The sequence below is a fragment of the Streptomyces sp. NPDC002588 genome, from assembly GCF_040295925.1.
In the GTDB taxonomy this organism is placed as follows: domain Bacteria; phylum Actinomycetota; class Actinomycetes; order Streptomycetales; family Streptomycetaceae; genus Streptomyces.
Genome location: NZ_JBEOWF010000039.1, coordinates 55990 through 106608 on the forward strand (window position 1 = coordinate 55990; position 50619 = coordinate 106608).

Annotated in this window: 51 protein-coding genes (1 of these 51 only partly in view); 31 read left to right on the top strand and 20 right to left on the bottom strand. The window is 70.7% G+C overall.

Going from position 1 to position 50619, the window contains the following annotated elements; all coding sequences use genetic code 11:
- The 6 genes from ABT057_RS35565 to ABT057_RS35590 all read left to right on the top strand — a co-directional run.
- Positions 1–706 carry the 3' portion of a response regulator transcription factor gene (locus ABT057_RS35565; RefSeq protein ID WP_352348003.1) on the top strand. Its footprint begins 74 nt before the window's first position, so the window shows 706 of its 780 coding nt (coding positions 75–780); its start codon lies beyond the left edge, outside the window; it ends in the stop codon at positions 704–706.
- 117 nt (positions 707–823) lie between these two features.
- Positions 824–1846: a LacI family DNA-binding transcriptional regulator gene (locus ABT057_RS35570; RefSeq protein ID WP_352348004.1), complete on the top strand. Its 1023-nt coding sequence runs from the start codon at positions 824–826 to the stop codon at positions 1844–1846.
- 121 nt (positions 1847–1967) lie between these two features.
- Positions 1968–3116 carry a S1C family serine protease gene (locus tag ABT057_RS35575; RefSeq protein WP_352348005.1) on the top strand — a complete coding sequence of 383 codons (1149 nt, stop codon included), beginning with the start codon at positions 1968–1970 and terminating at the stop codon, positions 3114–3116.
- A 29-nt stretch (positions 3117–3145) separates the two neighbouring features.
- Positions 3146–3355, top strand: a complete 210-nt coding sequence (locus tag ABT057_RS35580; protein WP_352348006.1) for a hypothetical protein — start codon at positions 3146–3148, stop codon at positions 3353–3355.
- A gap of 110 nt (positions 3356–3465) precedes the next feature.
- On the top strand, positions 3466–4203 hold the full coding sequence (locus ABT057_RS35585; RefSeq protein ID WP_352348007.1) for a response regulator transcription factor: 738 nt from the start codon (positions 3466–3468) through the stop codon (positions 4201–4203).
- Positions 4200–5669 (top strand): HAMP domain-containing sensor histidine kinase, encoded by a 1470-nt coding sequence (locus tag ABT057_RS35590; RefSeq protein WP_352348008.1) that lies wholly within the window; start codon positions 4200–4202, stop codon positions 5667–5669. Before ABT057_RS35585 ends, ABT057_RS35590 begins: the two co-directional genes overlap by 4 nt.
- A gap of 12 nt (positions 5670–5681) precedes the next feature.
- On the opposite strand, the gene ABT057_RS35595 is transcribed toward ABT057_RS35590, so the two are convergent.
- The gene (locus ABT057_RS35595) at positions 5682–6080 is read right to left on the bottom strand and encodes a PIN domain-containing protein (RefSeq protein ID WP_352348009.1); all 399 of its coding nucleotides are present in this window, start codon (positions 6078–6080) and stop codon (positions 5682–5684) included.
- Positions 6077–6364 carry a hypothetical protein gene (locus ABT057_RS35600; protein WP_352348010.1) on the bottom strand — a complete coding sequence of 96 codons (288 nt, stop codon included), beginning with the start codon at positions 6362–6364 and terminating at the stop codon, positions 6077–6079. The genes ABT057_RS35595 and ABT057_RS35600 overlap by 4 nt, the downstream gene beginning before the upstream one ends.
- A 175-nt stretch (positions 6365–6539) precedes the next feature.
- Between ABT057_RS35600 and ABT057_RS35605 the strand changes: the two genes are divergently transcribed.
- Positions 6540–8570, top strand: a complete 2031-nt coding sequence (locus ABT057_RS35605; protein WP_352348055.1) for a pectinesterase family protein — start codon at positions 6540–6542, stop codon at positions 8568–8570.
- A gap of 75 nt (positions 8571–8645) precedes the next feature.
- The gene (locus ABT057_RS35610; protein ID WP_352348011.1) at positions 8646–9392 is read left to right on the top strand and encodes a response regulator transcription factor; all 747 of its coding nucleotides are present in this window, start codon (positions 8646–8648) and stop codon (positions 9390–9392) included.
- 9 nt (positions 9393–9401) lie between these two features.
- Here the strand turns inward: ABT057_RS35610 and ABT057_RS35615 are convergent, their stop codons facing one another.
- The 4 genes from ABT057_RS35615 to ABT057_RS35630 form a co-directional block, all read right to left on the bottom strand.
- The gene (locus ABT057_RS35615; protein WP_352348012.1) at positions 9402–11171 is read right to left on the bottom strand and encodes an ABC transporter ATP-binding protein; all 1770 of its coding nucleotides are present in this window, start codon (positions 11169–11171) and stop codon (positions 9402–9404) included.
- Between the two features lie 82 nt (positions 11172–11253).
- Positions 11254–11379, bottom strand: coding sequence for a hypothetical protein (locus ABT057_RS35620; RefSeq protein WP_352348013.1), 126 nt, complete (start codon positions 11377–11379; stop codon positions 11254–11256).
- 65 nt (positions 11380–11444) lie between these two features.
- Positions 11445–11567: a hypothetical protein gene (locus ABT057_RS35625; protein ID WP_352348014.1), complete on the bottom strand. Its 123-nt coding sequence runs from the start codon at positions 11565–11567 to the stop codon at positions 11445–11447.
- A 240-nt stretch (positions 11568–11807) separates the two neighbouring features.
- Positions 11808–13619 (bottom strand): bifunctional metallophosphatase/5'-nucleotidase, encoded by a 1812-nt coding sequence (locus ABT057_RS35630; protein WP_352348015.1) that lies wholly within the window; start codon positions 13617–13619, stop codon positions 11808–11810.
- Between the two features lie 179 nt (positions 13620–13798).
- Between ABT057_RS35630 and mshD the strand changes: the two genes are divergently transcribed.
- Complete coding sequence (mshD, locus tag ABT057_RS35635) at positions 13799–14725, top strand: mycothiol synthase (protein ID WP_352348016.1); 927 nt, start codon at positions 13799–13801, stop codon at positions 14723–14725.
- Between the two features lie 89 nt (positions 14726–14814).
- Here the strand turns inward: mshD and ABT057_RS35640 are convergent, their stop codons facing one another.
- The 6 genes from ABT057_RS35640 to ABT057_RS35665 all read right to left on the bottom strand — a co-directional run bounded on the left by ABT057_RS35640 (position 14815) and on the right by ABT057_RS35665 (position 19743).
- Positions 14815–15483, bottom strand: a complete 669-nt coding sequence (locus ABT057_RS35640; RefSeq protein ID WP_352348017.1) for an ABC transporter — start codon at positions 15481–15483, stop codon at positions 14815–14817.
- A 47-nt stretch (positions 15484–15530) separates the two neighbouring features.
- A complete protein-coding gene (locus ABT057_RS35645) occupies positions 15531–17171 on the bottom strand; it encodes an ABC transporter permease (RefSeq protein WP_352348018.1) in 1641 nt (546 codons plus the stop codon).
- Positions 17168–18049 carry an ABC transporter ATP-binding protein gene (locus tag ABT057_RS35650; protein WP_352348019.1) on the bottom strand — a complete coding sequence of 294 codons (882 nt, stop codon included), beginning with the start codon at positions 18047–18049 and terminating at the stop codon, positions 17168–17170. The genes ABT057_RS35645 and ABT057_RS35650 overlap by 4 nt, the downstream gene beginning before the upstream one ends.
- A 94-nt stretch (positions 18050–18143) precedes the next feature.
- Complete coding sequence (locus tag ABT057_RS35655) at positions 18144–18986, bottom strand: anti-sigma factor family protein (RefSeq protein WP_352348020.1); 843 nt, start codon at positions 18984–18986, stop codon at positions 18144–18146.
- Positions 18983–19162 (bottom strand): hypothetical protein, encoded by a 180-nt coding sequence (locus ABT057_RS35660; protein WP_352348021.1) that lies wholly within the window; start codon positions 19160–19162, stop codon positions 18983–18985. The genes ABT057_RS35655 and ABT057_RS35660 overlap by 4 nt, the downstream gene beginning before the upstream one ends.
- 38 nt (positions 19163–19200) lie before the next feature.
- Positions 19201–19743, bottom strand: coding sequence for an RNA polymerase sigma factor (locus ABT057_RS35665; RefSeq protein ID WP_352348022.1), 543 nt, complete (start codon positions 19741–19743; stop codon positions 19201–19203).
- Positions 19744–19865: 122 nt separating this feature from the next.
- Between ABT057_RS35665 and ABT057_RS35670 the strand changes: the two genes are divergently transcribed.
- The 11 genes from ABT057_RS35670 (at position 19866) to pstB (ending at position 31914) form a co-directional block, all read left to right on the top strand.
- Positions 19866–20330 (top strand): GntR family transcriptional regulator, encoded by a 465-nt coding sequence (locus tag ABT057_RS35670; protein WP_352348023.1) that lies wholly within the window; start codon positions 19866–19868, stop codon positions 20328–20330.
- Positions 20327–21247, top strand: a complete 921-nt coding sequence (locus ABT057_RS35675; protein ID WP_352348024.1) for an ABC transporter ATP-binding protein — start codon at positions 20327–20329, stop codon at positions 21245–21247. The genes ABT057_RS35670 and ABT057_RS35675 overlap by 4 nt, the downstream gene beginning before the upstream one ends.
- The gene (locus ABT057_RS35680) at positions 21244–22284 is read left to right on the top strand and encodes an ABC-2 membrane transporter-related protein (RefSeq protein ID WP_352348025.1); all 1041 of its coding nucleotides are present in this window, start codon (positions 21244–21246) and stop codon (positions 22282–22284) included. Before ABT057_RS35675 ends, ABT057_RS35680 begins: the two co-directional genes overlap by 4 nt.
- On the top strand, positions 22281–23255 hold the full coding sequence (locus ABT057_RS35685) for an ABC-2 membrane transporter-related protein (protein ID WP_352348026.1): 975 nt from the start codon (positions 22281–22283) through the stop codon (positions 23253–23255). The genes ABT057_RS35680 and ABT057_RS35685 overlap by 4 nt, the downstream gene beginning before the upstream one ends.
- 153 nt (positions 23256–23408) lie before the next feature.
- The gene (locus ABT057_RS35690; protein WP_502974020.1) at positions 23409–25769 is read left to right on the top strand and encodes an RNA degradosome polyphosphate kinase; all 2361 of its coding nucleotides are present in this window, start codon (positions 23409–23411) and stop codon (positions 25767–25769) included.
- Positions 25750–26943 carry a CHAD domain-containing protein gene (locus ABT057_RS35695; protein ID WP_352348028.1) on the top strand — a complete coding sequence of 398 codons (1194 nt, stop codon included), beginning with the start codon at positions 25750–25752 and terminating at the stop codon, positions 26941–26943. The genes ABT057_RS35690 and ABT057_RS35695 overlap by 20 nt, the downstream gene beginning before the upstream one ends.
- A gap of 140 nt (positions 26944–27083) precedes the next feature.
- Positions 27084–27521: an NUDIX hydrolase gene (locus ABT057_RS35700; RefSeq protein ID WP_352348029.1), complete on the top strand. Its 438-nt coding sequence runs from the start codon at positions 27084–27086 to the stop codon at positions 27519–27521.
- A gap of 226 nt (positions 27522–27747) precedes the next feature.
- Positions 27748–28878 carry a phosphate ABC transporter substrate-binding protein PstS gene (gene pstS / locus ABT057_RS35705; protein ID WP_352348030.1) on the top strand — a complete coding sequence of 377 codons (1131 nt, stop codon included), beginning with the start codon at positions 27748–27750 and terminating at the stop codon, positions 28876–28878.
- Between the two features lie 138 nt (positions 28879–29016).
- Positions 29017–30027 carry a phosphate ABC transporter permease subunit PstC gene (gene pstC / locus ABT057_RS35710; protein WP_352348031.1) on the top strand — a complete coding sequence of 337 codons (1011 nt, stop codon included), beginning with the start codon at positions 29017–29019 and terminating at the stop codon, positions 30025–30027.
- The gene (gene pstA, locus ABT057_RS35715; RefSeq protein WP_352348032.1) at positions 30024–31088 is read left to right on the top strand and encodes a phosphate ABC transporter permease PstA; all 1065 of its coding nucleotides are present in this window, start codon (positions 30024–30026) and stop codon (positions 31086–31088) included. Before pstC ends, pstA begins: the two co-directional genes overlap by 4 nt.
- A 49-nt stretch (positions 31089–31137) precedes the next feature.
- Positions 31138–31914, top strand: a complete 777-nt coding sequence (gene pstB / locus ABT057_RS35720) for a phosphate ABC transporter ATP-binding protein PstB (protein WP_352348033.1) — start codon at positions 31138–31140, stop codon at positions 31912–31914.
- 166 nt (positions 31915–32080) lie between these two features.
- Here the strand turns inward: pstB and ABT057_RS35725 are convergent, their stop codons facing one another.
- The gene (locus ABT057_RS35725; RefSeq protein WP_352348034.1) at positions 32081–33079 is read right to left on the bottom strand and encodes an inorganic phosphate transporter; all 999 of its coding nucleotides are present in this window, start codon (positions 33077–33079) and stop codon (positions 32081–32083) included.
- 7 nt (positions 33080–33086) lie between these two features.
- The gene (locus tag ABT057_RS35730) at positions 33087–33707 is read right to left on the bottom strand and encodes a DUF47 domain-containing protein (RefSeq protein WP_055638981.1); all 621 of its coding nucleotides are present in this window, start codon (positions 33705–33707) and stop codon (positions 33087–33089) included.
- A 206-nt stretch (positions 33708–33913) separates the two neighbouring features.
- Between ABT057_RS35730 and ABT057_RS35735 the strand changes: the two genes are divergently transcribed.
- Entirely contained in the window at positions 33914–34267 is a 354-nt protein-coding gene (locus ABT057_RS35735; protein ID WP_352348035.1) for a metal-sensitive transcriptional regulator, read from the top strand.
- Here ABT057_RS35735 and ABT057_RS35740 read toward each other — a convergent pair.
- Together ABT057_RS35740 and ABT057_RS35745 are read right to left on the bottom strand one after the other, a co-directional pair.
- A complete protein-coding gene (locus tag ABT057_RS35740) occupies positions 34253–34468 on the bottom strand; it encodes a hypothetical protein (protein ID WP_352348036.1) in 216 nt (71 codons plus the stop codon). The two genes, ABT057_RS35735 and ABT057_RS35740, sit on opposite strands and share 15 nt — an antisense overlap.
- A 173-nt stretch (positions 34469–34641) precedes the next feature.
- Positions 34642–35475: an SCO4651 family lipoprotein gene (locus tag ABT057_RS35745; RefSeq protein ID WP_352348037.1), complete on the bottom strand. Its 834-nt coding sequence runs from the start codon at positions 35473–35475 to the stop codon at positions 34642–34644.
- Between the two features lie 230 nt (positions 35476–35705).
- Between ABT057_RS35745 and ABT057_RS35750 the strand changes: the two genes are divergently transcribed.
- Both ABT057_RS35750 and ABT057_RS35755 read left to right on the top strand, forming a co-directional pair.
- On the top strand, positions 35706–35876 hold the full coding sequence (locus tag ABT057_RS35750; RefSeq protein ID WP_352348038.1) for a hypothetical protein: 171 nt from the start codon (positions 35706–35708) through the stop codon (positions 35874–35876).
- Positions 35877–35993: 117 nt separating this feature from the next.
- Complete coding sequence (locus ABT057_RS35755; protein ID WP_352348039.1) at positions 35994–37562, top strand: FAD-binding oxidoreductase; 1569 nt, start codon at positions 35994–35996, stop codon at positions 37560–37562.
- A gap of 12 nt (positions 37563–37574) precedes the next feature.
- Here the strand turns inward: ABT057_RS35755 and ABT057_RS35760 are convergent, their stop codons facing one another.
- The 3 genes from ABT057_RS35760 to ABT057_RS35770 all read right to left on the bottom strand — a co-directional run bounded on the left by ABT057_RS35760 (position 37575) and on the right by ABT057_RS35770 (position 40310).
- The gene (locus ABT057_RS35760) at positions 37575–38285 is read right to left on the bottom strand and encodes a phosphatase PAP2 family protein (RefSeq protein ID WP_352348040.1); all 711 of its coding nucleotides are present in this window, start codon (positions 38283–38285) and stop codon (positions 37575–37577) included.
- Between the two features lie 168 nt (positions 38286–38453).
- Complete coding sequence (locus ABT057_RS35765; protein ID WP_352348041.1) at positions 38454–39461, bottom strand: C40 family peptidase; 1008 nt, start codon at positions 39459–39461, stop codon at positions 38454–38456.
- A gap of 108 nt (positions 39462–39569) precedes the next feature.
- Positions 39570–40310: a trypsin-like serine peptidase gene (locus tag ABT057_RS35770; RefSeq protein WP_352348042.1), complete on the bottom strand. Its 741-nt coding sequence runs from the start codon at positions 40308–40310 to the stop codon at positions 39570–39572.
- A 111-nt stretch (positions 40311–40421) separates the two neighbouring features.
- On the opposite strand from ABT057_RS35770, the gene ABT057_RS35775 reads away from it, so the two are divergent.
- The 8 genes from ABT057_RS35775 (at position 40422) to ABT057_RS35810 (ending at position 49915) form a co-directional block, all read left to right on the top strand.
- Complete coding sequence (locus tag ABT057_RS35775; RefSeq protein ID WP_352348043.1) at positions 40422–40664, top strand: DUF397 domain-containing protein; 243 nt, start codon at positions 40422–40424, stop codon at positions 40662–40664.
- 255 nt (positions 40665–40919) lie between these two features.
- The gene (locus tag ABT057_RS35780; RefSeq protein WP_352348044.1) at positions 40920–42251 is read left to right on the top strand and encodes a S53 family peptidase; all 1332 of its coding nucleotides are present in this window, start codon (positions 40920–40922) and stop codon (positions 42249–42251) included.
- A 413-nt stretch (positions 42252–42664) separates the two neighbouring features.
- Complete coding sequence (locus tag ABT057_RS35785; RefSeq protein WP_014673544.1) at positions 42665–42973, top strand: DUF8827 family protein; 309 nt, start codon at positions 42665–42667, stop codon at positions 42971–42973.
- Positions 42974–43180: 207 nt separating this feature from the next.
- A complete protein-coding gene (locus ABT057_RS35790; protein WP_352348045.1) occupies positions 43181–43996 on the top strand; it encodes a DUF8175 domain-containg protein in 816 nt (271 codons plus the stop codon).
- Positions 43986–45335 carry a hypothetical protein gene (locus ABT057_RS35795; protein ID WP_352348046.1) on the top strand — a complete coding sequence of 450 codons (1350 nt, stop codon included), beginning with the start codon at positions 43986–43988 and terminating at the stop codon, positions 45333–45335. Before ABT057_RS35790 ends, ABT057_RS35795 begins: the two co-directional genes overlap by 11 nt.
- A gap of 23 nt (positions 45336–45358) precedes the next feature.
- The gene (locus tag ABT057_RS35800; RefSeq protein WP_502974021.1) at positions 45359–46900 is read left to right on the top strand and encodes an SCO6880 family protein; all 1542 of its coding nucleotides are present in this window, start codon (positions 45359–45361) and stop codon (positions 46898–46900) included.
- A 9-nt stretch (positions 46901–46909) separates the two neighbouring features.
- On the top strand, positions 46910–48337 hold the full coding sequence (locus ABT057_RS35805) for an ATP-binding protein (RefSeq protein WP_352348048.1): 1428 nt from the start codon (positions 46910–46912) through the stop codon (positions 48335–48337).
- 30 nt (positions 48338–48367) lie between these two features.
- Positions 48368–49915: a type IV secretory system conjugative DNA transfer family protein gene (locus tag ABT057_RS35810; RefSeq protein ID WP_352348049.1), complete on the top strand. Its 1548-nt coding sequence runs from the start codon at positions 48368–48370 to the stop codon at positions 49913–49915.
- Here ABT057_RS35810 and ABT057_RS35815 read toward each other — a convergent pair.
- The gene (locus tag ABT057_RS35815; RefSeq protein ID WP_352348050.1) at positions 49904–50464 is read right to left on the bottom strand and encodes a GNAT family N-acetyltransferase; all 561 of its coding nucleotides are present in this window, start codon (positions 50462–50464) and stop codon (positions 49904–49906) included. The genes ABT057_RS35810 and ABT057_RS35815 overlap by 12 nt on opposite strands.
- Positions 50465–50619 lie beyond the last annotated feature (155 nt).

Consider the following 50619-nt stretch of genomic DNA (forward strand, 5'->3'; position numbering starts at 1 on the left):
GCACAACGTGCGCGTAGCCCCGGCGGAAGGCCCCGCCCTCGTCGACACCCCCGGTGCCGATGTCATCCTCATCGACGGACGCCGTGACCTCCCGCAGGTCCGCAGCCTCTGCCAGCTGCTGCGTTCCACGGGCCCCGGGTGTCCGCTCATCCTCGTCGTCACCGAGGGCGGCCTCGCCGCCGTCACCGCCGACTGGGGCATCGACGACGTCCTTCTCGACACCGCCGGTCCCGCCGAGGTGGAAGCGCGGCTGCGCCTCGCCATGGGCCGGCAGCAGATCGTCAACGACGACTCCCCGATGGAGATCCGCAACGGCGACCTGTCGGTCGACGAGGCGACCTACAGCGCGAAGCTGAAGGGCCGGGTCCTCGACCTCACCTTCAAGGAGTTCGAGCTGCTGAAGTACCTGGCCCAGCACCCCGGCCGGGTGTTCACCCGCGCCCAGCTCCTCCAGGAGGTCTGGGGTTACGACTACTTCGGCGGCACCCGCACGGTCGACGTGCACGTACGACGACTGCGCGCCAAGCTCGGCCCGGAGCACGAGTCGCTGATCGGCACCGTCCGGAACGTGGGTTATCGATTCGTTACGCCCGAGAAGGGCGAGCGCGCCACGGACGAGACGAAGACCAAGCCCGAGCAGGCAAAACCGGTGGAAGCAGACAACTCGGCCCTCCTGGACGCCGATGAGGTCGCGGCGGAGGCCTAGTACTCACCGGTAGCCGTCGGTCACCCCCGATCCCCGCTGTGCGGAGACGTCGTCTCCGCACAGGGAAGGTGACGTACGCCCTGCCCAGAGCTGGGTCCATCCGCGTAGACTCCGCGCGTGGCCAAGGTGACCAGGGACGATGTGGCGCGGCTGGCGGGGACCTCCACCGCCGTCGTCAGCTATGTCATCAACAACGGACCCCGGCCGGTTGCCCCGGCCACGCGCGAGCGTGTCCTCGCCGCGATCAAGGAGCTGGGGTACCGGCCCGACCGGGTCGCCCAGGCGATGGCCTCACGGCGCACGGACCTGATAGGCCTGATCATCCCGGACGCCCGCCAGCCCTTCTTCGGGGAGATGGCGCACGCGGTCGAGCAGGCCGCCTCCGAACGCGGAAAGATGGTCCTGGTCGGCAACACCGACTACGTCGCCGAGCGCGAGGTGCACTATCTGCGCGCCTTCCTCGGGATGCGCGTATCCGGCCTCATCCTCGTCAGCCATGCGCTGAACGACCTGGCCGCCGCCGAGATCGAGGCCTGGGACGCCCGGGTGGTGCTGCTCCACGAACGGCCCGAGGCCATCGACGACGTCGCCGTCGTCACCGACGACCTGGGCGGCGCCCGGCTCGCCGTCGGTCACCTCCTGGAGCACGGCTACGCGTACGTCGCCTGTATGGGCGGCACCGCCGAGACGCCCGCCGTCGGCGACCCCGTCTCCGACCACGTCGAAGGCTGGCGGCAGGCCATGGCCGAGGCCGGCGTCAGCACCGAGGGCCGGCTGTTCGAGGCGCCGTACAACCGCTACGACGCGTATCGCGTGGCTCTGGAGCTACTCTCCGGCCCCCGGCGTCCGCCGGCGGTCTTCTGCTCCACCGACGACCAGGCGATCGGTCTGCTGCGCGCGGCCCGCGAGCTGCGCATCGACGTGCCCGGCGAGCTGGCGGTCATCGGGTTCGACGACATCAAGGAGGCCGCGCTCGCCGATCCGCCCATGACGACCGTCGCGTCCGACCGCTCGGCGATGGCCCGGGCGGCCGTGGACCTGGTGCTGGACGACGGGGTGCGGGTCACGGGGTCGCGGCGCGAGCGCCTGAAGGTGTTCCCTTCGCAGCTGGTGCTGCGGCGGTCGTGCGGCTGCGCATGAAAGCTGTCTGAGAGGCCGCCCCGAACGCGCGGATCGTTCTTTATATCGGGCGAACGAGGTTCTGGCGGCCTTCTCAGGGAGCACTCAGCGAGCTCTCATGGTCGAGGGACAAGCTTCTTCCATGACCGAGAGCATCCGCCGCAGCGGCGAGTACGAGAGCTTCGAGAACCCCTACTTCCAGGGCGCGCAGCAGCAGGCCTCTTCTCCCGTCAACCCGGAGTGGCCGCCCCCGCCGGCGTACCAGCCGGTCGCGCAGACCGCCCAGACCGCGCAGCAGCCGGTGGTCGAGCCGACCGCGGTGTGGCAGACGGCGCCCGGCGCGGGCGACGGCCACGGCGGCGGATCCGGCCCCGAGGCACCGGTGGCCGCCGAACCCGCCCCCAGGAAGAAGCGCACCCGCGGCCCCCTCGCGCTGCTCGCCGCCGTGGCGATCGTCGCGGCGGCCATAGGCGGCGGCACGGCGTACGGCATCCAGGAGCTGACCGGCAAGGACCAGGTGGTCTCCTCCTCCACCACGACCAGTGTGGTGCCGTCCAGCAAGACCGGTGACGTCGCCTCGATCGCCGCGGCGGTCAGCCCGAGCGTCGTCGAGATCAGCGCCACCCTCAGCAACGGGTCCTCCACCGGCTCCGGTGTGATCATCACCAGCGACGGCGAGATCGTCACCAACAACCACGTCATCTCCGGCGCCACCTCGATCAAGGTGTCGACCAGCGACGGCAAGACGTACACCGCGAAGGTCGTCGGCACCGACAGCAAGAAGGACCTCGCGCTGATCAAGCTGGAGAACGCCTCCGGCCTGAATCCCGCGACCCTCGGCAACTCCGACGGCGTCCAGGTCGGCGACGAGGTCGTCGCGATCGGCTCCCCCGAAGGCCTGACCGGCACCGTGACCAGCGGCATCGTCTCCGCCCTCAACCGGGACGTGACCGTCTCGACCGACGAGAGCCAGCAGCAGCAACAGCAGCAGGGCGACGGCAGCGGCAACTGGCCGTTCCAGTTCGGCGGCCAGCAGTTCAACGGCGACACCGGCACGTCCACCACGACCTACAAGGCGATCCAGACGGACGCCTCGCTCAACCCCGGCAACTCCGGCGGCGCGCTGATCGACGCGAGCGGCAACATCGTCGGCATCAACTCCGCGATGTACTCCTCCGCCTCCGCGTCCTCCTCCTCGGACGCGGGCAGCATCGGCCTCGGCTTCGCCATCCCGATCAACACCGTCAAGTCCGACCTGGCCAGCCTGCGGGCCGGCGGTTCCGACAGCTGACCATCCACCGAACGCGTAGGGAGCACGTCATGATCAAGCAGGTTTCGCACACGGTGACCGGTGTCGGCGCGGCCGACCTCGCCCTGGCCCTCGACGTGGCGTACGAGCTGCACGCGCCGGTGGTCCCGACCCGGGCACCCGAGGTGGCGGCCCCGCAGCTGATGGGGCTGCGCACCACCGCGACCCGCCCGCACCAGCGCAAGGTCCCGCTGAACCGCCTCACGGCGATGCGCGGCTGATCTCACCCCGCCCTCCTCTCTACGCGTCAGCCGGGAGACATGCGAGGCTGAAAGCCTTCACAGCCCGCCCGACTCTCCCGCCCTTCCCACCGCACCCGAGGATCCAGCCCATGAGCCCCGCCGAAGGCGACCGTGACACCCAGCGCATCCTGATCGTCGACGACGAGCCGGCGGTCCGCGAAGCACTCCAGCGCAGCCTCGCCTTCGAGGGCTACGACACGGAGGTCGCCGTCGACGGCGCCGACGCCCTGGAGAAGGCCACGGCCTACCGCCCCGACCTGGTGGTCCTCGACATCCAGATGCCCCGCATGGACGGCCTGACGGCGGCGCGCCGCATCCGCGGGGCCGGCGACACGACCCCGATCCTCATGCTCACCGCCCGCGACACCGTCGGCGACCGGGTCACCGGGCTCGACGCGGGCGCCGACGACTACCTGGTCAAGCCGTTCGAGCTGGACGAGCTGTTCGCCCGCGTACGGGCCCTGCTGCGGCGCAGCTCCTACGCGGCGGCGGCCGGCGCGGCCGCGGTGGAGGAGGACGAGGCCCTCACCTTCGCCGACCTGCGCATGGACCTCGCCACGCGGGAGGTGACGCGCGGCGGACGCCCGGTGGAGCTGACCCGCACCGAGTTCACGTTGCTGGAGATGTTCATGGCGCATCCCCGCCAGGTCCTCACCCGAGAGCAGATCCTGAAGGCGGTCTGGGGCTTCGACTTCGAGCCGTCCTCCAACTCCCTGGACGTGTACGTGATGTACCTCCGCCGCAAGACCGAGGCGGCCGGCGAGCCGCGCCTCGTGCACACCGTGCGGGGCGTGGGGTATGTGCTGCGACAGGGCGGCGCGGAGTGAAGAAGCTGCTCCGGCGGTTCAGGACCCTCCCGATTCGGGCCCGCCTCTCGATGCTGGTCGCCGCCGCTGTGGCGTTCGCGGTGGCGGCGGTGTCGGTGACCTGTTGGTTCATCGTGCAGGGGAAGCTGTACGACCAACTGGACGAGGACCTCGAGAAGGCGGCGAGGCCTCAGCAGGCCCAGGCGGTCGCAGCCACCCTCAGCGACTGCCCTCAGACCCCCGTGGACACCTTCGGCGACTTCCGGATCCGGGACGAGGTCTACCTCCAGCTGGTGCAGGCGAATGGCAAGGCCTGCGTCTCCTCGAACTCCATGGGCCGCATCAAGACGACGGACTCCGACAAGAACGTGGTCAAGAACGTGAGCAGCAGAAAGGGGATCCTGCGCAACGGCACCGATGCGGACGGCAACGCCGTACGGGTGCTGACCACGCCCTTGTACGTCTCTCAGGGCATGGGCTCCGGGCCCCAGTTGTTCACGGAGGCAGCCCTCACCGTCGCGGTCCCCCTCAAAGGCACCCAGTCCACCCTCAACGAACTCGCCCTGATCCTGCTCCTCGTCTCGGGTGTCGGAGTGCTCGGAGCCGGAGCCGCAGGCCTCGCCGTGGCTCGAGCAGGCCTCCGCCCCGTCGACAAGCTCACCGAGGCCGTCGAGCACGTCGCCCGCACCGAAGACCTGAGCATCCGCATCCCCGTCGAGGACGACGCCGACGACGAAGTCGCCCGGCTCTCCCGCTCCTTCAACTCGATGACCGGGTCCCTCGCCAACTCCCGCGAGCTCCAGCAGCAGCTGATCGCGGACGCCGGACATGAGCTGCGTACGCCCCTGACCTCGCTGCGCACGAACATCGAGCTCCTCACCCGCAGCGAGGAGACCGGCCGCCCGATCCCCGCCGCCGACCGCAAGGCGCTGCTCGCGTCGGTGAAGGCGCAGATGACGGAGCTGGCGTCGCTCATCGGCGACCTCCAGGAGCTGTCCCGCTCGGAGGGCCAGCGCGGCGAACGCGTCCAGGTCGTCTCCCTGGAGGACACCGTCGAGTCGGCCCTGCGCAGGGCCCGGCTGCGCGGCCCGGAGCTGACGATCAACGCGTCCATCGAGCCCTGGTACACCCGCGCGGAACCGGCGGCGCTGGAGCGCGCGGTGGTCAACATCCTCGACAACGCGGTGAAGTTCAGCCCCGAGGGCGGCACGATCGACGTCCAGCTCACCAGCGGTGTGCTGACGGTCCGCGACCACGGCCCCGGCATCCCCGAGAGCGAACTCCCCCACGTCTTCGACCGCTTCTGGCGCTCCCCCAGCGCCCGCGCCCTCCCCGGCTCGGGCCTCGGCCTCTCCATCGTGGCCCGCACGGTCGAACAGTCCGGCGGTGATGTCACCCTGGCCCGCGCCCACGGCGGCGGCACGGTGGCGACGGTCCGGCTCCCGGGAGCGCCGACGCCTCCGCCGGAGACGCCGGAGGCGCCGTAGCGGGGCGGCGGATCAGTGGAAGCCGAGCATTCCGGGGGAGTCGATGTCGACGGTGGCCACACCCGGCGGGTAGGCGTCCTCTCGAGTCGTCAGCAGGATCGACATCCCGGTGAACTCGGCGCGTGGCAGCGCGCAGTACAGGGCGTGGCAGATGTCGGCCCCGCCGTAGCCGTCCCGGATCATGGTGCCGACGGTGACCGAGGAGATCGTGTCGAGGGGGTCGACGACGATCGAGGAGTACGAGAGCACTCGCTGCGCGGCACCCGCGTCCTCCGACTCCGTCCGCAGGAGACAGAGAGCGGGAATCCGCAGGAGGTCACCCGGGGTGCGGGCCATGTTGCCGGCGAGGAGGTTGAGCGTCCTGTGCCCCTCGGCGAGGGCACGGGTGGCGCCGGTGTCCAGAATGATCACCCGGCGGCGCCCCGCGCGAGACGTGCCTTCTCGGCGGCGATGCGTTTGATGTTGCCGAGCACATCGGGCGCCCGCTCGAACTCCTCGTCGGTGATGTCCACGCCGATCACCTCTCTCGCGACCTGCCGGTCGGCCATCAACCGCTCCGTGATCTGCCCCGCCGTGAGCTGCTGAGCAGCGAGTTCCTCGACGAGCTGCCCCAGGGTCATCCCGCGGTCCTTGGCCACCTGCGCGAGATGGTCCCGGGCCGCCCGGGACACCTGGATGGTCGTGTGATCTGCCATGGCGTCACCATAGCCATACCACAGCGCACCGCATCGGGCCTTTCCGGACCACTTCGCCCGATCGTGGCAACCTTCCCGCCCCCGGCAACGACTACCGATCGCCCTCAGCCCACAACTGACCGGATCGGAGTCCCCCTTGACCACGCGGACCCCCCGCCACCGCAGGCACCGCAAGATGGCCGCGATCGGCATCCCCCTCGCTCTCGGCGCCGCCGGCGTCCTCGCCTACGGCGGTCTGCCTGGTACCGACGGCCAGTCGCGGGCCTCCGCCGCGACCGCCGCCCCCGCCTGGGCCACCGCCACGGCCGACGGCTTCGCCTCCGTCGACGCGCTCGGGCAGAACGGGACGTACGGCGGCCGGGACGGCAGGACCGTCACCGTGAAGACCCTCGCCGATCTGGAGAAGTACGCGACCGCGAGCGAGCCGTACGTCATCGTCGTCGCGGCCGCCATCGACATGGACCCGGTCGGGAAGGAGATCAAGGTCCAGTCGAACAAGACCATCATCGGGTCCGGTACCAGCGGGCAGATCGTCGGCGGCGGCTTCTTCCTCGGCCAGGGCGTCCACAACGTGATCATCCGGAACCTCACCATCCGGGACGCGTACCAGGGCGTCTGGAACGACAAGGAGCACGACTACGACGGCATCCAGATGGACGGCGCCCACCATGTGTGGATCGACCACAACGACATCCGGCACATGGCCGACGGGCTGATAGACAGCCGCAAGGACACCACCTACCTGACCGTCTCCTGGAACAAGCTCAGCCAGGAGAACAAGGCCTTCGGCATCGGCTGGACCGACAACGTCACCGCCGACATCACCATCCACCACAACTGGATCCGCGAGACCGAGCAGCGCAACCCCTCCACGGACAACGTCGCCCACGCGCACCTCTACAACAACTTCCTGGAGGACGTGGCCGGGACGGACATCAAGTCGTCGTACGGGAACTACTCGCGCGGCAGGACCAACATGCTGCTGGAGAACTCCTACTTCCAGGGCCTCACCAACCCGGTCGTCAGGGACAGCACCGCGACCCTCGTCCAGCGCGGGAACGTCTTCTCCGGTACGACCGGCAAGAACGAGAGCGGGGGTACCGGCGCCGCCTGGGACCCGAAGACGTACTACTCCTACACGCTGGACAAGACGGCCGATGTCCCCGCTCTCCTCAGGTCGGGCGTGGGGCCCCGCAGTTCCCTGGGCACGACCGCGACGACCACGACGACCGCGACGACCAAGGCGGCCGCCACGACGCTCACCGTCGCCGCCGACGGCAGCGGCCAGTACAGGACCGTCCAGGCCGCCGTGGACGCCGTACCGGCGAACAACCCCTCCAGGGTCGTCATCTCCGTGAAGCCCGGGACGTATCGCGAGGTCGTGAAGGTGCCCGCGAACAAGCCGCACGTCACCATCCAGGGCTCTGGCGGCAGCCGCAAGGACACGACGATCGTGTACGGCAACGCGGCCGGGATGACCAAGCCCGACGGGTCGGGGACCTACGGCACCCCTGGCAGCGCCACCCTCTCCGTCCAGTCGGACGACTCCCAGGTCCGCAACCTCACCGTCACCAACGACTTCGACGAGTCGAAGCACCAGGACATCGCGAACCAGGCGGTCGCGCTGCTGACGCAGGCCGACCGGATCGTCCTCGACGGGGTGATCGTGAACGGCGACCAGGACACCCTGGAGCTGGAGACCGCCGCCAAGGACAAGCTCGGCCGGGTCTACATCGCCAACTCCTACGTCGCCGGCAACGTCGACTTCGTCTTCGGGCGGGCGACGGTCGTCGTCGACAAGTCCGTCATCACGCTGAAGAAGCGGTGGAACGGAACCTCGGCGGGCTATGTGACCGCCCCCAGCACCCCCGCCGGCCGCAGGGGCATCCTCATCAACCGCTCCTCGATCGGCGGTGACGTGTCCGCGGCCTCCTTCTTCCTCGGCCGCAACTGGCACCCGGGCGGGGACACGACCGTCGACCCGCAGACCACCGTCCGCAACTCCACCCTCGGCGCGGCGGTCAAGTCGACCCCCTGGTCGGACATGGGCGGCTTCTCCTGGAAGGACGACCGTTTCGCCGAGTACCAGAACACCGGGGCGGGCGCGGGCGCCGCGAGCGCGAACCGGCCCCAGCTGACCGCCGCCCAGGCCGCGGACCAGGAGGTCGCGGACTGGCTGGGCGACTGGACGCCCTCGGCGGGGTGATCCCGGCATCCTGATCCCAGCCCACCCACACCCCTGTGCCAGCCTGGCCACAGCCCCCCGCCCCACCGTGAGGGGATGGTGAATGAACTGGTGAGTGAACGGGTGACGGGGACCGGGGCGGGGGCGGCGGGGCGGATCCTGCTCGCCGACGACGACGTGGACATCCGGGAGAGCGTCGGCAGGCTGCTGCGGTTCGAGGGCTACGAGACCGTCCTCGCCGATGACGGCCGCCTCGCCCTGGCTCTCCTCGACAGCGCCCCCGACCTGGTCCTCATGGACGTCACCATGCCCGGCCTGGACGGTCTGGCCGCGACCCGCCGCATCCGGGCCTCCGGCAGCACGGTCCCGATCCTCATGATCACCGGCCGGGACGCCGTCGGCGACCGCATCGTCGCCCTCGACAACGGCGCCGACGACTACCTGATGAAACCGTTCGCCGTGGAGGAACTCCTCGCCCGGGTGCGGGCCCTGCTCCGTCGTGCCACCCGCCGCACTCCCCCGCCCGCCGGGCCGGCCGCCCCCGGCCTGCTCACCTTCCACGACGTCGCCATGGACCCGGTCGGCCGCACGGTCACCCGGGCCGGCCGCCTACTGGACCTCACCCGCACCGAGTACGCCCTCCTGGAGTACCTCCTGCGCCACCCGGCCAAGGCCCTCAGCCGCGGCCAGATCCTCCGCGACGTCTGGGGCTTCGACTTCGAACCGTCCTCCAACACCCTCGACGTCTATGTGATGTACCTGCGCCGGAAACTGGAGATCCAGGGCGGTCCGCGCCTCATCCAGACGGTCCGTGGGCTGGGATACATGCTGCGGAGGAACTGACCCGGCCGGTCACAGCCTCAACACCAGGGTGTCCTCCGCCGGGCGGCTCGGTGCCCAGGGCTCGGTCAGCCGGATGTAGGCGGGGCAGCGGCCCATCAGTTCGTCGTGGGTGCCGGCGTCCACCAGCCGGCCCCCGTCGACCACGAGGATCCGGTCCGCGTCGCGGGCGAGGCTGAGATCGTGAGTGATCATGATCGTCGTGCGGCCGGACATCAGGCGGCGCAGCGGCTGCACGATCTGCCGGGCGGCCACCGAGTCGAGGCCGGCGGTGGGTTCGTCGAGGACGAGCACCGGGGCCGCGCGGAGCATCGCGCGGGCGATGGCGATGCGCTGGAGCTGACCGCCGGAGAGGGCGGCCGTGCCGGGGGCGACGGGGGTGTCGTAGCCCTCGGGGAGGGCGGTGACGAAGTCATGGGCCGCGGCGGCGCGGGCCGCCTGCTCGATCTCCGTGTCCGACGCGCCGGGGCGGCCGCACGCGATGTTCTCCCGGATCGTGCCGTTCAGGACGAGCGTCTGCTGCGGGAGCAGCGCGACGTTCTCGCGGAGGAACTCCAGCGGTACGTCGGTGAGGGGGACGCCGTCCAGGCTGATCGTGCCCGCGCCGGGGTCGTAGAAGCGGGTGAGGAGTTTGGAGAGGGTGGACTTGCCGGCTCCGCTCGCGCCCGTGACCAGGACCAGTTCGCCGGGTCCCGCGGTGAAGGTGACGTTCTGGAGGGAGGGGCGGGGGGCCTCGGGGTAGGTGAAGGTGACGCCGTGGAAGCCGACCCAGCCCCGGACCGGCCAGCCCGGGACCGGGCGCGCGGGGTCCCGGACCGCCGGCTGCGCGTCCAGGATCTCGGCGATGCGGTCCGCGCCCGCCGTGGCCGCGGTGACCGTCAGGCCGAGCTGGCCGAGGCTGCGGACCGGGGGGTAGAGGTAACCGATGAAGGCGGCGAAGGCGAGCAGTGAGCCGAGGGTCATCCGGCCCGCCGAGATCTCCCAGACGCCCAGGCCGATCACCGCGAGGACGCAGAGGGTCTCCACCACCTCGACGAACTGCTCGTACATCTCGCTCAGCCGCGCCCCCCGCACACTCGCCCGCATCCAGGCCCGCGCCTCCCGGTCCAGGCGCCTTTCCTCGTCGCGGCGGCGGTTGTACGCCTGCGTCAGGACGACGTTGCCGAGGGCTTCCTCGACGACGGAGGTGATCGCGCCGTCGGCGACCCGTTCGTCCTGCGAGGCCTGCTTGATCCGGCCGGAGAAGCGGCGGGCGGCGAGGAGGAAGAGGGGCGCGAGGAGGAAGGTGGCGAGGGCCAGGTCCCAGCGGAGGTACAGGGCGGCGGCCGCGTAGAAGACCGCCGAGAAGGCTGCCGAGATGGTGCCCACCACGCCTGACACGACCAGCTGTTCGATCGCTTCCACGTCTCCGGTGAGGCGTTCCACCAGGTCGCCGCGGCGGTGCCGCTGGAAGAAGTGCGGTGGCAGGTCCTGGACATGGGCGAACGCTCTCGCGCGCAGCCGCAGGACGAAACGTTCCGCCGTCCAGGTCGCCAGCGAGTTGCCCAGATAGCCGACGAGCGCGCCCAGCGCGGCCACGGCCAGCCAGGCGCCGGCGGGGCCCCAGAAGGCGGCGAGCGAGCCGGCCTTCAGGGCGTTGTCGGTGAGCTGGGCGAACAGCAGGATCGAGGCGGTCTCGGCCAGCGCGGACACCACCACGCAGGCCACGATCGCCAGCATCCACCTCCGGTCGCCGCGGGTCAGCGGCCAGAAACGGCGGAAGGCCTCACGGGCTTCCCTCATCGTCGACGACTCCTTCCGGTACCGGTACATGGCCGAGGCGGGGCCGCCGGTGGATCCGGTGGCCCCGCCTCGTGGCGTTCCCTCAGCCCTTGTGCGCGACCGGGCGGCGCTTCGGGGCGGCCTTCGGTGCGGCCTTCTTCTTGGCGGCGGGCTTCGGGGCGGACTTGCAGTTCTTCTTGGCGACCGGCGCGATCTTACGGAAGCTCATGGGAATTGCCTTTCTGTTTATGGGTGCTGGTTAGGTGTTGGTTATGTGCTGCTGTGAATTACGCGTCAGTCCTTATGGGACACCGGGCGGCGCTTGGGAGCGGGCTTCGGGGCGGCCTTCTTCTTGGCGACCGGCTTCGGAGCGTGCTTGGGGGCCTTCTTGACGGGGGCGATCTTGTGGAAGCTCATGGTGTTCTCCGTTCGAGATGTTCGCGCTCTTCGCTTTCGCGTCGTTCGCTGCTGACATGGAAAACATTACGGGACACCGGAAGAAGAAAAAGCCGATTCCGCTTAGACCTCGATGAATTACGGCTGAGACAAGTTTTCAGACGGATAGGGGAACCAATCGGGGACTCACACAGGTTTTAAATACGACGAAGGCCGCCGCGTCGGTGACGCGGCGGCCTCGCTGTGACGCGGTGTCGTGGGCTACTGCACGATCGTGATCCGGTTCGCCACCGGCGGGGCGATCGGGTTCGCGGCCGAGGAGTTGGCCGTCAGGTACTGCTCCAGTGCGGCGAGGTCGTCGGTGCCGACCAGGTCGTTCGTGCCCTGGCCCAGGGTGGTGAAGCCGTCGCCGCCGCCCGCGAGGAAGCTGTTCGTCGCGATGCGGTAGGTGGCGGCCGGGTCGACGGCCGCGCCGTTCACCCTGACGGAGTCGGTGACGACCCGGTCGGCGCCGGTCTTCGTCAGGTCCAGGGTGTACGTCAGGTTCGCGGACGGCTGGAGGATCTTCGGCGCGCTCGCGTTGGACCCGCTCACCTGCTCCTTGAGCACCTGGATCAGCTGGGCGCCGGTGAAGTCCTGCAGGTTCACGGTGTTGGAGAACGGCTGCACGGTGAAGCCCTCGGCGTACGTGACCACACCGTCACCCTCGTCGCCCTTGGCCGCGTAGGTGAGGCCGGCCCGGACACCGCCCGGGTTCATCAGCGCGAGGTCGGTCCCGGCGTCGAGGCCCTTGCCGTACGCCAGTTGCGCGTCCGCGATCAGGTCACCCATCGGGGACTCGGTGCCCGTGTTGGGGATGTCGGCCGAGATGTGGCCGATGGCACGGTTGCCGACGGGGGCGGCCAGCGTGTTCCACTTGCCGATCAGCTCGGTCATGTCGGGCGCCTTGGCGACGGTCCGCGTGACCACGTGGTTCACCGACTGCGGCGACTTCACGGCCGTCCGCGCGATGTCACCGGTGAAGCGGTCGTACGTCAGCGTGGTGTCCGTGTAGAGCCGGCCGAAGGACGCGGCCGAGGTGACCATGCGCGGGTTGCCCGCCGGGTCCGGGATGGTGCACACGTACGCGGCGTGCGTGTGACCGGTGACGAGGGCGTCCACCGACGGGGAGATGTTCTTCGCGATGTCGACGATCGGACCGGAGATGCCGCCGCCCGCGCCCGGGGAGTCGCAGTTGTAGTTGTAGGCGCCCGAGGCCGGCAGACCACCCTCGTGGATCAGCGCCACGATCGACTTCACGCCCTGCTTCTGCAGCTCCTTGGCGTACTTGTTGATCGTCTCGACCTCGTCCTTGAACTTCAGGCCCTTGACGCCCTCGGCGGAGACGACACCCGGGGTGTCCTCCAGCGTCACCCCGATGAAGCCGATCTTGACGTCCTTCTTCTTCCAGACGTAGTACGGCTTGAGGATCGGCTTGCCGGTCTTCTCGTCCAGGACGTTCGCCGCCAGGTAGGGGAAGTCGGCGCCCTTGAACTTCTTGTCCGTGTAGCAGCCGGCCGTCGGGTGACAGCCGCCGTTCTGCAGCCGGGCCAGTTCCTTCGCGCCCTCGTCGAACTCGTGGTTGCCGACGGAGGTCACGTCCAGGTCCAGCTTGTTCAGCGCCTCGATGGTGGGCTCGTCGTGGAACAGGCCCGAGATCAGCGGAGAGGCACCGACCATGTCACCGCCGGCCGCGGTGATCGAGTACTTGTTGCCCTTGCGGGCCTCCCGCAGATGGGTCGCGAGGTACTCGACCCCACCCGCGTCGATCGTCTTCGTCGTACCGTCCGCCTGCAGCTCGGTGACCCGGCCGGACGAACCGGACGGCGGCTCGAGGTTGCCGTGCAGATCGTTGAAGGACAGCAGCTGCACGTCCTGGTAACGGCTCGGCAGCGGCTTTCCGTGCCGCCCGTCGTGCGCGTCCGCCGGGAGGGCGGCGGCCAGCGCGCCCGCGGTGGCGAGCGTGGCGGCGGCCGCGACCAGTCGGTACGTACGACGTCTGCGGCTCGGATACGGCTGGGATGTGGCTGGCATGCGCCCCCCTGGAATCGGCTGAGATGAGTGGCTGTCGGCTGACGTAGGTGGCTTCCGTCCGGCGTGCAGCCTAAGGTCAACGCGCGTAGCGCGACAGGGGGTTCACGGTTACATCCTGGTTTCCCTTTACCCTCCGCTTTGCCCCCACTTTGCGGCACCCGACCCTTACCCTCGTACGCATGACCAGCGACGACATCGCACGGCCCCACGGCTCCCGATCCCTCGAGACCCTCTCATCGCTCTCCCCCGAACAGACCGATGCCGTCCTCGACCTGCTCGCGGAGGCCGCCCGGACGGACGGTCAGCAGGCGGTGTCCGAACAAGGCCGGCTCCAACTGCGCGGCGGCGCCCGGGAGGGCGTCTCCCACCTGGTCCTCACCGTCGACGGGGAACTCGTCGGCTACGCCCAGCTGGAGGACACCGACCCCGTCGAGGCGCCCGCCGCCGAACTGGTCGTCCACCCCTCCCACCGAGGCCACGGACACGGCCGCGCCCTCGGCTCCGCCCTGCTCGCCGTGTCCGGCAAGCGGCTGCGGGTGTGGGCCCACGGCGGCCACTCCGCCGCCCGCCACCTCGCCCAGGTCCTGGGCCTCACCCTGTTCCGCGAACTGCGCCAGATGCGGCGGTCCTTGACCGACCTCGAGCTGCCCGAACCGGTGCTGCCCGAGGGCGTCACCGTCCGCGCCTTCGTCCCCGGCCAGGACGACGCCGCCTGGCTGGCCGTCAACGCCGCCGCCTTCGCCCACCACCCCGAGCAGGGTTCCCTGGCGCAGCGCGACCTCGACGACCGCAAGGCCGAGCCCTGGTTCGACCCCGCCGGCTTCTTCCTCGCCTTCCGCGGGGAGCAGCTCATCGGCTTCCACTGGACCAAGGTCCACGCCGAGGAACAGCTCGGCGAGGTCTACGTCCTCGGCGTGGCCCCCGGCGTCCAGGGGGGCGGCCTCGGCAAGTCCCTCACCACGATCGGCCTCCGGCATCTCGCGGGGCAGGGCCTGCCCACCGCGATGCTGTACGTGGACGCCGACAACAAGGCGGCGGTGTCGGTGTACGAGCGGCTCGGCTTCGTCACCCATGAGACGGACCTGATGTACCGCACGGAGACATGAGGTTCGTGTCGGGTGACCGGTCGTCGAGGCGGCCGTCCCTCGGGGCCGCCGCCCCCGGACCCCCGCTTCGGCCCTGAACGGGCCTCTCCTCAGACTCCCCCGGAGGCGGTGCCCCCGGACAGGCTGGAAGTGCGTGACCGGCGTCGCAGGGGTTCCGGGGTCCATGCCACGCAGACCGTCAGGGTCACTGCCAGGACCGCCGCCCATCTCAGCTGCGTCTCCTGCCACCACGGGTCGGTCGGTGTGGCCAGCAGGCCCCAGCGGTTCGGGGTCAGGATGGCCAGGGCTGCCGCGGTGCCCAGCCAGAGCGCCGAGCTCCTGCCCACCTCCGCGCTGTCCGTGAAGCGGACGGCGACCGTGGCCAGGGCGAGGGCGAGGGCGGCCATCGCCGCGAACTCCAGGGTGGGCCGGCCCGGTTGCGGACGGGTGGCGGGCGGGAGGAGAAGGACCGCCGTCAACCACCACACGGCGGCGAGCGGGGCGGTGAGGGCCAGCCGCAGGGCGGCGCGTGCCGAGCGGCCGACCGGCGTGACCGAGCTGGTGTTGCGGGCGGGGTCGTCCAGGAGGAAGGCCAGACCGAGCGCGCCGGCGAAAGCGACGAAACGCAGGACCAGCAGACCCAGCTCCTCGTCGGGCGCTCTGCCCGGGAGGCGGGTGCTGCCCGCGAGCAGCAGGCCCAGTCCGCCGGCGGTGGCCAGCGCCCGCCGGGGCAGCGTGCGCCACACCGGCCGCACCAGTGAGCCGAACAGGACTCTCATCGTTCGCCTTCCTCCCGTCTCCCCGGCTTCCGCTTCCGGGTCCGTCACTACTCGTCGCATGTCGCCGCCTCCTTCGGTGCCTTGACGCCGAGGAGCCGCGCAGCCTGGGCCGGCGTGGTGGCGGAGGACGTCAGCTCCGTCCAGTGCTCCTTGACCCGGGCGGTCACCTCGGCGCGCGGGCGGTTGAGGAGTTCCCGGACGACCGTCGTCTGAGCGGCGGACATTTCGAGCGGGTTCGTCGGGTCCAGGACCAGGTCGGCGCCTGCGGTGCTGTCGTTCAGCCGTACGTTCTGGAAGGTGTCCGTCGGGGTCGGGTCGGCGCCCAGCACCAGCCACATGATCGTCACCATGCGGGCGTCGCGGCACAGGTCGTCGAGCGCCACGTCCTCCTTGCCCGCCACGAGGACCGAGGCGACGCCGACCGCGAACTCCGGGACGCGGTTGCCGCCCCAGCGGGTGCCGACGGTGACCTGGCCGGGGGTGCTGACGGGTTCGACGTAGGTGTCCGTCTCCACGCCGTCGACGACGTCGATGCGCTGACGCACCGTCAACGGCATGGTCGCGGCCGTGCCGCCCGCCAGGGACTGGACCCGGTCGACGACCCCGGACCACTCCCGCCGCACGCCGCTCCACTCGGGGAACGAGCAGTACTTCGAGCCGCCGTACTCCGTGCAGGACTGCACCTTCTCGGGGGTCCTGGAAGCCGTCTTCCGGGCCGCCTCCAGGGCCGCCGTGTCGTGCGGCAGCTGTCCGATCGCACCGGCCGCGGTGGTGGCGAGGGCGAGGGCGGCCGCCGCCTTGACGGCGCGGGTGCGACCGCCGGAGAACAGCAGGGCCGCGCAGATCACGAGGGCGACCAGGCCCAGCAGGTACACCGCGTGCCAGGCGGCGGGGCGGCCGAGCAGATAGGAGGGGGCCGGGTCGCCGCCCCCGTCCTCGTCGAAGACGATCGGGGAGAGCCAGCCCCATCCCGTGCCCCCGGCACCGGCCGCGGCGGCGGCGGTCATGACCACGTAGAAGGCGATGACGAACAGTATGGGAGCGAAGGCGTAGGGCAGGAGCCGGGCCAGCAGCACTCCCGTGACACCGGCCAGCAGGACCGTCAGCGGGCCGACGGCCAGTTCGCCGATCGAGCCGTGGCCGATCGCGCCGGGCTTCAGCGCCGCCCACAGGTGTTCGACGGCCACCATCACCGCCGCGAGCGCCGCGTACGGGACGACGGAGAGGACGTGGGCGGCGGTGCGTCGCCAGGGCTCCATGGCCGTCACGTCGAACAGTTGGTCCGTGCCGTTCTTCCGCGAGCGCAGTGCCGCCGCGTTGGTGCAGACGAGGACGGCGATGGCGAACAGCACCGGTGCCGTCTGGGTACCCCGGTCGACCGTGTTGAGGACGGGGTAGTCGTCCATGCCGTCCGTGGAGAGCAGCTTCAGGACGACGAGCCCGGCCTCGAGGCAGAAGAAGAACAGGATCTGGATCGTGAACAGCAGTTCGCGGGCCTCGAAGCGGGCGAGGGCGAGGACGGCGCCGAAGCGGCGGACCGACGGGCCCTCCGCGGCGGCGGTGTCTTCCCTGACCGGGGTGTCCTGGGTGTCCTGGGTGTCCTGGGTTTCCGGGGTGTCCGGGGCTTCCGAGGCGTGTGGGGTGTCCGGGGTTTCCGGAGTGGCCGTGCCGGCCGGGGTGCGGGTCATGCCGTCACCTCCGCGCTCTCGCCGTCCAGGGCGAGCAGGTAGCCGTCCTCCAGGGTGGGTTCGAGGAGGTCGGCGCCCGCGGGCGGGTCGCCGATGTTGCGGAAGGTGCCGAGGCCGGTGCGCCAGCCGGCCAGGGCGTCCGCGTCGCGTTCCGCGCTGCTCCAGACCCGGCCGGCCGCGCGGGCGGTCAGCTCGGCGGGGGTGCCCTCGAAACGGATCCGGCCGCGGGCCAGGACGACGACACGGTGGCAGAGCATCGCCACGTCCTCCGTCTGGTGGGTGGACAGCAGGACCGTGCGCCCCTCGCCCGCCTGGGCGATCAGCTCGCGGAACCGCATGCGCTGTTCGGGGTCGAGTCCGACCGTCGGCTCGTCCAGGACCAGGAAACCCGGGTCGCCGACGAGGGCGGCGGCCAGGGCGACGCGCTGCCGCATCCCGCCGGAGAGCCGCTTGAGGCGCTTGCCGCGCACGTCCGACAGGTCGACGGCGTCCAGGACGCGCCGGACCTCGCGGTTACGGGCGGTGCGGTCGGTCATCTCCTTGAGGATCGCCACGTAGTCCACGAACTCGAAGGCGGTGAAGTCCGGGTGGAAGCCGGGGGTCTGCGGCAGGTAGCCGAGCGTGCGGCGCAGGGCGAGGCGGCCGGCGGTGGAGGAGGGGTCGTGGCCGAGGGCCGTGAACTCGCCGCCGTCGGCCGGGACGGCCGTGGCCAGCACCCGCAGCAGGGTGGTCTTGCCCGCCCCGTTGGGACCGAGCAGACCGGTGACACCCCGGGTCAGCCGCAGCGAGACGCCGTCGAGGGCGCGGGTCCCGCCGTAGCGAAGGGACAGGTCGGTGGCCCGTACGGTGGTGGGTTCGGCGATCGGGTCGATGGTCATGCGGGGCTCCTGTGGCTCCGGAGAGTGCGCCGACGGCCGCGGGGGGCGCGAGCGGGCGGTGAGGGCGGGGATGCGAGTGGGGACGGCTGTCGGGTCACGCCCCGTCCCCGCCATGGAAGCCGCCCAGCGGGCGGGTGTCGAAGCGGTCCCGGCTCTGGTAGAGCAGCAGGGCGGCGAGGAGGGCCACCCCCGCCGCGGCGGACTGGCCGACCGCGGTGAAGGGGGCCAGCGTGCTGTTGGCCGAGGAGTCGGACGCGGCCACCACGAGCACGGTCAGCCATGCGCCGCCGACCAGGGCGGGAGCGAGGACGGGGCCCAGCCGGGCGGCGAGCGCGAGCCCGGTCGTGGTGAGGGCGAGGGCGGGCAGCAGCCAGGCCAGGGCCATCAGGCCGTAGCCGGGCAGGGCGAGGGTGGCCAGGCCGTTGCACGCCAGGCCCGCGGTGAGCACCGCGACCGTACGGATCATCAGCAGCCGGAAGCCGTGCAGCGGGGCGACCACGGCCATCTCGTACGTCGGGTCGAGGGCCGGGCCGTAGGACAGGGCCACCCCGGCCAGCGGGAGCAGCGGGGCGAGTCCGAGGAACAGCGTGGGCTGGTCCGCCAGCCGAACCGCCAGCACCGTCATGACCAGCAGGAACAGCACCGACAGCAGCCAGGAGCGGCGCAGCACCGGGGTGGCCGTCAGCAGCCGCGCGGTGTGGTCGGTCACACCGATCCGCACCAACAGCCGCTCGGTGAGGCTCGGCCGCGGCACGTCCAGCTCGGCGTCCAGCCGCTCCCAGCCGGCGTCCAGGGCGACCGGGTCGGTGCTCCGCGCGAGGCGGGCCCGGCACTCCGCGCACGCCGTGAGGTGCGTGTCGGCGGACCACATCAGAGGCGGCGCCAACTCGCCGTGGGCGTAGGCGCGCAGGTCGTCCTCGGCCACATGCCACGTCATGCCCGTGCCTCCTTCTGCTGGTCGATGCCCGTGCCCGGGCGGGCGTTCCGCACCGCTTCGTACGGCGCGGGGCGTTCTGCCCTGTGCCACATCGCGCGCTCCCCTTCCGTGGCCGCCGCCTCGGCCTGCGCGTACCAGCGCAGGCCGGTGTCACCGGTGCGGCGAGTGCGTCTCACGCACTCCCGCGGGACGCGTCGTTCGTCCCCGGACCGCTTCATGCCAGCGCCTCCCGCAGTTGCTTGCGGGCTCGCTGCGCCCGCGTCTTGACCGTGCCGGGCGGGATGCCGAGCAGGACGGCCGCCTCCCGGGTGGTGAGCCCGTCGATGACGGTCGCCTGCAGGACGGCCCGCAGCTCCGGCGAGAGACGGGTCAGGGCACCCGCGAGGTCCCCGTGCTCCACCCCCGCGAGCACGCGCTCCTCGGCCGAGACCTCGTCGCGGTGGCGCAGACGCGCCAGGGTCTGGCGCAGCCGGCCGCGCGCGCCGTCGCCACGCAGGGCGTCCACCAGCCGCCGCGCGGCGATCCGCCACAACCAGCCGGCCACATCGCCCTCCTCGCGGTAACGGGCGCTGCCCCGCCACACCGCGAGGAACGTCTCCTGTACGACGTCGTCGACTATCCCGGCGTCGGTGCAGCGGCCGCGCATGCGCGCGGTCAGCCACGGGGCGTACCGCCGGTACAGCTCCTCGAAGGCGTGACGGTCCGCGTCTGCCGCGATGGCCCGCAGCAGCTCCCCGTCGCTTCTCGTTTCGCTCACATCCCCTCATCGGAACGACCCCGTCGATCGGTTCACGGTTCGCCGCACGAATTTTTCTTGACTTTGCGCGCCGCCTCCCACCACCCTTTCACTACTCAATTAGTGAAAGGGTGGTTGTCCCAGTGGTCGAATACCGCATCGACCGGCACAGCGGCGTGGCCACCTACGTCCAGATCGTGCAGCAGACCAAACAGGCCCTGCGCCTGGGTGTGTTGCGGCCCGGCGACAAGCTGCCCACCGCCCGCGAGGTCGTCGAGGCGACCGCCATCAACCCGAACACCGTGCTGAAGGCGTACCGCGAGCTGGAGCGGGACGGGCTGGTGGAGGCGCGGCGCGGGCTCGGCACGTTCGTGCGGCGCGGGCTGAGCACCGCCCCGGCCGACTCGCCCCTGCGCACCGAGCTGGACGCCTGGGCCGTGCGGGCCCGGCAGGCCGGCCTGGACCGGGACGACGTGGGCGCGCTCTTCACCGCCGTACTGGAGGAGCACTTCGCGCCCGGCACGAACCCCGGCCGGGCCTCCGGTCACCACTCCGCACACGACCCCGCTCACCCGGATCACGCGCACCTTCAGGGAGATCCCTCATGACCGACACCGCCATGGCGGCAACCGCGCTCGGCAAGCGTTTCGGCCGACGCGGGGGCTGGGCGTTGCGGGACTGTACGTTCCAGCTGCCCGCCGGCCGCGTCTGTGCCGTCGTAGGGCCCAACGGAGCGGGCAAGTCCACGCTCCTCTTCCTGGCCGCCGGGCTGCTGGCGCCCACCGAGGGCACGGTCACCGTCCTCGGTACCGACCCGGCGTCCGCCCGCTCGCGTGTCGGCTACGTCGCCCAGGACAAGCCGCTGTTCCCGCAGCTCAGCATCGCCGAGACACTGCGGGTGGGGGCCGATCTCAACCCGGGCCGCTGGGACGCCGCGACCGCAGAACGGATCGTCTCGGCGGGCGAACTGGACCCCAAGCGGAAGATCCGCGCGCTCTCCGGCGGCCAGCGCACCCGTGTCGCCCTCGCGCTCGCCCTCGGCAAACGGCCCGAACTGCTGCTCCTCGACGAGCCGATGGCCGATCTCGACCCGCTCGCCCGGCACGAGCTGATGGGCACCCTGATGTCCCAGGCTGCGCAGCACGGGACCACGATCGCCATGTCCTCGCACGTGGTCGCCGAGCTGGAGGACTCCTGCGACCACCTGTTGCTGGTCGGCGGCGGCCAGGTCCGCCTGGCCGGGGAGATCGAGGACCTGATCGCCGCCCACGCGCGCGTGAGCGTCACGACCGAGCCGTCCGAGCCGTCGGAGCCGGCCGGCACCCCGGCGGACCTCTCTCCCCACACCGTGGTCGAGTCCCGCGTCACCGGTCGCCAGCTCACCGCGCTGATCCGACCGGCCGGCCGCCTCCCCGACGGCTGGCGCACCGCGCCGCCCTCCCTGGAGGAACTCGTCCTCTCCTATCTGCGCAACCCGCAGGCCGCCTCCCTCACCCCGGCTCACCGCGAGGAGGCCGCCGCATGACCGCCCTGACCCTCGTCGCCCCGGCGCCCGCCCGCCCTCCGGGCCCCCGCTGGCTCCTGCGCCTGCACCGCCCCGCCCTCTACATATGGCTGGGCCTGGTGGCCGTCCTCGCCGTCGGCCTGGTGTGGCTGTGGGGCCCGCTGACCGACGCGTCGGCCGAGGCCTGGCGGCAGTACCGGGCCGACTGCGCGGACACCGACCCCTGCACCTACGACCAGAACGCGATCGTCCGCTACAAGAGCGTCTACAACTACCTGACGTCCGCCCTGACCGCACTCCCCTTCCTGGTCGCCGCCTGGGCGGGCGCCGCCCTGTTCGGCCGCGACCTGGAGAACGGCACCGCGCACCTCGCCTGGACCCAGGGCATCAGCCCGACCCGCTGGCTGGCCACCAAACTCGCCGTTCCCGCCGCCGCCGTCGCCGCGGGCACCGGCGTGCTGGTCACGCTGCACCACCTGATGTGGGCGGCGAGCAAGGGCCGTATCGACACCGCCAAGTCCTGGTACGACAACGTGACCCTGCACACCAACGGCCCCACGACGGTCGCCTTCGCCCTGGCCGGCCTGGCCGGCGGCGCCGTCGCGGGCCTGCTGCTGCGCCGGACCCTGCCCGCGCTGGGCGTCGCACTCGGCATCGCCGCCGCCGTGCGGGTGGCGGCGGACCAGGCCATGCCGCATCTGTGGCCGGGCGTCACCAAGGTCACCGGCCTCAGCACCGGCCCCGACGGGGCCGGACTCGAGATCAGCAGCGGCCTGGTCACCTCCGGCGGCGGCCATGTCGCCGACCCCGGCTGCCTCTCCCCGAGGCCTGAGGTCTGCACCGCGATGTACGCCAGGCTCGACGCCACCGGCTTCTACGACACCTACCACCCCGAGTCCCACTACTGGCCCCTCCAGCTGACCACTACCGCCCTCGTCCTGGCCGTCGCCGCCGCACTCACCGTGGCCGCGTTCACCCTGCTCAGGCGGTCGACGGCGACCCGGCCCGGCGACTCGCGGGGCGACCGTCCGCGGGGCGGCGGGGAGAACGCCGTATGACAAAGGTGGCAGGCGCGGGGTCCGACATCTTCGCGGCGCCGCGCACGGCGCGTACCGTCCTGCGCCTGCACCGGATCGCCCTCGTCGTCTGGGGGCTCTCCGTGGTCGTCCTCTGCGCCCGCCTGGTGTGGCTCGCCGAGGTCACCGCGAAGGAGGAGCGCAAAGCACTCGACGCCTGCGGGGCGAGTCAGGACTGGTGCGACCCGACGATGGCCGGCATGCCCGGCTACGAGGCGGGCATCGGCTGGACCGGCTGGCTGATCTCGCACGCCTTCCTCGCCGTGGCCGCCTTCGCGGGCGGCGCGCTGATCGGCCGCGAACTGGAGAACGGCACCGCGCACCTCGCCTGGACCCAGGGCGTCACCCCGGCCCGCTGGCTCACCGCCAAGCTCGCCGTACCCGCGCTCGCCGTCACCGCCGGAGCCACCGTCCTGGTGCTCGTGTACCGCTGGGCGGCGCGCGACGACCGCGACCCGATGTACGACCCCTGGTCCGGCGACGCGTTCGTCTCCCGCGGTCCCGCCGTCGCGGCGTACGCCCTGTGCGCGCTCGCCGTCGGCGCGCTGGCCGCGCTCCTGGTGCGCCGCGCGCTGCCGGCGCTCGCCGTCTCCGTCACCGCGACGGGGCTGCTCGGCTTCGCGCTGGCGCGGTACCGCGGCTCGCTCTGGCCGACCGTGACCGCCACCTCGCGGTCGGAGGACGTCGACCGTCCGTTCACCGCGTGGGAGACGGAGAGCGGCGCCGTCGTCCACGGCCGTCGCGTCCCGTACTTCGACGCCTTCGGCTGCGACGGCCCGAGGGCCAGGATGCGGGCCTGTCTGGACGACCTCGGCGTCTCGCGCTTCTACGTCACCTACCACCCCGAGTCCCACTACCGGCCGATCCATCTCGTGGAGACCGGCGTCGTCCTCGCCGTCGCCGCCCTCGCCGCCCTCGCGGCCTACTGGCTGCTGCGCCGCCGTACGGCCTGAGGGGAACGGCGGGTACGCGCGTGTACGTCCTTTCGGAGGGGGAGAGGACGTACACGCTCCGCCGGCGCACCGACCCCGGCGAGCCGCTCCCCGATTTCCCGCACGCCATGTCTCCGTAACCACCGGTTCAGACGACCTTGCGAGGCTCGGCGAATGCACCCCGCCGTGCCCGAGGCTTCGCCGCCCCCCGAGGGGAATGTCCCCGACGGGAAGGTCGCCATGCTCCCGCCCGCACGTTCCGACGCGCCCGTCACCCTGTTGGCGCGGAACAATGGGTTTATGAGCCAGCCACACGCCGCCCAGGCCGACGTCCAGCACGCCCAGCCCTCCGTGGGCTCCATAGCCGCGCACCGCCCGCACACCGTCTCGGCCGCGGTCTCCGACCTGGAACCCGACATCGACGCCGACCTCGACTCGTACGAGGAGGCGCCGTACGACGGCCCCCAGCTGCCCCAGGGCCGTTTCCTCGACCGGGAGCGCAGCTGGCTGGCGTTCAACGAGCGGGTGCTCGAACTCGCCGAGGACCCGAACACCCCCCTCCTCGAACGGGCCAATTTCCTCGCGATCTTCGCCAGCAACCTGGACGAGTTCTTCATGGTCCGGGTGGCCGGACTGAAGCGCCGCATCGCGACCGGCGTGGCGACCCGCTCCGCCTCCGGGCTGCAGCCCCGCGAGGTGCTGGAGATGATCTGGGCGCGCTCGCGGGAGCTCATGGCCCGGCACGCCGCGACCTACCACGAGGACATCGCCCCGGCGCTCGCCGAGGAGGGCATCCACCTCGTCCGCTGGAGCGAGCTGACGGAGAAGGAGCAGGCGCGCCTCTTCACGCTGTTCCGGCACCAGATCTTCCCGGTCCTCACCCCCCTGGCCGTCGACCCCGCGCACCCCTTCCCGTACATCTCGGGTCTCTCGCTGAACCTCGCGGTCGTCGTACGCAACCCGGTGAGCGGCCACGACCACTTCGCGCGCGTCAAGGTGCCGCCGCTGCTGTCCCGCTTCCTGGAGGCCTCCCCGGGCCGGTTCGTCCCCATCGAGGACGTCATCGGCGCCCACCTGGAGGAGCTGTTCCCGGGCATGGAGGTGCTGGAGCACCACGCCTTCCGGCTCACCCGCAACGAGGACCTGGAGGTCGAGGAGGACGACGCGGAGAACCTGCTCCAGGCCCTGGAGAAGGAGCTCATGCGGCGCCGGTTCGGCCCGCCGGTGCGCCTGGAGGTCGAGGAGTCCATCGACCGCAAGGTGCTCGACCTCCTGGTCCGCGAGCTGAAGATCAGCGAGGCCGAGGTCTACCCGCTGCCCGGCCCCCTCGACCTGACCGGGCTCTTCCGCATCCACGGACTCGACCGGCCCGAGCTGAAGTACAAGAAGTTCATCGCCGGCACGCACCGCGATCTCGCCGAGGTGGAGTCCGCCTCCGCCCCCGACATCTTCGGCGCGCTGCGCAGCCGGGACGTGCTCCTGCACCACCCGTACGACAGTTTCTCCACCTCCGTCCAGGCCTTCCTGGAGCAGGCGGCCGCCGACCCGGACGTGCTCGCGATCAAGCAGACCCTGTACCGGACCTCCGGCGACTCCCCGATAGTCGACGCGCTCATCGACGCCGCCGAGTCCGGCAAGCAGGTCCTCGTCCTGGTCGAGATCAAGGCCCGGTTCGACGAGCACGCCAACATCAAGTGGGCCCGCAAGCTGGAGGAGGCCGGCTGCCATGTCGTCTACGGCCTCGTCGGTCTGAAGACCCACTGCAAGCTGTCCCTGGTGGTCCGTCAGGAGGGCGACACGCTGCGGCGTTACAGCCACGTCGGCACCGGCAACTACCACCCGAAGACGGCCCGGCTGTACGAGGACCTCGGCCTGCTGACCGCCGACCCGCAGGTCGGCGCGGACCTCTCCGACCTCTTCAACCGGCTCTCCGGCTACTCGCGCCGCGAGACCTACCGCCGGCTCCTCGTGGCCCCCAAGTCGCTGCGCGACGGCCTGATCTCGCGGATCGAGAAGGAGATCCAGCACCACCGCGCGGGGCGGCCCGCCCACGTCCGCATCAAGGTCAACTCGATCGTCGACGAGGCCCTGATCGACTCCCTCTACCGGGCATCCCAGGCGGGCGTGCCGGTCGAGGTGTGGGTGCGCGGCATCTGCGCGGTGCGCCCGGGCGTGCCCGGCCTGTCGGAGAACATCACGGTCCGCTCGATCCTCGGCCGCTTCCTCGAGCACTCGCGGGTGTTCGGCTTCGGCAACGGCGGGGAGCCCGAGGTGTGGATCGGCAGCGCCGACATGATGCACCGCAACCTCGACCGTCGTATCGAGGCCCTGGTCAGGGTCACCGACCCGGCCCACCGGGCGGCCCTGAACCGGCTGCTCGAGACGGGCATGTCCGACTCCACATCCTCCTGGCACCTCGGCCCCGACGGCGAGTGGACCCGGCACGCGACCGACCCGGACGGCCAACCCCTGCGCAACGTCCAGGAGATGCTCATAGACGCCCGGAGGCGCCGGCGTGGCACAGCGACACCATGACCTGACGGAACCCGCGGCCGGTGCCGGCCCCGCTCTCGGCTCCGCTCGAGCGGGAGGGCCCCCCGGCGGGGACGCCCTCGCGGGCTACCTCCGGGACCAGGCCACGGACTTCCTCCGCGCACTGCGGCTGCACCGCGAGACGGGGGGCGGTACGTCGTCGTCCAACGGGCCGGCGGCGGTCGGCTCGTCCTCCCGCGGGACGGCGGAGGGCGCTCAGGACGAGGTCGACGCGGCGCGCGCCCTGCGCCGCACGGCCCGCCGTATCAGCGGCAGCCTGCACACCTTCCGCCCCCTTCTCGATCCCGACTGGTCGGAACAGATCCGCCCGGAACTGGCCTGGCTGTCGGGGACGCTGGCTCTGGAGCACGCGTACGCGGCGCGGCTGGAGCGCCTGCTCCTGGCGCTGCACCGGCTGTCGGGGTCGTCCGTGGTGCCGCCCCAGACCGAACCGGCCGCGGGCGGCCGGCCCGGCGCGGCGGCGCCCGCGGCGAGAAAACCGGTGTCCGGCACCGTCGGCCGCCCCACCCAGCCCGCGCCCGCTCCCGACCGCGGCAACCTCACCGTGGGCGCGGCCAAGGCGGGCGCCCTCCTGGACCGTCAGCTGACCCTCGCCCGCACCCGAGCCCACTCCACGGCTCTCCAGGCTCTCGGCTCCTCCCGTTTCCACGCGGTCGCGGACAAGGTCGCCGTCCTCGCGAGCGAGGTCCCCCTCACCGCCGCCGCCCCCGCCACCGACCTCCGCCCGCTGGCCGCCGCCGCCGAGGAACGCCTCGCGGACGCCGTCTCCGCCCTCCCTCTGATCACCGCGGGCAGTCCCTACAACGCGGAGGCGCTGGTCCACGGCCTCTCCCCGGACCCTGCCCCGCACCCGCAGGACGCCCCCTGGCACCAGGTCCGTCTGCTGCTGCGTCTGCACCGCTACGCCTGCGAGGTCCTGCGCGGCCGCGGCGCGCCCCTGGACATGCGGCTGATCACCGCGGGGCAGGCCCTCGACCGGCACCGGGACGCCTCCGAGGCGGCGGCCGCCGCGGCCCAGGCCGCCCGTACGCCCCGTATCGCACCGGCCACCGCGTACGCCCTCGGCGTGCTGCACGCCGACCAGCGGCATGAGGTGGAGGCAGCGCGGTACGCGTTCCAGCGGTGCTGGCAGAAGCAGACCGTCGGCACGCCGTAGGCGGCGCGCCGGACACGCGTGGCGGCGGGCACATCCTGGACAGCGTGCCTTAACGCCATGTACAGGTCGCCGTAAACAGGAGGACGGCCGGCAGGGAAGACAGAGAGTGAGAACGCCATCCCGTCAGGCGGTGAAACCGAGTGAGCTCCCCGAACGAGACCACCTCGAACGAGATACCCGTCCAGGCCGCCGGCTGTGTCCTGTGGCGCCGGTCACCGGTCGGCGGTGAACTGGAGTTGTGTCTGGTCCACCGGCCCAAGTACGACGACTGGTCACACCCCAAGGGCAAGCTCAAGCGGGGCGAGGACTGGCTCACCGCCGCTCTGCGCGAGGTCGCGGAGGAGACGGGCTACCGGGCTGTCCCGGGCCCGCCGCTCCCCACGATGGAGTACGAGGCGAACGGCCGCCCGAAGCAGGTCCGCTACTGGGCCGCCGAGGCCGTTTCCGGCTGTTTCGCCCCGAACGACGAGGTAGACCGCCTCCTCTGGCTCCAGCCGACGGCGGCTCGCGTCCGGCTCACCCAGCCCAGGGACCGTGAACTGGTGGACGCCCTCCTGAGCACCATGCGCCTCAGCTGACCCACGGCCCAACCGTGTCCTCGACGTAAGCGTTCCGTGACCTTACCGGGCCTTCCCCATGGGTTCACCCTCCGTTCATTCACGCCCGTAGGCGCCTTCACCTGTTCTGCCTAATTTCGGCCTTACCCGGTGCGGCGCGCGGACTGACGGAAGCGCCCCACGCCAGACATTGACTTTCGCACGCCGCCGAATTCAGGACGGCGGCTCCTGGAAGGATCTCCCTCAAGTGAAGCTTCAGCGCATGAACCGGCGGGCCCTCTCCCTCGGTGCTCTCGCCGTCTCCGGCGCCCTGGCCCTCACGGCGTGCGGCTCCGACGACACCGGCTCCGGCAGCAGCTCCAGCAGCTCCGCCTCGGCCGGCTCGTCCAGCTCCATCAAGTGCGACGACGCCAAGGGCCAGCTGCTCGCCGACGGCTCCTCCGCGCAGAAGAACGCGATCGACGCCTGGGTGAAGAACTTCACGCAGGCCTGCTCCGGCGTCCAGATCAACTACAAGGGCTCCGGCTCGGGCGCCGGTGTCACCGCGTTCACCCAGGGCCAGGTCGCGTTCGCCGGTTCGGACTCCGCGCTCAAGCCCGAAGAGGTCACCGCGTCCAAGTCGGTCTGCTCCGGCGGCCAGGGCATCGACCTGCCGATGGTCGCAGGCCCGATCGCCGTGGCGTACAACGTCTCCGGCGTGGACAACCTGGTTCTCGACGCCGCCACGATCGCCAAGATCTTCGACGGCAAGATCACCAAGTGGAACGACTCCGCGATCGCCAAGCTGAACCCCGACGCGAAGCTTCCCGACCTGAAGATCCAGCCGTACCACCGCTCGGACGAGTCGGGTACGACGGACAACTTCACCAAGTACCTGATCGCCGCCACCCCGGACAACTGGAAGTACTCCGGCGGCAAGGCCTGGCAGGCCAAGGGCGGCCAGTCCGCCGCCGGCTCCTCCGGTGTCGCCCAGGGTGTGAAGCAGACCAACGGCGCCATCGGTTACATGGAGCTGTCCTACGCCAAGGACGGTCTGGGCACGGTCGCCATCGACACCGGCGCCTCCGCCCCGGTCAAGGCCTCGTCCGACGGCGCCACCAAGGCCGTCGCCGCCGCCCAGGTCGTCGGCACGGGCAGCGACCTGTCGCTGAAGCTCGACTACACGACCAAGGCCGACGGCGCCTACCCGATCACCCTGGTCACCTACGAGATCGCCTGCGACAAGGGCAACAAGGCCGCCACGCTGCCCGCCACCAAGGCGTTCCTGCGCTACATCGCCGGCACCGATGGCCAGGGCATCCTGTCGGGCATCGACTACGCGCCGATCCCCGACGCCATCATCTCCAAGGTCCGCACCACCATCGAGGGCCTGAGCTGATCTGAGAGGTGCGGTCCGGCACCGGGGCGACCCGGTCCGGACCGCACCCGTCCGGTGCACCGCCGCCAGGGGCCGGCCCCACCGGCCCCGCCCGAGCCGCCCATCACCCGCAGGCGGCTCCGCAGACCGGAGACCCCCATGGACATATCGACGAAGAACACAGACACCGCAGACGCACCTCCCCCCGCCCCGCCGACCGCGGCCCAGAAGGCCGCAGCCCGCGGCGCCACCCGACCCGGCGACCGGATCTTCCTCGGTCTTTCCCGCGGGTCGGGCATCCTGCTGCTCGTGATCATGGCAGCGATCGCGGTCTTCCTGGCCTATCGCGCCTACCTCGCCATCAGCAAGGACGACGCCAACTTCCTCACCACCTTCGAGTGGAACACCGGCCTGATCCCGCCGAAGTTCGGCGTCGCGGTCCTGGCCTTCGGCACAGTGGTCTCGTCCATCATCGCGATGGTCATCGCGGTACCGATCGCGGTCGCCATCGCCCTCTTCATCACGCACTACGCCCCGCGCCGCCTGAGCGGCCCCATCGCGTACGTGATCGACCTGCTCGCCGCCGTCCCGTCCATCGTGTACGGCCTCTGGGGCGCCCTGATCCTCGTACCGCACATGGACGGCCTGTTCGGCTGGCTGAACGACTACCTGGGCTGGACCGGCGTCTTCTCCTGGGACGAGGGCGCCCCGCGCTCGATGCTCACGGTGGGCGTCCTCCTCGCCATCATGATCCTTCCGGTCATCACCAACGTGAGCCGCGAGGTCTTCCGCCAGGTTCCGCAGATGCAGGAGGAGGCGGCCCTGGCGCTGGGCGCCACCCGCTGGGAGGTCATCCGCATGGCGGTGATCCCCTTCGGCCGCTCCGGTGTCATCTCGGCCTCGATGCTCGGCCTCGGCCGCGCCCTCGGCGAGACGATGGCCGTCGCCACGGTCCTCTCCCCCGACTTCGAGATCCACGCCAGCCTGCTGAACCCCGGCGGCGGCACCTTCGCCCAGAACATCGCCAGCAAGTTCAACGAGGCGACGGAGTTCGGCCGTGACGCGCTCATCGCCTCCGGTCTGGTCCTCTTCGTCATCACCCTGCTGGTCAACGGCGCGGCTCGCATGATCATCGCCCGCCGCAAGGAGTACTCGGGGGCCAACGCATGAGCAACGCAACAGCAGTCGCCGACAAGCGCCCCAGCACCCTGCGCGGCGCCAGCCTCCCCTCCTGGTCCCCGTGGGCCGTCGCCGGCGGATCGATCGTCCTCGCCGTCCTCATCGGCCTCGTCGGAGGCCTGGACAGCAAGGTGCAGTGGGGTCTGATCGCGGGCGTCCTCTTCCTCCTCGGCACCTACGGCATCGCCGCCAAGGTGGAGGGCCGCCGGCAGGCCAAGGACCGGATCGCGACCTCCCTGGTCTGGGTCGCCTTCCTGCTCGCCGTGGTCCCGCTGGTCTCCCTGCTCTGGACGACCGTCGCGCGCGGCGTGAAGGTCCTGGACATCTACTTCCTCACCCACTCGATGGGTGTCGTCGCCGACTCCGAGCCGGGCGGCGGTATCTACCACGCCATCATCGGCACCCTGGAGCAGGTGGGCCTCGCCACCCTGATCGGCGCCCCGATCGGCATCCTGACGGCGATCTACCTGGTGGAGTACGGCCGGGGCAAGCTGGCGAAGGCGGTCACGTTCTTCGTGGACGTCATGACGGGCATCCCGTCCATCGTCGCGGGTCTGTTCATCCTCAGCCTCATGCTGATGTTCGAGATGCAGCCCTTCGGCTTCGCGGGCTCCCTCGCGCTGGCGATCCTGATGATGCCCGTGGTCGTGCGCTCGACCGAGGAGATGCTGAAGCTCGTCCCGAACGAGCTGCGTGAGGCGAGCCTGGCACTCGGCGTCCCGAAGTGGCGCACGATCCTGAAGGTGGTCGTCCCGACCTCTATCGGAGGCATCATCACCGGTGTGATGCTGGCGGTGGCCCGCATCGCGGGCGAGACAGCCCCCGTCCTCCTCCTGGTCTTCGGCAACCCCTTCATCAACAACAACCCCTTCGAGGGCGCTCAGGCCTCGCTGCCGCTGTACATCTACCAGCAGTACTCGCAGAGTGCTGGTTCGACGGCGGCGTACGACCGCGCCTGGGCGGCGTCGCTCACGCTGATCGCCTTCGTGATGATCCTCAACCTGGTGGCCCGCGGCATCGCCCGCTGGAAGGCCCCCAAGTCCGGTCGCTGACCGCGGCCCTCCTCAGCGACCCGACTCCGGAAGTGAAGAAGCAGACACTATGTCCAAGCGAATCGACGTAAGCGGACTGACCGCGTACTACGGCTCCCACAAGGCGATCGAGGACATCTCGATGACGGTCGAGCCGCGCTCGGTGACGGCCTTCATCGGCCCCTCCGGCTGCGGCAAGTCGACGTTCCTGCGCACGCTGAACCGTATGCACGAGGTGACCTCGGGCGGCCGGGTCGAGGGCAAGGTGCTCCTCGACGACGAGGACCTGTACGGCTCGGGGGTGGACCCGGTGTCCGTCCGCCGTGAGATCGGCATGGTCTTCCAGCGCCCGAACCCCTTCCCCACGATGTCGATCTTCGACAACGTGGCCGCGGGCCTGCGCCTGAACGGCACCCACAAGAAGAGCGAACTGACCGAGATCGTCGAGAAGTCACTCAAGGGCGCGAACCTCTGGAACGAGGTGAAGGACCGCCTCAACAAGCCCGGTTCGGGTCTGTCGGGCGGTCAGCAGCAGCGCCTCTGCATCGCCCGCGCGATCGCGGTCGAACCGAAGGTCCTCCTGATGGACGAGCCCTGCTCGGCCCTCGACCCGATCTCGACCCTCGCCATCGAGGATTTGATCGGCGAGCTGAAGGAACGCTTCACGATCGTCATCGTGACGCACAACATGCAGCAGGCCGCCCGTGTCTCCGACCGCACCGCCTTCTTCAACCTCTCGGCGGTCGGCCAGCCCGGCAAGCTGATCGAGATAGACGACACGGAGCGCATCTTCTCCAACCCCTCGGTCCAGGCGACGGAGGACTACATCTCGGGCCGCTTCGGCTGAGCCGAGGCCGGTGTCCGGACCCCTCGCGGTGCTGCATGGCGGTGCCACCGCGAGGCCGCAAAAAGCCCGCCCCCCGACTGCTTCGGGGGGCGGGCTCGCGCGTTTTCACCGGGGCGGGGCCGGCCGGCGGGACCGGAGGAACAGGACAGGAGCAGGACAGGCGGTCCTACAGGAACGCCAGGTCGACCACCCAGAACGCCCCCGCCGCGACCCCCGCGGCCGCCGGCATGGTGATGAACCACCCCAGCACGATGTTCTTCGCGACACCCCACCGCACCGCGTTGATCCGCTTCGTCGCCCCCACGCCCATGATCGCCGACGTGATCACATGCGTGGTGGAGATCGGTGCCTTGAACAGGAACGCCGTGGTGAACATGATCGACGCCCCCGTGGTCTCCGCGGCGAACCCCTGCGGCGGATCCAACTCGATGATCTTCCGTCCCAGCGTCCGCATGATGCGCCACCCGCCGGCGTACGTCCCCAGCGACAGCATCACCGCGCAGGCTATTTTCACCCACACCGGAATCGGATCGTCCGCCCCCTGCACATCCCCGATGACGAGCGCCATCACCACGATGCCCATCGTCTTCTGGGCGTCCTGCAGACCGTGCCCGAGCGCCATCCCCGCCGCGGAAACCGTCTGCGCTATCCGGAAGCCCCGCTTGACCTTGTGCGGATTGGCCCGCCGGAACATCCACAGAATCGCCGTCATCACCAGGTAACCGGTGATCAGCCCCACCACCGGGGAAACGAACATCGGAATGATGACCTTGTCGACCACCCCGGACCAGATGACCTCCGTACCCCCGGCCAGCGCCGCCCCCACCATGCCGCCGAACAGCGCGTGCGACGAGGATGAAGGAAGGCCGAAGTACCAGGTCACGAGGTTCCACACGATCGCGCCCACCAGAGCCGCGAAGAGGATCGCCATCCCCTTCGACCCCTGCGGCGTCTCGATCAGCCCGCTGCTGACGGTGTGCGCGACGCCACTGCCCAGAAAGGCCCCGGCGAGGTTCATCACCGCGGCCATGGCCAGTGCCGCCCGCGGTGTGAGCGCCCGCGTCGAGACCGACGTGGCGATCGCGTTCGCGGAGTCGTGGAAACCGTTCGTGTAGGTGAAACCGAGCGCGACACAGATGGTCACGACCAGAGCAAAGGTGTCCATGTAGAGCTCAGGACTCCTTGACGGCGATGGTCTCCACCGTGTTCGCCACGTGTTCGAACGCGTCGGCGGCTTCCTCCAGCACGTCCACGATCTGCTTGAGCTTCAGCACCTCGATCGCGTCGTACTTGCCGTTGAAGAGGTGGGCCAGCAGCTTCCGGTGGATCTGGTCCGCCTGGTTCTCCAGCCGGTTGACCTCGATCCAGTACTCGGTGAGGTTCTCCATGGTCCGCAGGTTCGGCATCGCCTCCGCCGTCAGCTCGGCGGCCCGCGCCAGCACCTCGATCTGCTGCTCGACACCCTTGGGCAGGTCCTCGACGTTGTAGAGGACGACCAGGTCGACGGCCTCCTCCATGAAGTCCATGATGTCGTCGAGGGAGGACGCGAGGGAGTAGATGTCCTCGCGGTCGAAGGGCGTGATGAACGAGGAGTTCAGCTGGTGGAAGATCGCGTGCGTGGCATCGTCACCGGCATGTTCCGCGGCCCGCATACGCTCTGCGATCTCGGCCCGGCCGGCGGTGTCCGCCCCGAGCAGTTCCATGAGGAGTTTCGAGCCCGTGACGATGTTGTCCGCGGATGCGGCGAACATGTCATAGAAGCTCGTCTCCCTCGGGGTCAGACGAAAGCGCACTTGGGGTCCTCAGGATGCATCGGTTTCGGTCAAGCCGTGGGCCAGGCTGATGCTAAGCGCACCATCCGGACATGGCTATCGGGCCGCCCCCCAGTGTCACCCATCGGACAAGGTGATCAGCACGGGGGCACTTCAAGGGCCTTGTACCCGGCAAAGTTCGTTACGATATACCCGGCAGGGGTATATGTCGCAAACGGGAGGACGCCATGACGACGACGGAGGCCACCGAGACCACGGAGCCCGGTCCCCCCACGCTCCCCGGACACGCTGAGCACACCACTCACGGCTACCACAAGCAGAAGGACGAGCACCTCAAGCGCCTGCGCAGGATCGAGGGTCAGATCCGCGGCCTGCAGCGCATGGTCGACGAGGACACCTACTGCATCGACATACTCACCCAGGTGTCCGCCTCCACCAAGGCCCTGCAGTCCTTCGCGCTGCAACTGCTGGAGGAACACCTGCGCCACTGCGTCGCCGACGCGGCCCTCAAGGGCGGCCACGAGATCGACGCGAAGGTGGAGGAAGCGACCAAGGCGATCGGCCGCCTACTGCGCACCTGATCCGGGGCCGTCCTCGGAGGCCCCGGGCTCCCCGGTCCCGCCCCGCTCCTCGGCCACCCGCAGCACCTCGTCGATGCTCTCCATGCTGAGCCGTTCCTCGCCGGCCGCCGAGGCCGCGATGATCAGCTCCCCGCACAACTCGATCTCGGCGAGTGCCACGTGGTCCTGAACTGCCGTACCGCCGACCGGAGCCACGCGCATCACCTCGTCCCTGCCGTCACCGGCTTCCTAGAGTAGGGAGAGGTATACACCGTGCGCATGGCACGGACGGGCTAGTCCTTGTGCCCATCCTGTGACCACGACCACGCCCGCCCCCACACCCTTGACCGCCTCCTCCCCCGCGCCGCACCCCCGTGGCTGATTTCCGCCCCCGCTCAGTCCTCGGCGATCCGCCCGGCGAAAATGTCCTCCGCCGCCGGCAGCCGTACGTCGACGCGGGCCCCGAAGTCGTAGAGCAGGGTCGTCGACGCCACCGCCACGGCGTCCTCCCGCCGCCCGTTCACAAAGCTGAACCGGTGCCGGACCTTGCGGATCCGCCCCTCGTCGTCGAGGTAGACGTCGAACGGCACCCGGGCCGTGGCGAACCCTTTCGCCGCCGCCGTCAGCGCCCCCCGGCTCCGGTCCGAGGCGTCCTCGGCGGCCACCACCAGATCGGCCGTCCCGCGAAAGTGCCGCACCGCGACCCCCGCGACCTCCGCCCTCCCCACGTACGTCGCCGTCCGCGCCCCCCGCAGCACCTCGGCCGCGGCGTACGGATCCGTCGCCCCGCCGGTCACCAGGTTCCCGTCGGACAGCGTCGCCGTCTCCACCCGCACCCATTTGTCCGCCGGCACCCCGGCACCCCGGTTCTTCATGAACAGCGCACCCGGCGTGAGCAGTTCGGTGATGGGCCGGTGCTCGCTCGCCCCCGCCGGATCCTGCGGCAGCATCACCTTCAGCCGGCCCAGCTGCCTGCGGTAGTCGTAGACACCCTCGCCGCGGATGGTCACCCGCGTCCCGCCCGTCGCCATCTCCATCGACGTACGCGCCTTCGAACTCCCCGCCACCCGCAACGCGTCGGCGGCGCCGTGCAACAACGCCACCGCGTCCCCGCCGCCGGCCCCGCCGTCCGTCCCGCCGCCGGCCCCCGCGCACCCCCCGGCCACGAGCCCCGCGACGACCGCCGCCGCACCACGCCATCCGCGCCGCCTGTGCCACCGCTCCGTCATCGCTGCCTACCCCCAGCCGGTACGTCCGTCACGGGTCACTCGTCGTCCGGCCTAACGACGGTCACGTGCCCCCGTCACGCGCCCCCGCCCCCGGCGCGACCGCCGAACGGGTCGTTGGCACCGCACGGACACGCTTCCCTCACCGCTCCCTCACCGCTCTCCCGCCGCTCCCCCTCACCGCTCTCCGCCGCCATACGAGCCCTTTACCCTTGCTCGGTAACGTTGTCGGTGTGACGCAGCAGGACGGCTCGGCCGCTCCCCGCTCCGACGGGGAACACACCACCACGACCGTCGAACAGGGCAGGTTCTGCCTGGCCCGTTGCACATGCGGCTGGCGCGGTCCGGCGCGCAGAGCCAGAAGCCTGGCCCGCTCGGACGCGGAGGGCCACGCCCACGCCTGACGCGTCACCGTTCCGTCACCGCTCGGGCCCGCTGGAACCCGTACGCTCGGGGGCCCGTCTCGCAAGCTGAGGCCGACAGGCCGAGGGAAGCCGACAGGCCGACGGAAGGCGCAGGACATGGAACGGCGTACGTTCATCGCAGGCGGTGCGGCCACGGTCGCGGCGGTCACCACCGCGGCATGCAGCACTGCGAACGGCGGCGGCGCGAGCGCCTCGGCCTCCGAGAGCGGCGAGACCGCCGGCGGAATCACCGCCCTCACCGCCGGCGCGTCCTCCGCCCCCGCCAACTGGACGGCCCTCGCCCGCGATCTGGACGGCACCCTCGTGCGCCCCGGTGACGCCTCCTGGGCGACGGCCCGCCAGCTCTACAACACCCGCTTCGACAACCTGAAGCCGGCGGCCGTGGCCTACGTCGCGCACGCCGACGACATCCGCACGGTCCTCGCCTACGCCCGCGCGCACCACACCAAGGTCTCCATACGCAACGGCGGCCACTCCTACGGCGGCTGGTCCTCGGGCGACGGCCGGCTGATCGTCGACGTGTCGAAGCTGAAGACGATCCGCGCGAGCGGCACCCAGGCCGTCGTGGGCGCCGGCGCCAAACTGATCGACGTCTACCGCGCCCTCGCCGCGAAGGGCGTGACCATCCCGGCGGGCTCCTGCCCGACGGTCGGTGTCTCGGGCCTGGTCCTCGGCGGCGGCCACGGAGTCGTCTCCCGCGCCTACGGCCTGACCTGCGACAGCCTCACCCAGGCCACGATCATCACGGCCGACGGCAAGCAGCTGGTGACCAACGCCACGCAGAACAAGGACCTGTTCTGGGCCCTGCGCGGCGCCGGAAACGGCAACTTCGGCATCGTCACGGAGCTGCAGTTCAGGACCCACCCCGCCCCGCAGGCGGTGACCGGCTATCTCACCTGGCCCTGGTCGAGGGCGGCGGCCGTGGTGAAGGCCTGGCAGGAGTGGGGCCCGTCCCAGCCGGACGAGATCTGGTCCTCCCTCCACCTGGGCGCGTCCGCCGGCGGCAACCCCACCGTCTCGGTGGCCGCGTTCTGCATAGGCACCTACGGCCAGCTCCAGAACGCGGTCGACCGCCTGGCCGACCAGGTCGGTGCCCCGGCCTCCTCGGTCTCCCTGCGCCGCCGCGGCTACGAGGCGGCGATGGAGGCCTACGCCGGCTGCTCCTCCTTCAGCGCCGACGCGCAGTGCCACCTCCCCGGCTCGACCCCGGGCCGTTCCCCGCAGGGCAAGCTGGGCCGGGAGACGTACGCGGCCCGCTCCGACTTCTTCGACCGCTCACTGACGACGGCGGGCATCCAGACCCTGCTGCAGCAGATGAGGACGGTCCAGGGCGGCGCGGGCAGCATCGCCCTCACCGCGCTCGGCGGCGCGGTCAACCGCGTCTCGCCCACGGCCACCGCGTTCGTCCACCGCCGCTCGCGCATGCTGGCCCAGTACATCGTGTCCTGGCGGGCGGGGACGACGGGTTCGGCGGCCCAGTCCTGGCTGAACACGGCCCACAAGTCGATGTCGCCGTACGCGTCGGGCGCCGCCTACCAGAACTACGCCGACCCGACCCTCACGAACTGGCGCAAGGCGTACTACGGCGACGCGCTCCCGCGGCTGACCCGGCTGAAGAAGCAGTACGACCCGACGGGTTTCTTCACCTACCCCCAAGCCCTTTAGTTCCAGGGAGTCTCAGGCGGCGAGATCCCGCTCCTCGGTGGCGGCGGCGGACCGGGTCCCCGGGACGAACGCGCCCTGGGCCTCGGCCCGGGCGGTCCGGCTCCGCACGACCCAGCCCATCCGGGGCGAGGCGTCCACGGCCTTCAGCAGCGGGGTGAGCAGCAGGGAGGCAAGCGGCGAGAGCAGCAGCGCGACGGCCGTCCCGAGCGCGAACCCACCGACGACGTCCGTCGGATAGTGCACCCCCATGTACACCCGGCAGAACCCCTCGGCGAGAGCGATCCCGATCCCGGCGAGCCCGAACCCCCGGTGGGCGACGAACAGGCCCACCGCCATGGCCATGGTGAGCGTGGCGTGGTCGCTCACGAAGGAGTAGTCGGTCTTGCCGGAGACGAGAACGTCGAGCCCCTGGTGTTCGAGGAACGGGCGGGGCCGCTCCACGAACCCGCGTATCGGCACGTTCACCAGCACCGCGACGGCGGCGGCGAGCGGCGCCCACACCAGCGCGGCGACGGAGGACGCGGCCTCCTCGGCGCCGGCCGGCCGACGCCGCATGCTCCACCAGCACCACACGACGAGCAGCACCATGGCGAGCAGCAGCCCCCACTCACCGACGAACTCCACCACCCGGTCGAGCCAGTGCGGAGCGTCCTTGGCGAGGCCGTTGATGTCGTAGAGCAGGTCGACGTCGGGGTTCGACCCGGAATCGGCGAGTCCAGCCATGATGCTGTGGCCCCTTCGTCATGTTCCGCACGGAGCGTCTCTTCCACGCCCGCTCCAACAGGAACGCACGGCCCCGGTTGATACGTTCCACTCTCCACTGAATGATCACGCAGACGTTATCGAAGAGAGATACATCGCCGCAGCTCAGAGGGCGGGTCCTGGGACCCGTCAGACGTTCGTGGGGAGCGCTTTCGCGCCATCTTCGGTGACGCGCGTGGCACCAAAGTAGTCAGCCGAGTCGATGGGATCAAACCGGATGACGGCCCCCGTGTAGGGCGCGTCGATCATGTACCCGCCCCCCACGTAGATACCCACGTGATGGATGGCCCGCGAGTTGCCGGGATCGGTCGAGAAGAACACCAGGTCCCCCGGCAGCAGTTCGCTCCGCTTCGGGTGCGGCCCCGCGTTGTACTGATCGTTGGCGACCCGCGGCAGGGTGATCCCCACACTCGCGTAGGCGGCCTTGGTCAACCCGGAGCAGTCGAACCGTCCGCCCTGGTCAGCGGTACCGTTCCCACCCCACAGATAGGGCGTCCCCAACTTCTTCTGCGCGTAGTAGATGGCCCCGGCGGCCTGCTTCGAGGGATCGACCCGGGAGACGGGAGCGGCGAAGCTCTTCGCCAGCGTCGTGATCGTCTTGACGTAGTTCTGCGTCTCCCGGTACGGCGGCACGCCCCCGTACCTGATGACCGCGTCGGCCCCCGCGTTGTAGGACGCGAGCATGTTCCGGGTCGGATCTCCGGGCACGTTCTTCACGTACGAGGCGAGCTGGCAGTCGTACGACGCGGCCGACGGAATCGCGTCATTCGGGTCCCAGACGTCACGGTCGCCGTCGCCGTCGCCGTCGATGCCGTGCGTGGCCCAGGTCCCCGGGATGAACTGAGCGATCCCCTGCGCGGCGGCGGCACTCTGCGCCCTGGGGTTGAATCCGCTCTCCTGGTACAGCTGGGCGGCGAGCAGCGCGGGATTGATCGCGGAGCACAGGTTGCCCCACTTCTGCACGAGAGCCTGGTACGCGGTCGGCACCGCGCCCTTGGCCAGGCCGACACTGCCGGCGCCCACGCCGTTGACGATGTTCCCGGCGACGACGTACACGCCGACGACGAGCAGCATCACGAAGCTGAGCCCCGCCGCCGCGGCGGCACCCGCCACGATCCATGCCTTACGCACCGTCAACCGCCCCTCGCCCACCGCGATTCCGCCCGCGTCAGTCTATGAGCTTCCCGCGCGGAACCCGCCGCAACCGGTGCTCTCGCGGTCGGCGGGCGGCACCCGTCGGCCACCTCACGGATCGGCCGCCGCCTCCCGGTACAGCCGGGCCGCCTGCGTGCCCAGGACCACGCTGAACGAGATGTCCGCGGTCGCCCCGCCCTGTTCGTGCCCGCCGAGGACGCCCACGACCCGGCCGTCCCCGTTCACCCATGGGCTGCCGCTGGTGCCGCCCGTGAAGTCGGGGCAGGCGATGCGCTGTTGGGTGGCGCTGTGCGCGGTCGGCCGGTTGGTGCAGCGGATCGGGACCTCGCGGGACGCGGGATACCCGGTGACGGTCACCGCGGTGGCGCCGGTCGCCGTACCCGGCGCGAGCCGGTTCCCGCCGACGGCGTCCTCGACCTCCTCACCGCCGCGCGGGGCGACGGCGGCGAACGCCACGTCGCTGTCCTCGTCCTGCCCCTTCGCCCATCCGTCGGGCAGGAAGACCCGCACGACCTTCCAGACGCCGTGGGGCGCCCTGCCGTCCCGGTATCCCGGCACGAAGACCAGAGCGCCGCCCCCGCTCAGGCAGTGGGCGGCCGTGACGAGGAGATCGCGGTGCGGGGCGTGCACGACGGAGGCCGTGCAGAAGTGGGACCCGGCGAGGTGAGCGGCGTCGGCCGCCTCGAACAGCGCCCCGACCCGCGCGGAGTCCGTCGTCGCCGCGGCCACGGCGGTCATCCCGAGCGGTCCGCTGCCGCCGTCGGCGGCCGCCTCGGAGGCGGAGGTGACGGCCAGCAGCACGACCGCACCGAGCAGGGCGTTTCGCTTCACCCGCCGCACTGTGTCCCACGAAGGTGAGAGAACCGTCAGACGCGCCGTCCCACCCGCCGTATAGGTTCGTGCCCGGACGCCGGGAAACCCCACCAGCCGAGGAAGCTCTCCATGCCTGACATCCCCCCCGACCTCACCTGGACCCGCGCCGCCCCGCCGGAGGCGACCGGTGCCGGGCCCTGGATCGAGATCGCCTTCGGCGCGGGGGACGACGGCGAGGCCCCGGTCTACCTGCGCGAGACCAGCGACCCGGAGAACGTCGTCACGACCAACCGCCGCAAGTGGGACGCCTTCGTCCTGGGCGTCCGGGCAGGGGAGTTCGACCACTTCGTGGAGGGCGTCGAACCGGACTGACCCGCTCCTGTGACTCCTCTGTGTCCCAGGTCAAGCCCCGCCCATCCGTCCGCCACGTCCCAGCCATCCACCAGCAATCCCCCAACCCCCTTCAGTAAGGCGGAAGTCAGAATTCCGCCACCTCCCTTGTTGTCGCGTACTCAACAAGCGCACAGTCGTCGGCGGGCCGCCGCCCGCCGCCGGGGACCACGTACCGGTGGCACGCATCACCCCCCACCCGCACCGCCCCTGTCACCCACCTTCAGGAGCTGTCCGTTGCGTACCACTCCCTCCCCCAACCCCTCTGCCATATCCGGCAGATGGCGCCGAATCGGCGCCTCGGTCCTCGGCACGACCGCCCTCGTCCTCGCCGGACTCGGCACCGCGGCCCACGCGAGCGCGGCCCCCACCGCCGCCGCCAACTCGAAGGTCACCTGGGCAGCCACCCCCTGCGCCACCCCCAAGCACAAGGGCGAACTCGCCTGCAACTCCTTCCGCGTCACCGGCGGCACCACCGCCTTCCAGAAGGAACGCGCCGCCGAGACCGGCAAGACCGCCAAGGTCACCCCCAAGGCCGCCGCGGCCACCCCCACCGGCTACGGCCCGTCCGACCTCCAGGACGCCTACGGCCTGACCGACGCCGCCGCCGACAACGGCTCCGGCGAGACCATCGCGATCGTCGACGCCTACGACGACCCGAACGCGGCCGCCGACCTCGCCAAGTACCGCTCGTACTACGGCCTCTCCGCCTGCACCGTGGCCAACGGCTGCTTCAAGAAGGTCAGCCAGACCGGCTCCACCACCTCGCTGCCCTCCGCCGACAGCGGCTGGGCCGAGGAGGAGTCCCTCGACCTCGACATGGCCAGCGCGGTCTGCCCGAACTGCAACATCCTGCTGGTCGAGGCGACCTCCGCCACCATGGCCAACCTCGGCAAGGCCGTGAACGAGGCCGTCGCCCTCGGCGCGAAGTACGTCTCCAACAGCTACGGCGGCTCCGAGTCCTCCTCGGACACGAGCTACGACTCCTCCTACTTCAAGCACGCAGGCGTCGCCATCACCGTCAGCGCCGGCGACGAGGGCTACGGCGCCGAGTACCCGGCCGCCTCGAAGTACGTGACATCGGTCGGCGGCACCGCCCTCTCCACGTCCTCCACCACCCGCGGCTGGACCGAGAAGGTCTGGAACACCAGCTCCACCGAGGGCACCGGCTCCGGCTGCTCCTCCTACGACGCCAAGCCGACCTGGCAGACCGACACCGGCTGCTCCAAGCGCACCATCTCCGACGTGTCGGCCGTGGCCGACCCGGCGACCGGCGTCTCCGTCTACGACTCCTACGGCGTCACCGCGGGCTGGTACACCTTCGGCGGCACCAGCGCCTCCGCGCCCATCATCGCCGCGGTCTACGCCCTCGCCGGCACCCCCGGCAGCAGCGACTACCCGGCGTCGTACCCCTACGCCTACCTCGGCACCTCCGCGCTGAACGACGTCACCAGCGGCAGCAACGGCACCTGCTCCTCCAGTGCCAGCTACCTGTGCACCGCCAAGTCGGGCTACGACGGCCCCACCGGCGTCGGCACCCCGGAGGGCATCGAGGCCTTCACCGGCTGACACTTCCTCACCACCCCCAAAAGGCAGCCACAGTGGACCGTGGGGGCCACACGTGGCAAGGGCGAACGGGCCGCGGCATCCAGCCGCGGCCCGTTCGCCCTGTCGCCATGCCCGCCATGAGAACATCGGAGAGCGGGAAGGAACATGAAGACGGACGCACCCGACCAGCCGTCAAAAACGGCAAGCCGCCGTGAAGTGGGTCAACGACGGAACCACACCCGGGTTCCGCTGCGGCCTCATTGCCCGGCGTAACCTGCCGTGATACACAGAGTGACCATACAAGCTATCGTACGAATCACGCCGTCAATGACGCCAAGTCGACATACGAAGGTCTCATCGTCGGCGACAATGAGGCCTGGCCTCTGCACACGGCAGAGATCACGCGGAACTATCCACCAGGGGCGGTGACTTACATGCTGTTTGCGGCCGACAAGGGCGACATCAACACCATCATCGGCGGGATCGCTCCGGACTGGGGCCCCTTCGGCAGCCTCGGCAACGAGGCGAAGGTGATGATCGAGGTCGTGATGGCGGTCGCCATCCTGCTCTGCCTCGGCATCGCCGTCTGGGGAGCGGCCAAACAGCGCATCGGCGCCACGGCCCTCAGGGACACCTTCAGTGCGGAACAGGGCAAGGGCCTCATCATCGCCGGCCTGACGGGCGTCTTCATCATCGGCTCCCTGGGCACACTGTTCACGATCGTGTACGGCATGGCCGTCTAGCCGTCCGTCCCCGTCCTGTCCCTCCCGTCCCAGTCCTGTCCGGGCACGCCCGGCGGAGCCCCTCCTCCCCCACCCACCCGTCGTGCCCACCGGCTGAGGTTGCGTTTCCCTGATGTCGAGTCACCACACCGCGCCCGCGCGGGAACCAGCACGGCTACCGTCGTACTACTACGCGGTCCGGTACGGCAGCGAGGGGGCGTTCGCGGCATGACTCCCGGCGACGAGCACGACTACGGCGAGGGCACGGGTACCCGCGTCCGCCTGCCCGACACCGACCTCTACGGCGGCGCCCGCCGCCCCGCCCGCTCCTCCCGCAGCCTCGTCACGGTGGTCGGCGTGGTCGTCCTCCTCATCGCGGCGATCGCCTTCGCGAATCGCGGAGGAGACGACTCCCCTTCCTCCACGGCAACAGGCGACACCAACAAGCCGGAGACGTCGACCACGGCGGCATCGGGCACACAGCCGGTCAAGTCGAAGACAGCGGGGATCCCGACGGGCTACGCGCACGACGCGCAAGGCGCCCAGAGCGCGGCGGCCAACTACGCCGTCGCACTCAGCTCGACCGGCATGTTCCAGAAGGACAGCAGACACACCCTCGTCGACACCGTCTACACCACCGGCGCGGCGGCCAAGCTCCAGACCGCCATGGACCAGGCCTACTCGGCGGACTTCCTCGCCAAGATGGGCCTCGACGCGAACGGCGACGCCCCCAAGGGCGACACCTTCGTCTCCCGCGCGGTCCCCGTCGGCACGACCGTCCAGTCGTACGCCGCCACCACCGCCAAGGTGGCCGTCTGGTACCTCGGCCTCATCGGCATGTCAGGCCCGGACTCGACCGACCCCGTCACCTCTTCCTGGAAGACCTGGACCTTCGACCTGCAATGGGCCGACGGCGACTGGAAGATCGCCACCGACACCCAGAAGGACGGCCCCGCCCCGGTCCCCGGCGACGACCAGGCCGCCACCTCCGACGAGATCAGCAAGGCCATCGAGGAGTTCGGAGGGTTCACGTATGCCCGGTAACCCGCGCCGCCTGCTCAGGCTCGCCGGAGTCGTGACGGCCGTCCAGACCAGTGCCGTCCTGCTGGCCACCCGTGCCTTCGCGGCCCCCACCCCGGACCCCTCGCCCTCGGGCTCGGCGAGCCCCAGTCCGAGCCCCACCAGCTCCCTCGACTGCAGCCTCATCACCGGCGAGGCCAAGAAGTACTGCGAGAAGGGCAACACCTCCTCCGGCACCACCACCAACCCCGGCGTCTCCGACACCCTCGACCCCCTCTCCTCCCTCGCCAAAGGCTGTGCCGAAGCCGCCTCCTGGACCGTCGACAAGCTCAGCGAGGCCGTGAAGGACACCGCGAACGTCGACTTCACCAACAGCAAGTTCCTCCAGCAGTACGCCGTCGTCTTCGCCGCCTCTACCGTCCTCACCCTGGTCCTGTGGCTGCTGGCCGTCGCCAAGCGAGCTGTCCGAGGCGTGCCGATCACCACCGCCATCGGCGAAGCCGTCGGCTTCCTCTGGCTCACCGTCCTCGCCTCCGCCTTCACCCCGCTGATCCTCTACACCGTCGTCTCCGCCACCGACGGCATCACCGAGGTCCTCGCGAAGACGACAGGCGACCAGACCGACACCTTCTTCGGCACCTTCTCCGGCGCCCTCGGAAAGGGCGAGAACATCGGCGGCGGCCCGATCATGCTGATCGTCGTCTCCCTCGTCTCCATCCTCGCCGCCGGCGTCCTCTGGCTGGAACTCGTCATCCGCGCCGCCCTTCTCTACGTCGGCGCCCTCCTCGGCACCGTCGTCTACGCCGGCATGGTCGACAAGAACCTGTGGGGCCACGTCCGCCGCTGGGCCGGCATCATGATCGCCGTCATTCTGGTCAAACCGGTCATCGTGATCGTCCTCGGTCTGGCCGGTGCCCTCTCCTCCGACGACGGCCCCGACTCCTTCTCCGCCGTCGTCTCCGGTCTCGCCATCATCCTGCTCGCCATCTTCGCCAGCGCGATGATCTACCGCTTCGTCCCCGGCTTCGGCGACGAGATCGCGAACTCCCGCAGCAACCGCATCATGCAGGGCGCCGAAGGCAAGGCCGCCGCCGTCATCAGCTCCCCCGCGACCCTCGTCGCCCAGGGCATCAAGACCCACAGCACCCGCGCCGACAACAACGGCGGCGGAGGCAGCCAAGGGGCCTCCGGCCCCCGCCCGAGCAACCCGGCCTCCGGCGGCGTCGCCGCGCACAGTTCGCGCACCTCGAACGGAGGCGGCGGATCTGTCCCCTCCGCCGCACCCGCACCCCGCTCAAGCCCGGTGAATACCCCGCACGCAGGCAACACCCGCAACAACAGCACGGGAGGTGAAGGGCGTTGACGACGGATTCCCACGTGGCCCATGTGTCCCACGCGGTCTCGCCCCGCCGCACATACCTGATCGGCCGCGCCCGGCCGAACGCGATCGTCGGCCGCAACCGCGAGACCGGCGAGATCGCGCTCATCGTCCTCGGCGCGTTCCTCGGCATGATGTGCGGACTCCTCGTCCCCGTCCTCTCCCTGCGGATCGTGCTGCTCACCGGCTTCCCGATGATCGCGCTGGCCGCGGTCTACGTGCCGTACAGGCACCGCACGTTCTACAAGTGGTTCGAGATCAACCGAAGCTACAAGCGCACCCTCCGCCAGGGCACCGCCTACCGTTCCGGTGCGATGGAGGCCGGCACCCGGCTCGACGGCAAGGAGACCGAGGTCGGCCCGCCCCCGGGCATCGGCCGCATCAGCTGGCTCGCCGCCCCCTTCGGCCCCGACGAGATCGCCGTACTCCTGCACGCGGACCGCCGTACCGTCACCGCCGCCATCGAGATCGAGGGCCCCGGCGTCGGCCTGCGCGACAGCGAGGACCAGGAAGCCCTCGTCGACCGCTTCGGCACCCTCCTCAAGCACGTGGCCAACGGCGACGGCTTCGTCACCCGCCTGCAGATGCTCGCCCGCACCCTCCCCGCCGACCCCGACGCCCACGCCAAGGACGTCGCCCAGCGCGGGGACGAGAAGGCACCCGGCTGGCTGTCACAGTCCTACGACCAGCTCCAGTCCATGGTGTCCACCAGCAGCGAGCAGCACCGCGCCTATCTCGTCGCCTGCATGCACTACACCCGCGAGCTCGCCGCCGAGGCCCACGCCATGGCCCGCGCCGCCCGCCCCCAGTCCGGCCGCAAACTGGACCGGGACGCCGGCCTCGCCGTCGTCATGGCCCGCGAGCTCACCGACATCTGTTCCCGCCTCCAGGAGGCGGACATCCGCGTCCGCCAGCCCCTCGGGCAGGGCCGCCTCGCGTCCCTCGTCCACTCCATGTACGACCCCGACCACCCCATCGACCACATCCAGGCGATGACCCGGCGCAACGCCTGGCCGGCCGAACTGGACGCCATGGAGCCGACGTTCCTGCAGGCCAAGACCCGCGAGTCGTCGACCCGCGCCCCCTGGTGCCACGCCACCGCCTGGGTGAAGGAATGGCCGATGACGCCCGTCGGCGTCAACTTCCTGGCCCCTCTCCTGGTCCACACCCCGGACGTCATCCGCACCGTCGCCGTCACCATGGACCTCGAACCCACCGAGGTCGCCATCGAACGCATGCTCACCGAGAAGACGAACGACGACGCGGAAGCCAGCCGCGCCGCCAAGATGAACCGCACCGTCGACCCCCGCGACGTCGCCGCCCACTCCCGTCTGGACCAGCGGGGCGAGGACCTGGCCTCCGGCGCCGCCGGCGTCAACCTCGTCGGCTACATCACCGTCTCCTCCCGAAATCCCGAGGCCCTCGCCCGCGACAAGCGGACGATAAGGGCGTCGGCGGGAAAGTCGTACCTGAAGCTGGAGTGGTGCGACCGCGAGCACCACCGCGCGTTCGTGAACACGCTCCCGTTCGCCACCGGCATCCGAAGGTAGGGGCATCACATGCGGGACCCGCTGACCGTCCTCACCGACTCCTTCGCGTCCTTCCTCTTCGGGAAGGTGGAGACGACCCGCCTCCCGGTCCGCACCTCCACCGGCCAGGCGCAGGCGGTCTACCTCCCCACGGCCGCCCCCGGCCTCGGTGACTCCGGCGTCATCATCGGCCGCGAGGTCTACTCCGGGAAGGGCTACATCTACGACCCCTTCCAGCTGTACGGCCAACAGCTCCCGGCCCCGCACTGGCTGGTCCTCGGCGAGTCCGGCAACGGAAAGTCGGCGCTCGAGAAGACCTACGTCCTGCGCCAGCTGCGCTTCCGCGACCGCCAGGTCGTCGTCCTGGACGCCCAGGGCGAGGACGGCGTGGGCGAATGGAACCTCATCGCGCAGGCCCTGGGAATAACCCCCATCCGCCTGGACCCGACGGCCGCTCTGAACCACGGCATCCGCCTCAACCCGCTGGACCCGTCGATCACCACGACGGGCCAGCTGGCCCTGCTGCGCACCATCATCGAAGTCGCGATGGGCCATGGCCTCGACGAACGCTCCGGCTTCGCCCTCAAGGTCGCCCACGCCTACGTCAACGAGACGATCGTCGAACGCCAGCCGGTCCTGATGGACATCGTCGAACAACTCCGCCACCCCGAACCCGAGTCGGCGGAGGCGATGAACGTCGCCATAGACGACGTACGGGCCTGGGGCCTGGACGTCGCCCTCGTCCTCGACCGCCTGGTCGACGGCGACCTGCGCGGCATGTTCGACGGCCCTACGACGGTCGGCATCGACCTCGACGCCCCTCTCATCGTCTTCGACCTCTCCCACATCGACCGCAACTCCATCGCCATGCCCATCCTGATGGCGATCGTCGGCGTCTGGCTGGAACACACCTGGATCCGCCCCGACCGCAAGAAGCGGATCTTCCTGGTCGAGGAAGCCTGGCACATCATCAACAGCCCCTTCGTGGCCCAGCTGTTCCAGCGCCTGCTGAAGTTCGGCCGCCGCCTGGGTCTGTCCTTCGTGGCGGTGGTCCACCACCTCTCCGACGTCGTCGACGGCGCGGCGGCGAAGGAAGCGGCCGCCATCCTCAAGATGGCGTCCACCCGGACGATCTACGCCCAGAAAGCCGACGAGGCGAGGGCGACGGGCCGCGTACTCGGCCTGCCCCGCTGGGCCGTGGAGATCATCCCCACCCTCACCCCCGGCATCGCGGTCTGGGACGTCAACGGCAACGTCCAGGTCGTCAAACACCTGGTCACCGAGACGGAACGCCCCCTGGTCTTCACCGACCGCGCCATGACGGAGTCGTCCGCCGACCGGCTCGCCGCGGACGACGCGCTGCACGCCGCCGAAGTCGAACAGGAACGCCGGGCCGCGGCCTTCATGGAACAGCACCTGGCCGACCTGGACGGCTCGTCCGAGTCGACGGTGGCATAGGCAGCACAGGGGAGTGCCATGGGGAGAGCCATGAGACCGGCCGACGAGCGCCACGACGGCCGGGGAGGCCACGGGAGCCAGGGGGGCGGCCCCGGAGGCATCCCTGACGGTCTGCTGGTCGGCATACTCGCGTTCCTGCTCGGCATGACACTCCTCGTCTGGACCGCCACGGGCCTCGCCGCCCTCTTCGCCCACGGCGCCTGGCCCTCCGGCGTCACCTTCACCCGCACCCCCCTGGCCATGCGCCACCTCATCGCACAGCCCCACGACATCCCGGGCGCCTGGCCGGACGCGAAGCCGACGGCCCTGTCGGGCTACGGCCTCTTCTGGGGCCTCTTCATCGGCCAGCTGATGATCCTGTTCGTCCTCACGGTCTTCGTGATGGGCACGGTGGCGAGATGGAGAGCGGTACGGGCCCGAAGAAGAGCCGGCTTGCCACCGCACCACGAGGTCCCCACACCGAGAACGGAACCGGTGCCGCTCCCGGAACCGACGCCCGAACCAGAGCCACTCCCTTCGACCCCGCTCCCTTCGACCCCGCTCCCTTCAACTCCTCTCCCATCGGCTCCGCTCCCGCCGACGCCTTCCGCGTCCACGCCTCCGTCGCCGGGGGAGCCGGGGGAGCCGGCAGGCGGGTGGGAAACGAACCGCGCGGAAGGCCCGGTGCTCTACGCCCCGGCAGAAGCGCGCAAAGCCAGCGCGACCCGGGCCGTACGCGACGCCGAGGGCGCCGCCCTCATCCTCACCTCCGACCCCGCCCTCTGGCAGGACACCAAGGACGCCAGGGCCAAACTGGGCCCGGTCCACCTCTACGACCCCACCCATCGCTGCGACACCCCGGCCCGCCTCCACTGGTCCCCGACAGCGGGCTGCGAGGACAAGACCACGGCAGCGGCCAGAGCAACCGCCCTCCTCGCCCCCGTTCGCCCCACGGCCCGCCTGGACCAGGCAGTCGCGGAAACAGCCGAAACCCTCCTCCGCTGCTACCTCCACGCCGCGGCCGTCGACGGCCGCACCATCCGCCACGTCCACCGCTGGTCCCAGGGCACCGGCATCCAGGAAGCGGTCCGCACCCTCCGTACGAACCCGAAGGCCGCGCCCGGCTCCGCCGGCGAACTGGAAGCCGCCCTCACCGCCCACCCCGAACGCCGCGACATCGCCCAGGAACTGACGACCCGCGCCCTCTCCGCCCTCTCCACGGTCAACATCCGCGAGGCATGTACTCCAAACCGAACTGATGCCCTCGCCTTGGATTCCTTCGTGGACGAGGGGGGAACGCTTTATGTGGTCGGCGAATCCATCGAGGACCCGAGGACGAATCCCGGCGCGATGCCCCTCCTCACGGCCCTCGTCTCCAGCGTGGTCGAGCGCGGCCGGCGCATGGCCGAACGGTCATCCTCCGGTCGCCTCGACCCACCACTGACCCTGGTCCTGGACGACATCGCGGCGGTCGCCCCCGTCCCCCAGCTCCCGGACCTCCTGGCCACCGGAGCGGACCGGGGCCTCCCCACTCTCGCTCTCCTCCGCTCCCGCGAACAGGCCAGAGCACGCTGGCCCCACCACGAACTACCGGTCTGACAGCTCCCTCAGCGCGAGCACGAACTCCATCTCGTTCTCGCCCGATTCGTCCAGCGACACGGTCACCCCACTCGGCACGAACCCGGCCTTCCGGTACGCCCCCTGCGCCCGAAGATTCCTTTCGTGCACCAGCAGCCGCACCCGCTCGAGCCCCCTCGACCCGGCCCACTCCACTGCGGCCTCGAACAACTCCCGGGTCACGCCACCCCCACGCCACTCGGGCCGCACATAAACACCCACCACATGCCCCTGCCGCCGCTCGACGGGCGACCCGGCCCAGTCGATGCTCCCCGCCTCCTCCACGAGCACGGTGACCGACCCCACCCACTCCCCGCCGGCGGTCTCGGCCACGAACTGCCGTACCCCGCCCGTGTCTTCGCCCGCCCCCGAGGCCCGCTCCTGCCAGAAGGAGTCCGGCCGCCCCGCGGCATCCTCGTGCGTCTCCAGAAACGCGATCGGCGCGGCGGGATCCTTGAGCGCCTCAAGCCGCAACGCCCGCACCGCGTCCCACTCGTCAGCCCGTATACCCCGCACCACGATGTCGTTCATGCGGATCACCGTAGTACCCCGGTACTGCGTCCCTCACCTCATATAACTCCCGATGGAGCCCTGAACGCAGAAAACCCCCGGGCCGAAGGGCCCGGGGGTTTTCTGGAATAATTGTTCGGCGGTGTCCTACTCTCCCACAGGGTCCCCCCTGCAGT

Excerpts from the sequence above, each read along its gene's own strand:
- ABT057_RS35575 (WP_352348005.1), top strand. The coding sequence starts at position 1,968 with ATGACCGAGAGCATCCGCCGCAGCGGCGAGTACGAGAGCTTCGAGAAC.
- ABT057_RS35580 (WP_352348006.1), top strand. The coding sequence starts at position 3,146 with ATGATCAAGCAGGTTTCGCACACGGTGACCGGTGTCGGCGCGGCCGAC.
- ABT057_RS35585 (WP_352348007.1), top strand. The coding sequence starts at position 3,466 with ATGAGCCCCGCCGAAGGCGACCGTGACACCCAGCGCATCCTGATCGTC.
- ABT057_RS35600 (WP_352348010.1), bottom strand. The coding sequence starts at position 6,364 with ATGGCAGATCACACGACCATCCAGGTGTCCCGGGCGGCCCGGGACCAT.
- ABT057_RS35605 (WP_352348055.1), top strand. The coding sequence starts at position 6,540 with ATGGCCGCGATCGGCATCCCCCTCGCTCTCGGCGCCGCCGGCGTCCTC.
- ABT057_RS35610 (WP_352348011.1), top strand. The coding sequence starts at position 8,646 with ATGGTGAATGAACTGGTGAGTGAACGGGTGACGGGGACCGGGGCGGGG.
- ABT057_RS35615 (WP_352348012.1), bottom strand. The coding sequence starts at position 11,171 with ATGAGGGAAGCCCGTGAGGCCTTCCGCCGTTTCTGGCCGCTGACCCGC.
- ABT057_RS35620 (WP_352348013.1), bottom strand. The coding sequence starts at position 11,379 with ATGAGCTTCCGTAAGATCGCGCCGGTCGCCAAGAAGAACTGCAAGTCC.
- ABT057_RS35625 (WP_352348014.1), bottom strand. The coding sequence starts at position 11,567 with ATGAGCTTCCACAAGATCGCCCCCGTCAAGAAGGCCCCCAAGCACGCT.
- ABT057_RS35630 (WP_352348015.1), bottom strand. The coding sequence starts at position 13,619 with ATGCCAGCCACATCCCAGCCGTATCCGAGCCGCAGACGTCGTACGTAC.
- mshD (WP_352348016.1), top strand. The coding sequence starts at position 13,799 with ATGACCAGCGACGACATCGCACGGCCCCACGGCTCCCGATCCCTCGAG.
- ABT057_RS35640 (WP_352348017.1), bottom strand. The coding sequence starts at position 15,483 with ATGAGAGTCCTGTTCGGCTCACTGGTGCGGCCGGTGTGGCGCACGCTG.
- ABT057_RS35645 (WP_352348018.1), bottom strand. The coding sequence starts at position 17,171 with ATGACCCGCACCCCGGCCGGCACGGCCACTCCGGAAACCCCGGACACC.
- ABT057_RS35650 (WP_352348019.1), bottom strand. The coding sequence starts at position 18,049 with ATGACCATCGACCCGATCGCCGAACCCACCACCGTACGGGCCACCGAC.
- ABT057_RS35655 (WP_352348020.1), bottom strand. The coding sequence starts at position 18,986 with ATGACGTGGCATGTGGCCGAGGACGACCTGCGCGCCTACGCCCACGGC.
- ABT057_RS35675 (WP_352348024.1), top strand. The coding sequence starts at position 20,327 with ATGACCGACACCGCCATGGCGGCAACCGCGCTCGGCAAGCGTTTCGGC.
- ABT057_RS35680 (WP_352348025.1), top strand. The coding sequence starts at position 21,244 with ATGACCGCCCTGACCCTCGTCGCCCCGGCGCCCGCCCGCCCTCCGGGC.
- ABT057_RS35685 (WP_352348026.1), top strand. The coding sequence starts at position 22,281 with ATGACAAAGGTGGCAGGCGCGGGGTCCGACATCTTCGCGGCGCCGCGC.
- ABT057_RS35690 (WP_502974020.1), top strand. The coding sequence starts at position 23,409 with ATGCACCCCGCCGTGCCCGAGGCTTCGCCGCCCCCCGAGGGGAATGTC.
- pstC (WP_352348031.1), top strand. The coding sequence starts at position 29,017 with ATGGACATATCGACGAAGAACACAGACACCGCAGACGCACCTCCCCCC.
- pstA (WP_352348032.1), top strand. The coding sequence starts at position 30,024 with ATGAGCAACGCAACAGCAGTCGCCGACAAGCGCCCCAGCACCCTGCGC.
- pstB (WP_352348033.1), top strand. The coding sequence starts at position 31,138 with ATGTCCAAGCGAATCGACGTAAGCGGACTGACCGCGTACTACGGCTCC.
- ABT057_RS35725 (WP_352348034.1), bottom strand. The coding sequence starts at position 33,079 with ATGGACACCTTTGCTCTGGTCGTGACCATCTGTGTCGCGCTCGGTTTC.
- ABT057_RS35735 (WP_352348035.1), top strand. The coding sequence starts at position 33,914 with ATGACGACGACGGAGGCCACCGAGACCACGGAGCCCGGTCCCCCCACG.
- ABT057_RS35740 (WP_352348036.1), bottom strand. The coding sequence starts at position 34,468 with ATGCGCGTGGCTCCGGTCGGCGGTACGGCAGTTCAGGACCACGTGGCA.
- ABT057_RS35745 (WP_352348037.1), bottom strand. The coding sequence starts at position 35,475 with ATGACGGAGCGGTGGCACAGGCGGCGCGGATGGCGTGGTGCGGCGGCG.
- ABT057_RS35755 (WP_352348039.1), top strand. The coding sequence starts at position 35,994 with ATGGAACGGCGTACGTTCATCGCAGGCGGTGCGGCCACGGTCGCGGCG.
- ABT057_RS35760 (WP_352348040.1), bottom strand. The coding sequence starts at position 38,285 with ATGGCTGGACTCGCCGATTCCGGGTCGAACCCCGACGTCGACCTGCTC.
- ABT057_RS35775 (WP_352348043.1), top strand. The coding sequence starts at position 40,422 with ATGCCTGACATCCCCCCCGACCTCACCTGGACCCGCGCCGCCCCGCCG.
- ABT057_RS35785 (WP_014673544.1), top strand. The coding sequence starts at position 42,665 with ATGCTGTTTGCGGCCGACAAGGGCGACATCAACACCATCATCGGCGGG.
- ABT057_RS35790 (WP_352348045.1), top strand. The coding sequence starts at position 43,181 with ATGACTCCCGGCGACGAGCACGACTACGGCGAGGGCACGGGTACCCGC.
- ABT057_RS35795 (WP_352348046.1), top strand. The coding sequence starts at position 43,986 with ATGCCCGGTAACCCGCGCCGCCTGCTCAGGCTCGCCGGAGTCGTGACG.
- ABT057_RS35805 (WP_352348048.1), top strand. The coding sequence starts at position 46,910 with ATGCGGGACCCGCTGACCGTCCTCACCGACTCCTTCGCGTCCTTCCTC.
- ABT057_RS35810 (WP_352348049.1), top strand. The coding sequence starts at position 48,368 with ATGAGACCGGCCGACGAGCGCCACGACGGCCGGGGAGGCCACGGGAGC.
- ABT057_RS35815 (WP_352348050.1), bottom strand. The coding sequence starts at position 50,464 with ATGAACGACATCGTGGTGCGGGGTATACGGGCTGACGAGTGGGACGCG.